A 55,734-nucleotide genomic window follows, 5' to 3' on the forward strand; every position below is an offset into this window, starting at 1 on the left:
ACTCTATCAGATCTTTTCTCGATCCGATTTCCTCGGTGCTTTCCAGGTTCCCGCTCCGCTTTCGCTTCGCGTTTCCCTTTCCGGCGGTTCCGACTCTATCAGATCCTTTCGGTGTCTGACTCCCAGTCAGGGGGGTTTGTCTTCCCGGCCGTTGGGCCGTTCCGACGAGTGAGACTTTAGCGGATTCCCTGCCCCCGAGCTAATCGGGGGCGTCGTCCTTTCGAACGCGGATTCCTCATTTCGCAAATGCGCACACCAAAACAGTCGGCGCCGAAGCGACGATGAGTGGTTGGGACTTGCGGAATGGCTGTCCGGGGACCGACCTGGATCGGCGCTCACGTCGGACAACTCGGAGAACAGTACGGATCGAGGTGAGGTGTGTCAACTCGCTGCCGCGAGGTTCAGTCCTTCTTGCCGGAGGCGAGTTCGCGGCTGCGGTCGCGGGCTGCTTCGAGGGCGGCGATGAGGGCGGCGCGGACGCCGTGGTTCTCCAGCTCGCGAATGGCGTTGATGGTCGTACCCGCCGGGGAGGTGACGTTCTCGCGGAGCTTGACCGGGTGCTCGCCGCTGTCGCGGAGCATCACGGCGGCGCCGATCGCGGACTGGACGATGAGGTCGTGGGCCTTGTCGCGGGGCAGGCCGAGCAGGATGCCGGCGTCGGTCATGGCCTCGACCAGGTAGAAGAAGTACGCCGGTCCCGAGCCGGACAGGGCCGTGCAGGCGTCCTGCTGGGACTCGGGGACGCGCAGCGTCTTGCCCACGGCTCCGAAGATCTCTTCGGCGTGGGAGAGATGGTCGGCGGTGGCGTGGCTGCCGGCGGAGATGACGGACATCGCCTCGTCGACGAGGGCGGGGGTGTTGGTCATGACGCGCACGACCGGCGTGCCCGCGACGAGCCGCTCCTCGAAGAAGGAAGTGGGGATGCCGGCGGCGCCGCTGATGATCAGGCGGTCGGCGGGGACGTGCGGGGCCAGTTCGTCCAGGAGGGTGCCCATGTCCTGCGGTTTGACCGTGAGGATCAGGGTGTCGGCGGTCTTGGCGGCCTCGGTGTTGGTGACCGGGTTGACTCCGTAGCGGGCGCGGAGTTCCTCGGCGCGTTCCGGGCGGCGGGCCGTGACCAGGAGGTCGGCGGGGGCCCAGCCGGCGCGGATCATTCCGCTGAGCAGGGCTTCGCCGATCTTGCCGGTGCCGAGGACTGCGACTTTCTGGCTCATGGGGGTCAGTCTGGCACCGGGGAGTGGCGGGTGGGGTGGCCGTCCGGTGGGCGGAACAGCGGGGTCACACCGTCCGTCGGCGTAGTGTCGCCGCCCCCAGGGCCAGGACCAGGAGTGCGCAGCCCGCGACGATCAGGACGTCCCGCACGAAGGTGGTCGTCATGTCGGTGTGGTGGAGGACCTGGTTCATGGCGTCGACGGCGTAGGACATGGGGAGGGCGTCGGAGACTGCCGTCAGGGCGGGGTGCATGGCGGAGCGGGGCGTGAACAGGCCGCAGAGGAGGAGCTGGGGGAAGATCACCGCCGGCATGAACTGGACCGCCTGGAACTCCGAGGCCGCGAACGCCGAGACGAAGAGGCCGAGGGCCGTGCCGAGCAGGGCGTCGAGGAGGGCCACCAGGAGGAGGAGCCAGGGCGAGCCCGTCACGTCCAGGCCCAGGAACCAGACGGCGAGGCCGGTGGCCAGGGCCGACTGGACGATCGCGAGGGCGCCGAAGGCGAGGGCGTAGCCGGCGATGAGGTCGGCCTTGCCCAGGGGCATGGCGAGGAGGCGTTCGAGGGTGCCGGAGGTGCGTTCGCGCAGGGTGGCGATGGACGTGACCAGGAACATCGTGATCAGCGGGAAGATGCCGAGCAGGGAGGCGCCGATGTTGTCGAAGGTGCGGGGGCTCGCGTCGAAGACGTAGCGCAGCAGGACCAGCATCAGGCAGGGGACGAGGATCATCAGCGCGATCGTGCGCGGGTCGTGGCGGAGCTGGTGCAGGACCCGGGCCGCGGTGGCGGTGGTGCGGGAGGCGTTGAGCGCGCCGGTGGGAGCCGCCGTGGGAGTGACAGGGGCGTTCGTGCTCATCGGGTTCGTCGGGTTCATCGGGCTCGTCGGGCTCATCGGGTCGGCTCCTGGGTGCGTGACGCCGCGGCGGCTTCGTCCACGAGGCGGAGGAAGGCCGCTTCGACGGTGTCCGTGCCGGTGCGGGTGCGCAGGGCGTCGGGGGTGTCGTCGGCGAGGATCTCGCCCTCGCGCATGAGCAGCAGGCGGTGGCAGCGCTCGGCCTCGTCCATGACGTGGGAGGAGACGAGGAGGGTGGTGCCGCGGGTGGCGGCGAGCTGGTGGAAGAGGTGCCACAGGTCGCGGCGGAGGACGGGGTCGAGGCCGACGGTCGGTTCGTCGAGGACGAGGAGTTCGGGGGCGCCGAGCAGGGCGACGGCGAGGGAGACCCGGCCGCGCTGGCCGCCGGAGAGGGCGCCGGCGACAGCGTCGGCGTGGCTGGTGAGGTCGACGTCGGTGATGGCCTGAGTGACGTGTGCGTGGCGCCGTTCGGCGGCGGCCCGGCCGGGGTCGAGGATCGCGGCGAAGTACTCCAGGTTCTGTCGGACGGTCAGGTCGTCGTAGACGGAGGGGGCCTGGGTGACGTAGCCGACGCGGCTGCGCAGCGCGGGGTGGCCGGCCGGGTGGCCGAGGACGTCCAGGGTGCCGGTGACCTTGGCCTGGGTGCCGACGACGGCGCGCATGAGGGTGGACTTGCCGCAGCCGGAGGGGCCGAGGAGGCCCGTGATCCGGCCGGGCGGGACGGTGAAGCGGAGCTGGTGCAGGACGGTGCGCCGGCCGCGGACGACGGTGAGGTCGTCGGCCCGGACCGCATTATTCATCATGTGATGAATAATTGGGCTGGGCGGCCGTGGAGTCAAGGGGCGTGGGAATCAGAGCCTGCGGGCGACGAGGAGGATGACGTCGTACGTCTCCTCGACCGTCCCGTCCGGGAAGACCTCCAGCAGATGGGCGCGCTCCTCCTCCAGGAAGGCGGTCCTGCGGTCCTCGGGCATCACCAGGAAGTCCGAGTGGCTGCCGATGTTGGCGAGGTGCGCGTCGATCGGGACGCGGCGGCTCCAGCGGACCTCCTCGCGGACGAAGTCCAGGCGCCCGCTGGGGTCGGCCAGGCCGGTGCTTCCCTGGGCCCGGCGCTTCTTGGCGGCGAAGTCCACGCCCAGCAGGCGGCCTTTGCGGTCGGCGGCCTCGCCGATCCAGTCGACGTCGAGGGCGTCGGTGTTCCACCACAGCGCCAGCGCGCCGCCCGGCCGCAGTACGCGCAGGACCTCCGGCACCGACCGGGTGGTGTCCGTCCAGTGCCAGGCCTGGGCGTAGGTGACGAAGTCGGCGTGGGCGCCGGCGACGGGGAGGGCGTTGCCGTTGCCGCGCACGATCGGGATGTGCGGCAGCCTGCGGCGGAACTCGGCGGCCATGCCCTCGCCGGGCTCGACCGCGAGGACGTCGGCGCCGCGGTCGTGCAGGAGGGCGGTGGAGATGCCGGTGCCGGCGCCGACGTCCACGACCTTGGCACCGGTGAGCGAGCGGCCGGCCACTTCCTCGACGGCGTCGAAGAGCGCGGGCGGGTAGGAGGGACGGTGCGCGGCGTACTGGGCGGCCGCGGCGTTGAAGGAGTGGGCGCGGAGGGCGTGTGAGGGGGAGGGCGTCGGGGTCATACGGCCATGGTGGTCGACGCGAGGGGCGGGTGCGGGGGGTTTTCAGGCTGGTGTGGAGAGCTCGGGCGGGGAGCGAGTGCGGGGGCGGGGCGGGCTGCGACACCCGGTCTGGGAGGGCGGCGGCGGTCAACGGGACGTATGAGGCGAAGCTCCACGCGGGCGCGTGCGACGTCCCGCCGGGTGGGCCCTCCGGGCCTGGGTGCGCCGCGGCGGTCAACGGCCCGCAGGGGCGAAGCCCCGCGCGCGGGCGGGTGCGCGTCGGGCCCGGGTGCGCCGTAGCCGACACCGGGACCCACGGGCCAAGCCCCTACGCGGGGCCGGTACGACGTCACGCCCGGGTGCGCCGCGGCGGGCGCCGTTCCGCAGGGCCGAAGCCTCGCCCGGGAGGGCGCAGTGGCGAAGCCCCGACGCGGGCGGGTGTGGCATCCGGCCGGGTGCGCCGTCGCGGGCGCCGGGGCTCAGGGGCCGAGCCGCACGCACGCGTTGGGGCTTTACTTGCGGCGTTTTTTCTTCGACGGGTTGCCGGTGCGGCGGGCGGTGCGGCGTTCGTGGGCTTCGCGGGCCGTGTCGTACTCCTCGCGGTGGAGCTTCTCGCCGGGGGCCTCGGTGAGGGAGCGGAAGAAGTAGGCGAGGAGAGAGCCGACGAAGCCGATGGCGAGGAGGCCGCGCAGGGAGGCCTGGCGTTGCGGGTCGTGCCGCTTGCCGAAGCCCTCCCAGGTGTTGCGGAAGGCGAGCGCGCTGCAGATCGCGAACATGGCGATGACCAGCACGGTCACGAAGGAGCCGGTGTCGGCGATGCGGATGCCGTCGTAGGCGAAGCGGAGCACCAGGCAGGAGGCGACGGCCGCGGCGAGGGAGCCGACGGCGACGCCGGCGCGGCGGGCCGCGTAGCCGTCGTCGTGGTTGACCCAGGAGGTGCCGAAGAAGCGCAGGGGCTCGGGGCGGGGGCCGCCGCCCTCGGCGGACGTACCGCCCGAGGAGCCCGCCGGGATGTCCGGGGTGCCGGTTTCGTCGCTCACAGGAACGATTATGGCGAACGGGTACGGCGCCGGGTGGGGGCGGGCTCCGGTGGGGTCAGCCGCGGCGACCCGCTCAGCCGCAGCGTGAGGCGACGTAGCCGCTGCTGCCGGTCTGGACGTAGGCGTCGGAGACGTATTCGCCGTTGTCGATGTTGTCCCAGATGTTCGTCGTGCCGTACGGACCGGAGACCGTCGTGCCCGGGGACTGGCAGAAGATCGGGACACGGGTGTTCTCGGGCAGCACGCGGACGATCCCGTAGCTGGTGCCCGGGCCGCTGCGGACGTTCAGACGAACACCCGGGGCGACCGCGTACGTGCGGACGGCCGCCTCCGCAGCCACCGCGCCGCTCCCGACGCCGCTCTCGGTCTCCTCGGCATTGTCAACAGCCATGTGAATCCTCCCCGTTGAGCCCATGGCCACCATGGGCGTCGGTCATCCCCGTGATCGAGCCGCAGCACAGGTGTGCGCGACTCGCGCGCGCAGGCTAGCAAGCCGCCTCTGTCTCGCACGAGTCATCGACTAGGCTCCGTGCGTCGCGCGCGCGGACGAAGAGCACGGGGGTGGTCCCATGGCGCCACGGAGAGACACGGGGGCCGGTGCGGAAGCGGAACTTCCCGAGTACGCCGGCCACTACCGCCTGGAGTCCTCGCTCGGGTCCGGTGGCATGGGTGTCGTCCATCTGGCGCGCAGCACCTCCGGGCTGAAGCTCGCGGTGAAGGTCGTACACGCCGAGTTCGCCAGGGATCCCGAGTTCAGGGGACGCTTCCGGCAGGAGGTGGCCGCGGCCCGGCGGGTGAGCGGTGCCTTCACCGCGCCCGTCGTCGATGCCGATCCGGAGGCCGAACGGCCGTGGATGGCCACCCTGTTCATCCCCGGTCCCACGCTCTCCGAGCACGTCAAGCGGAACGGGCCGATGCCGGCGGCGCAGTTGCGGCGGCTGATGGCCGGGCTCGCCGAGGCCCTGCGGGACATCCACCGGGTCGGCGTCGTGCACCGGGATCTGAAGCCGAGCAACGTGCTGCTGGCCGAGGACGGGCCCAAGGTCATCGACTTCGGCATCTCCCGGCCGAAGGACAGCGAACTGCGCACCGAGACCGGCAAGTTGATCGGTACGCCGCCCTTCATGGCGCCCGAGCAGTTCCGGCGGCCCCGGGAGGTGGGACCGGCGGCGGACATCTTCGCGCTGGGGTCGGTGCTGGTGCACGCGGCCACCGGGCGCGGGCCGTTCGACTCGGACAGCCCGTACGTCGTCGCCTATCAGGTGGTGCACGACGAGCCCGATCTGACCGGGGTGCCGGAGGGGATCGCCGCACTGGTGCTGCGCTGTCTGGCCAAGGAGCCCGAGGACCGGCCGACGCCCGACGAACTGATGCAGGAACTGCGGTCGGTGGCGGCCTCGTACGACACGCAGGCGTTCATACCGGCGCAGCGTACGGGCGGCTGGGCGGCGGACCCGCGGTCCCCTGCCGAGGAGCGGGCCGGTACCGAGGAGCGGGCCGGTGTCGAAGCGCGGTCCGCGCCGGCGGGCGGGAGGCGCGTCGGGCGGCGGGTCGGCAGGAGGGTGGCCGTGGGAGCCGGGGCGCTCGCGCTCGTCGTGGCCGCCGCACTGGCCTCGGTCCAGCTGATCGGGGGCACCGGTCCCCGGCCGGCCGGTACGAGCCCGCACACCAGGGCCGCCGCGTTCAGCTCCTGGCACACCGAGCCGGCGCCCGGGGCCACGGGGATGCCGCAGTGTGCGTACGGGGCGGGGACGGTGCTCTGCGCGCGGACCGGTGCCGCCTTCGCCCTCTCCCCCGGCGACGGAAAGCTCCTGTGGCGCCGCTCCACCGCTGCCGAGCCCGTCTGCGGACCACCGGTGCTCGCCGACTCCCTCGTGCAGTTCTGCACAGCCGGCGCCTCCCTGCTGACGGCACGCGACCCGCGCTCCGGCGACCAGGCGTGGAGTCGGCGTCTGCCGCGCGGAACGACGGTCCGGTACGCCGGCGCCACGGCCCTGATCGCGGGCGCCGACGGGACGGTCACCGGTGTGGACGGCAGGTCGGGCCGTACGACATGGCACCGGCGCCTGCCCGGCTTCAGCACGCCCTCCCTCGCCTCGTTCCCCGGGGATCCGGTGGCGTACGCGACCGGCCTGTCCCTGGACGGGACGCACACGCGCGTGGCCGCCGTGGACCCGGAGACCGGCGCGGTGCGGTGGGAGACGACGCTGAACGGGGTGTTGGAACCCGTGGGCAGCCAGGGCGGCTCCCTGTTCCTCCTGTCCGTCGACACGGCCTCCGCGGCCACGAACGCCGTGGTCCGCTACACCCCGGCCGCGAAGACGTCGCGTCGGGTGGCGCTGCCGGTCCCGCGCCTGTCACCGCAGGCCACCGCGTACGGCGACACGGTGTACCTGCTGTCCGCGGGTGGCGCGCTGGAGGCCGTCGACCTGGCCGCGGGCAAGCAGCTCTGGCATCTGGAGACGTCCGTCAGCCGTGGGTCGGCCCCGGTGTCCGACGGCGCGCATGTCTACTTCACCGCGGCCGACGGGCGTCTGCTGGCCGTCGACGCGCGCGGCGGGCGCCTCGTCGGGCAGACTCCGGCGCGGCTCGGCGCCGACGCGGGCGTGGTCACCGCAGACCTGCCGGCGCCTGTGGTCGTCGGCGGTCACGTCTACGCCGGTGCCCCCGACGGAACCGTGTTCGGGGTGGCCGCGCGCGATCCGGCCGGGTGGTGAGCCGTACCGGCATGCGAAGGGGCCGCCCCACCGGGAGCGGCCCCTTTTCCGTGTCCTGCGTACGCGGCCTTTCGTACGGGGCTCAGCCCGGCTCGGTCACGCCAGCTTGGTCACGTCGCGCACCGCGCCCCTGTCCGCGCTGGTCGCCATGGCGGCGTAGGCGCGCAGGGCGGCCGAGACCTTGCGTTCGCGGTTCCGGGGGGCGTAGGCGCCGTTCAACGCCTGCTCGCGGCGGGCCAGTTCGGCCTCGTCGACCAGCAGCTCGATGGTGCGGTTCGGGATGTCGATGCGGATGCGGTCGCCGTCCTGGACCAGGGCGATGGTGCCGCCGGAGGCCGCCTCGGGGGAGGCGTGGCCGATGGAGAGACCGGACGTGCCGCCGGAGAAGCGGCCGTCGGTGATCAGGGCGCAGGTCTTGCCGAGGCCGCGGCCCTTCAGGTACGAGGTCGGGTAGAGCATCTCCTGCATGCCGGGGCCGCCCTTGGGGCCCTCGTAGCGGATGACGACGACGTCGCCGTCCTTGACCTCGTGGGTGAGGATGCGCTGGACGGCCTCCTCCTGGGACTCGCAGACGACCGCCGGGCCCTCGAAGGTCCAGATCGACTCGTCCACGCCGGCCGTCTTCACCACGCAGCCGTCGACCGCGAGGTTGCCCTTGAGGACCGCGAGGCCGCCGTCCTTGGAGTACGCGTGCTCGGCGGAGCGGATGCAGCCGCCCTCGGCGTCGTCGTCCAGGGACTCCCAGCGCTCGGACTGCGAGAAGGCCTCGGCGGAGCGGACGCAGCCCGGGGCCGCGTGCCACAGCTCGACCGCCTCCGGGGAGGGCGAGCCGCCCCGGACGTCCCAGGTCTTCAGCCAGTCGGCCAGGGACGGGCTGTGGACCGCGTGCACGTCCTCGTTGAGCAGGCCCGCGCGGTGCAGCTCGCCGAGCAGGGCGGGGATGCCGCCGGCGCGGTGCACGTCCTCCATGTAGTACGTGCGGTTCTTCGCGACGTTGGGAGCCACCTTCGCCAGGCACGGCACCCGGCGCGAGACGGCGTCGATCTGCTCCAGGCCGAAGGGGACGCCCGCCTCCTGGGCGGCGGCCAGCAGGTGCAGGATCGTGTTGGTGGAGCCGCCCATCGCGATGTCCAGGGCCATGGCGTTCTCGAAGGCCTGGAAGGTGGCGACGTTGAGGGGGAGGACGGAGTCGTCGTCCTGCTCGTAGTAGCGGCGGGTGAGGTCCATGACCGTGCGCGCCGCGTCCTCGTAGAGGCGGCGGCGGGCGGTGTGGGTGGCGAGGACCGAGCCGTTGCCCGGGAGGGAGAGGCCGATGGCCTCGGTCAGGCAGTTCATCGAGTTGGCGGTGAACATGCCGGAACAGCTGCCGCAGGTCGGGCAGGCACTCTCCTCGATGCGGAGGATGTCCTCGTCGGAGATCTTGTCGTTGACGGCGTCGGAGATCGCGTCGACCAGGTCGAGCGTGCGGACCGTGCCGTCGACCAGCGTGGCCCGGCCGGACTCCATCGGGCCGCCGGAGACGAAGACGGTCGGGATGTTGAGGCGCAGGGCGGCCATCAGCATGCCCGGGGTGATCTTGTCGCAGTTGGAGATGCAGACCAGGGCGTCGGCGCAGTGGGCCTCCACCATGTACTCCACCGAGTCCGCGATCAGGTCGCGGGAGGGCAGGCTGTACAGCATGCCGCCGTGGCCCATGGCGATGCCGTCGTCGACCGCGATCGTGTTGAACTCGCGCGGGATGCCGCCCGCCTGCGTGATCGCCTCGCTGACGATCCGGCCGACCGGCTGGAGGTGGGTGTGGCCCGGCACGAACTCGGTGAACGAGTTCGCGACCGCGATGATCGGCTTCCGGCCGATGTCCGCACCGGGTACACCGGAGGCGCGCATCAGGGCGCGGGCGCCCGCCATGTTGCGGCCGTGGGTGACTGTGCGGGACCTCAGCTCGGGCATCGTCGCTCGCTCCTTCAGTGACCTTCTGGTTCTGCGTCCAGAGAGTGTCCAGAGAGTTCTGGCTGCCTATGAGCCTACGCCGACGCTCCAAGGGATGGACACGGTTGTCCGGAATACGGGACGCCCATTTCACCCGTCGGTGCGTCTCACCCGTTTGTGAGGTGGTGCTGTACGACGGGGGCGACGCGGGCGACGATCTGCTCCAGGTCCGCCGACGCCAGCGGTTCCAGCTTGATCACGTAGCGCATCATCGCCACGCCCACCAGCTGGGCGGCGGCCAGCTCGGCGCGCAGCTCCCGGTCCGGCAGGTCCACCTGGGCGGCGATCCGGCGCATCAGCTGGGTGGCGATCAGGCGGCGGAACACGGCGGCCGCGGTGTCGTTGTTGACGGCCGAGCGGAGGATGGCCAGCAGCGGGGTACGGGACGTGGGGTTCTCCCAGACGCCGAAGACGAAGCGGGTCAGCCGCTCCCCCATCCCCTCCAGGGAGCCGGCGGCCACCGCGTCGGGGGCGTTCAGCGCGGGCGCGAAGGCGACGGCGACGGCCGCCTCGAAGACCTGCTCCTTGGTGCCGAAGTAGTGGTGGACCAGCGCGGAGTCGACGCCGGCCGCCTTGGCGATGCCGCGGACGGAGGTCTTCTCGTAGCCGCGCTCGGAGAACTCCTCGCGGGCCGCGCCGAGGATGCGGTCGCGGGTGCCGGCGGACTCCGTGCGCGGGGGACGGCCCCGTCGGCGGGCGGGCGGTTCGTCCGCCGCGGAGGAGCCGGGGGGAGGTCCGGCGGAAGGGCCGGTGGGGGGCTCGGCCGGGGATCCCGCTGGGGGCTGCTTCTCGCTCATCGCCGGGGCACCCGTACCGCCGAGGCCAGGTGTTTGCGGGTGAAGGCCAGGGCCTCGGCGAGATCGGCCTCGCGCTCGGCGCCGGACATCGCCCGGCGGGTGTTGACCTCGATCACGACATGGCCGTCGAAACCGGAGAGGACGAGGTGTTCCAGCAGCTCGGCGCAGGGCTGGGTGCCGCGGCCGGGCACCAGGTGCTCGTCCTTGGCGGAGCCCCTGCCGTCGGCCAGGTGGACGTGGCCGAGCCGGTCGCCCATGCGGCCGACCATCTCCAGCGCGTCGGTACGGGCCGTCGCCGTGTGGCTGAGGTCGACCGTGAAGTGCCGGTAGTCGTGCTGGGTGACGTCCCAGTCGGGGGCGTACGCGAGCATCTCGCGGTCGCGGTAGCGCCACGGGTACATGTTCTCGACCGCGAACCGTACGTCCGTCTCGTCCGCCATCCGCCAGATCCCGTCGACGAAGTCGCGCGCGTACTGCCGCTGCCAGCGGAAGGGCGGGTGGACGACGACGGTGGAGGCACCCAGCTTCTCGGCGGCCGCCCGGGCCCGCTGGAGCTTGACCCAGGGGTCCGTCGACCAGACCCGCTGGGTGATCAGCAGACAGGGGGCGTGCACGGCCAGGACCGGGATGCCGTGGTAGTCCGACAGGCGGCGCAGCGCCTCGATGTCCTGGCTGACCGGGTCGGTCCACACCATGACCTCGACACCGTCGTACCCGAGGCGCGCGGCGATCTCGAAGGCCGTCGCCGTGGACTCCGGGTAGACGGAGGCTGTCGACAGCGCGACGGGGACGTCCCTTGGTTCGGCCACGTCGGTCACCTTACGGGGTTCGACCTTGAGGGTGCCGGGTGCCTGTTCGCCGTTGTGAGGTTTGCCATTCGGGCGGGTGCGGGTGTGTGGTGGGTTGCTCGCGCTCACGCGGCGGAGCCGCACATCGGCACAGCCCCGCGCCCCTCACGGGGCGCTATGCGGATCCCATGTGATCCAGGCGTCGCAGGATCACGCCCTCCCGCAGGGCCCACGGGCAGACCTCCAGGCTCTCCACGCCGAAGAGATCCATCGCGCCCTCGGCGACCAGGGCGCCCGCCAGCAGCTGGCCGGCGCGGCCCTCCGAGACTCCGGGCAGTTCGCCGCGCTGTTCCGCGGTCATGGAGGCCAGCCGGGGGACCCAGGCCTCCAGGGACTCGCGCTTGAGCTCGCGCTGGACGTAGAGGCCCTCGGCGCTGCGGGCGGCGCCGGCGATGCGGGCGAGCTGCTTGAAGGTCTTGGAGGTGGCGACCACGTGGTCGGGGGTGCCGAGGCGGCTGAATTCGCCGACGGAGCGGGCGATCTCCGTGCGCACATGGCGGCGCAGGGCGCGGATGTCCTCGGCGGCGGGCGGGTCGCCGGGCAGCCAGCCCGCGGTGAGCCGGCCGGCGCCGAGCGGCAGGGAGACGGCGGCGTCCGGCTCCTCGTCTATGCCGTAGGCGATCTCCAGGGAGCCCCCGCCGATGTCCAGGACCAGCAGCTTCCCCGCCGACCAGCCGAACCAGCGGCGTACGGCGAGGAAGGTGAGGCGGGCCTCCTCGGCGCCGCTGAGGACCTGGAGTCGTACGCCGGTCTCGGCCTCCACGCGCGCGAGGACGTCGTCGGCGTTGACCGCCTCGCGGACGGCGGAGGTCGCGAACGGCAGCAGGTCCTCGACGCCCTTGTCCTCGGCGGCCTGGAGGGCGTCCTGTACGACGGCGACGAGCCGGTGGATGCCGTCGTCGCCGATGGCACCGCTGTCGTCGAGGAGTTGGGCGAGCCGAAGGTCGGCCTTGTGCGAATGCGCGGGCAGCGGGCGCGCGCCGGGGTGGGCGTCCACCACCAGCAGATGCACCGTGTTCGAACCCACATCCAGGACACCGAGTCTCATATACGGAACGCTACTGCCAGATCCGCGGTCGACGGTCCCCGGAGCGGGCGTGGGCCACTTACCCTGGTCATGTGCCAAAGACGAAAAAGGCGAAGGACCCCAAATCCTCCAAGGCATTGAAGGATGAGGAGTCCGCGCAGGCGAAGGCGTCGTCCATGTCGAAGAAGTCCAAGAAGTCCAAGACGTCCGATCAGGCCGCGAAGGCGAGCGACGAGAAGGGGCTCGACTTCGCGCGCGCGTGGGTGGAGTTTCCTGACCCGGCGGACGACGAGCAGATCTTCCGCTGTGATCTGACATGGCTCACCTCTCGCTGGAACTGCATCTTCGGCAGCGGCTGCCAGGGCATCCAGGCGGGCCGCGCGGACGACGGGTGCTGCTCGCTGGGCGCGCACTTCTCCGACGAGGACGACGAGAAGCGGGTCGCCGAGCATGTGGCGCGGCTCACTCCGGACATCTGGCAGCACCACGCCGAGGGCACGCGGAACGGCTGGGTGTCGAAGGACGAGGAGGGGTCCCGGCAGACCCGGCCGTACCAGGGCTCGTGCATCTTCCAGAACCGGCCCGGCTTCGCGGGCGGCGCGGGCTGCTCGCTGCACATCCTGGCGCTGAAGGAGGGCCGGGAGCCGCTGGAGACCAAGCCGGACGTGTGCTGGCAGCTGCCGATCCGCCGGACGTACGACTGGATCGACCGGCCCGACGACACGCGCGTGCTCCAGGTGTCCATCGGGGAGTACGACCGCCGGGGCTGGGGTCCGGGCGGCCATGACCTGCACTGGTGGTGCACCTCGGCGACGTCGGCGCACGGCGCGGGCGAGCCGGTGTACGTGTCCTACCGGCCCGAGCTGACCGAGCTGATGGGCAAGGCGGGGTACGACCGTCTCGTCGAGCTGTGCGAGGCGCGGCTGGCCTCGCAGCTGCCACTGGTCGCCCCCCACCCCGCCGACCCGGCCCCGTAACGCCACCGCCACCCCCTAGCTGCCCGACGGGCTCGGCGTGTCGCTGCCGGAGGCTGTCGGGGGCGGTGACGGCGAGGCCGGGGGTGTCGGCGTGGGGCTCGGGGCCGTCGGAGGGGTGGACGGCGGAGTGGCCGGTGGAGTGGAGGGCGGGGTCGTGGGGGGTGCGGTCGGCGGGGTGGGCTGAGCGGAGGACGGCGGGGGCGCGGGGGGTGTCGGGCGCGTCGGGGCCGTGCCGTAGCCGTCGATCGTGACCACCGTGCCCGCCGGGGCGACCGCCACCTGTGCGTGCCAGTGGCCGGAGGGCTCGCGGAGGTGGTCGACGTAGACCTTGATCGTCGACGTCCCGCCGGGGGCGAGGGTTCCCGAGGACCGGCTGAGGTAGAGCCAGCCGACGGCGGTGGACGCGGACCAGCGGACCGGGGCGGTGCCCGATGCCGCGAGGGTGATCAGCGTGGTGTCGCCGTCGTTGGCGGCGGTCACGTCCAGGTGGCCGGCGCCCTGCCGCCCCGCTCCGGTGACGCTGACGACCTCCACCGAGACGTCCGCCTTGCCGTTCCTGCCGCCGTGGGCGCCGGGCCGCACGCTGGCGTTCCCCGCGTTCTCGTAGCCGCCGCCCGCGTCGTCGGCGAGAGCGTCGGGACCCTGCGCCTCGCTCGTGGAGGGCGAGCGGCCCTCGCCCTCCGCCGTGGGGGCACCCCGGTAGGCGGCCCACAGGGCCAGGACGGGGGCGGCGACCACCGTGGCGACGACCGTCGTCGTCACGGCACGCGCGCGGAGCCGGTCGCGGCGCGCCGCGCGGTCCTTGGGGTCCATCGGGAAGCCGCGCCGGTCGAACCGGGGAACGTCGGCGCCACGCGCGCGTGCGTGGTGCGCGAACGCCCTGTGCAGGTCCGCGCGGGGTGCTTCCAGGACGGGCAGCTCGGCGGGGGTGACCGTGGTGCCGGGCCAGCGCCCGGGGGCGGCGGCGCGCTCGGCGGTGCGGCGGCAGCGCGGGCAGTCGTCGACGTGCCGGACCAGCTCGCGGCGCAGCGCGGTGCTCAGGACGAGCCGGCTGTCGCCGGTGAGGTGGGCCACGCCCGGACAGCCGCCGGCCTCGACCACGGCCAGGGCCGCGCGGGTGCGCTCGACCTCGCAGGCGGCGGAGGCGAGCAGCTCGCGCGCGGCGGCGACCGCCATGCCGAGGACGGCGGCGACCTCGTGGGCGCCGAGGTGGTGGCGGACGGCGAGTTCCAGGGCCTCGCGCTGCTCCGGGGTGGTGCCGGCGGCCTCCGGCCAGGCCAGCAGGGCGAGTTCGCGGCGCCGCTGCTCCTGGGTCTCCGGGGCGAGGGCCGGATCGGAACCCTGTCCCGCCGCCGGGCCGGCGGCCCCTTTCCCCGCGGCTCCTTTCCCCGCGGTCCTGCCGGCTTCGCCCGCGGCCGCCCCGCCCGCTCCCGCCGGCGCCGGGCGGCCCGCCGCGTGGGTGGCCTGACGTTTCTGCTTGGCCTCGGTCAGCCCGCGCAGGCACGCCCAGCGGGCCAGTGCGTACAGCCAGGCCCTGCGGTCGGCCGCGGCCTCCGGGACGCGGTGCGCGCGCCGCTCGGCCAGGGCGAGGACGTCGCGGAGGGCGGCGGTGGCGGCGTCGTGGTCGCACAGCACCGACAGGCAGTAGGTGAACAGTCCGTCCAGGTACGGCTCGTAGCGCGTCGGCATGCGGTGGGCGAGGGTACGCGCGGCGGCACGGTCGCGCCCCTCCCGCTCCTCGCGTGCCTCGCGTGTTTCGCGCGCCGCGTGGTGCGTCCGGTGCGCTCCGGTGGTGCGGGTCGTGGTCTCCGGACTGCTGCTCATCACCTGTGCGACCGTAGGCGGCCCCGGAGTGCCCCTCCTTTATCCTTGAGCTCTTTTAATCCGTACGGGTGAAACGATCCCTCATAAGGGGACAGGAACCCTTTGTTCCGCGACTCGGGGAGGTCCGCGGCCCGGTCCGGAGGCGTCCGTGGCCCGGTCCCGGGACCGGTTGTCAGTGCCGCGGGCTACGGTTTCCGCATGGCTGCCCGTACCAAGACGACCAAGGACCGCCCGTCCTACCGCTGCACGGAGTGCGGCTGGCAGACGGCCAAGTGGCTCGGCCGCTGCCCCGAATGCCAGGCGTGGGGCACCGTCGAGGAGTACGGCGCGCCCGCGGTCCGTACGACGGCACCGGGCCGCGTCACGAACTCCGCGCTGCCCATCGGCCAGGTCGACGGCCGCCAGGCCACCGCCCGCACGACCGGCGTGCCCGAGCTGGACCGGGTGCTCGGCGGCGGCCTGGTGCCCGGCGCGGTCGTGCTGCTCGCGGGCGAGCCCGGCGTCGGCAAGTCCACCCTGCTGCTGGACGTGGCCGCCAAGTCCGCGAGCGCCGAGCACCGCACGCTCTACGTCACGGGCGAGGAGTCGGCGAGCCAGGTGCGGCTGCGCGCGGACCGCATCGGCGCGCTGCACGACGAGCTGTATCTGGCCGCCGAGACCGATCTGGCCGCCGTCCTCGGCCACTTGGACGAGGTGAAGCCGTCCCTGCTGATCCTGGACTCGGTGCAGACGGTCGCCTCCCCTCAGATCGAGGGTGCGCCCGGCGGCATGGCCCAGGTGCGGGAGGTGGCCGGGGCGCTCATCCGTGCCTCCAAGGAGCGCGGCATGTCCACGCTCCTCGTGGGCCACGTCACGAAGGACGGCGCGATCGCGGGCCCCCGCCTCCTCGAACACCTCGTGGACGTCGTCCTGCACTTCGAGGGCGACCGGCACGCGCGCCTGCGCCTGGTGCGCGGGGTGAAGAACCGCTACGGCGCCACGGACGAGGTCGGCTGCTTCGAGCTGCACGACGAGGGCATCACCGGCCTGGCCGACCCCAGCGGCCTGTTCCTGACCCGGCGGGCCGAGCCGGTGCCGGGCACCTGCCTGACCGTCACCCTGGAGGGCCGCCGCCCGCTGGTGGCCGAGGTGCAGGCGCTGACCGTCGACTCCCAGATCCCCTCCCCGCGCCGGACGACCTCGGGCCTGGAGACCTCCCGGGTGTCGATGATGCTGGCGGTGCTGGAGCAGCGCGGGCGGATCAGCGCGCTCGGCAAGCGGGACATCTACTCGGCGACGGTGGGCGGGGTGAAGCTGTCCGAGCCCGCCGCCGACCTCGCCATCGCGCTGGCGCTCGCCTCCGCCGCGAGCGACACCCCGCTGCCGAAGAACCTGGTGGCCATCGGCGAGGTGGGCCTCGCGGGCGAGGTCAGACGGGTCACGGGCGTGCAGCGCCGGCTCACCGAGGCGCACCGGCTGGGCTTCACGCACGCGCTCGTGCCGACCGATCCGGGCAAGGTGCCGCCCGGTATGAAGGTCCTGGAAGTGGCGGACATGGGGGACGCGCTGCGGGTCCTGCCGCGCTCGCGTCGCCGAGAGGCCCCGCGGGAGACGGAGGAGCGCCGGTAGACTTTGCCCAGGTCTCGCCCGTCCGTGCGAACAGAGTACGGGTGCGGGGGCGCGTCAGAACCTGCGACCGGAGGAGTGCAGTGGCAGCCAACGACCGGGCAGCAGCTCCCGGAAAGATCGGTGGGAGTGCCGGTTCCGATGGCCTGATGCGCGCCTCGCTGAGCGCCGTGGCTCCCGGTACGGGCCTGCGCGACGGCCTTGAGCGCGTGCTGCGCGGCAACACCGGCGGGCTGATCGTCCTCGGCTCGGACAAGACGGTCGAGGCGATGTGCACGGGCGGTTTCGTGCTGGACGTGGAGTTCACCGCGACCCGGCTGCGCGAACTGTGCAAGCTGGACGGCGGCATCGTGCTCTCGTCGGACCTGTCGAAGATCCTGCGCGCGGGCGTGCAGCTGGTGCCGGACCCGACGATCCCGACGGAGGAGACGGGCACACGGCACCGTACGGCGGACCGGGTGAGCAAGCAGGTCGGCTTCCCCGTGGTCTCCGTCTCCCAGTCGATGCGCCTGATCGCCCTGTACGTCGACGGTCAGCGCCGCGTCCTGGAGGACTCGGCGGCGATCCTGTCCCGTGCGAACCAGGCACTGGCCACGCTGGAGCGGTACAAGCTCCGCCTGGACGAGGTGGCGGGCACGCTGTCGGCGCTGGAGATCGAGGACCTGGTGACGGTCCGGGACGTCTCCGCCGTCGCCCAGCGGCTGGAGATGGTCCGCCGCATCGCCACCGAGATCGCCGAGTACGTGGTCGAACTGGGCACGGACGGCCGCCTCCTGGCCCTCCAGCTGGAGGAGTTGATCGCGGGCGTCGAGCCGGACCGCGAGCTGGTCGTGCGGGACTACGTCCCCGAGCCGACGGCGAAGCGCTCCCGCACGGTGGAGGAGGCGCTGTCCGAGCTGGACGCGCTGACCCACGGGGAGCTGCTCGAACTGGGCACGGTGGCGCGTGCGCTGGGCTACACCGGGTCCCCCGAGACGCTGGACTCGGCGGTCTCCCCGCGGGGCTTCCGGCTGCTGGCCAAGGTCCCGCGGCTGCCGGGCGCGATCATCGACCGGCTGGTGGAGCACTTCGGCGGCCTGCAGAAGCTGCTCGCCGCGAGCGTCGACGACCTCCAGACCGTGGACGGCGTGGGCGAGGCCCGCGCCCGGAGCGTGCGCGAGGGCCTGTCACGGCTGGCGGAGTCTTCCATTCTGGAGCGGTACGTCTGAGTCGCCTGACAGCTCAGCGGGTTCCGTCGGGTCACGGCTACCGGTCCGTCGTGGTTGCTCGCGCCCACGCGGCGGAGCCGCATGCCGACACAGCCCCGCGCCCCTGACGGGGCGCTGCGGGCGCCCTAGTCCGCCGACAGCACGAACGAAGCCTGCTGCTTGCCGAAGCCCGGGGCGCTGGCCTCCAGCAGATACGTGTCCGCCTTCGCCGAGCCCGCCGCAGGCGTCGCGCACTGCGCGGCGCTCGGCTTGCGGTCCCACGTCACCGTGTACGTGATGCTCTGCCCCGCCGGCACCCGGAAGACGAGGCTCGCCGCGCCCTTGGGGCAGTCGGACGACGTCCAGAACGCGTCCCTGCCGGACGACGGCGTGATGGTCAACACCGCGTTCTTCGGCCCGAGATCGATCTTGCAGTCGGCCGATGAGCTGTTCTTCGCGGTGAGTTCGAAGGTCGGCGTCTGGTCCGGCGAGTAGGAGTTGTGCAGGCTCTTCAGGCTCAACGCCACTGCGGAGGACGTGCAGTTGGGCAGCGAGGAGGACGCCGGGAGCGCGTCGCCCGCGACGACCGTACCGCCGCCCGCCGCGCCCGAGGACGAGCCGCCGCCGGACCCCGGGCCGCCGGAGGAGTCCGCGGATCCGGAACCGCCGTCGCCGCCCGACCCGGAGTCGCCCGCGCTGCTGCCGCCGCTCGACTCGTCGCGCCCGCCCGGGTGTTGGCTGATCGCGGGCCCGGACGAGGAAGGGCCCGGCGTGATGGTGTTCGCGGGATTCTTGCCGTTGGACGCGTCGCTGTTCTTCTTGCCGCCTCCGCCGCCGGCGGTGACGACCAGCGTGATCACCAGCGCCAGCACGGCGACCACGGCCAGCATGACGGCCCTCCTTCGCCAGTAGATGGAGGAGGGAAGCGGCCCGACCGGATTGCGCAGAGATCCCACGGCCCAAACCTTACGAGAGAACGGCGCACTGTCTTGTGCCACCCGCCGCTCCGGCACCAACTTTTCCGGATCATCATCCCGGTAACTGCCGTAACAGTCAGGGTTCTTCACCTTTCGGTACGCTCGGTGATCGCGCCGTCACCCACCCTGCCCGCTCAGGCGTGGCAGGATCGGAAGGCCATGACTGAGAAGCTCCACACCCCCGTGATCGCCTGGTTCGACACCCACGCCCGCGACCTCCCCTGGCGCCGCCCGCAGGCGGGTCCGTGGGGTGTGATGGTCAGCGAGTTCATGCTCCAGCAGACCCCGGTCAGCCGGGTGCTGCCCGTCTACGAGGAGTGGCTGGCCCGCTGGCCGCGCCCGGCCGATCTCGCCAAGGAGGCGCCGGGCGAGGCGGTGCGCGCCTGGGGCCGCCTCGGCTATCCGCGCCGGGCCCTGCGGCTGCACGGCGCGGCGGTGGCCATAACGGAGCGGCACGGCGGGGACGTACCCACGGACCACGCGCAGCTGCTGGCCCTGCCCGGGATCGGCGAGTACACGGCCGCGGCCGTCGCATCCTTCGCGTACGGTCAGCGGCACGCGGTGCTGGACACGAATGTGCGCCGGGTCTTCGCGCGCGCGGTGACCGGGGTGCAGTACCCGCCGAACGCGACGACGGCCGCCGAGCGCAGGCTCGCGCGCGAGCTGCTGCCGAAGGACGAGGGGACGGCCGCACGCTGGGCCGCCGCCTCCATGGAGCTGGGCGCGCTGGTGTGCACGGCGAAGAACGAGGGGTGCGCGCGCTGCCCGATCGCGGCGCAGTGCGCGTGGCGGCTGGCGGGCAAGCCGGAGCACACGGGGCCGCCGCGGCGCGGACAGACGTACGCGGGGACGGACCGCCAGGTGCGCGGCAAGCTGCTGGCGGTCCTGCGCGAGGCGCACGCGCCGGTGCCGCAGGCGACGCTGGACCGGGTGTGGCACGAGCCGGTGCAGCGGGCCCGCGCGCTCGACGGGCTCGTCACGGACGGTCTGGTGGAGCCGCTGCCCGGCGGCCTGTACCGGCTGCCGCTCAGCTGACGGACAGTCACATCACAGCGACCGCCTCCCCGTTACCGAGCACCAATTCCCACAAAGCACCTCATAAAGGGACATAGCGAGCACCCCTCTTACCCCCCACCGCCTTCCGTTACACAACCGACGGATAGCCGACTGCTAGCCGAAGGCTGGCTCGCACAGCGCCGTGACAACCACTGCCTAACTTCGTTTCTGTGCCCGGCAGACCACCGGGACACGGGGAACGCAAGACGCAGGACTTCAGGCGCGAGCCGGAGTGAACGGGGAACGGAGGCGGTTGATCATGGCGCAGGGCGAGGTGCTCGAATTCGAGGAGTACGTCCGCACCCGGCAGGACGCGCTGCTGCGCAGCGCGCGCCGACTGGTTCCGGACCCTGTCGACGCACAGGACCTGCTCCAGACCGCGCTGGTGCGCACGTACGGCCGCTGGGAGGGCATCGCCGACAAGCGGCTCGCCGACGCCTATCTGCGCCGCGTCATGATCAACACCCGGACCGAGTGGTGGCGGGCGCGCAAGCTGGAGGAGGTCCCGACCGAGCAGCTGCCGGACGCGTCCGTGGACGACTCCACCGAGCAGCACGCCGACCGGGCCCTGCTGATGGATGTCATGAAGGTGCTCGCGCCGAAACAGCGCAGTGTTGTAGTACTGCGACACTGGGAGCAGATGTCCACGGAGGAGACGGCCGCCGCCCTCGGCATGTCGGCCGGTACGGTCAAGAGCACGCTGCACAGGGCGCTCGCCCGGCTCCGCGAGGAGCTGGAGGCCCGCGATCTGGACGCACGCGCGCTGGAGCGTGAGGAGCGGGAGCGTTGCGCGGCCTGACACAGGCCGGGCCCGAGCGGGCCCCAGGCGGTACACAGGCGGTGATCACGGTGGGGGCCGTGCTCGCCGCCCTCGCCCTTTTGGTCGCCGCGTGCGGCACGGGGGGCACGGGCGCCCGGGACGAGGGCCCGGCACATGCCTCGGCGGTGGCGGGGGCCGTCGCCTCGCCGTCGGCGAGCCCGTCCGGCACGTACAAGCGGGTGGACGCGGTGACGCTGGTCAAGGACGACCCCCAGGTCTCCACGACGGTCAAGAGCGAGCTGAAGCCGTGCAGCGGCGAGGAGTACCCGGTCGACGTCACCTACGGCCAGCTCACCGGCGGCTCGACGGACGACGTCGTCGTGAACGTGCTGACCTGCGCCGACGCGGTCGGCATCGGGTCGTATGTGTACCGGGACGTGGGCGGGACGTACAAGAATGTCTTCAAGACCGAGGAATCGCCGGTCTACGCGGAGGTCGACCAGGGCCTGCTGACCGTCACCAAGCAGGTCTACAAGAAGGGCGATCCGATCTCCAGCCCGTCCGGCGAGGATGTGATCACCTACGACTGGACCGGGGGCCGCTTCGTCGGACGGCCACCGGTGCACACCGACTACGGCAAGACCGGCGCGGGCACCGAGTCGACACCCCCGCCCGACAACTGACCACGACCACCGACCGCCCACGACCACCGACCGAGCACGAGGACTGAGAGCACCGGGATGGCAGACCAGACCCACGTCCTGTTCGTCGAGGACGACGACGTCATCCGCGAGGCCACCCAGCTCGCCCTGGAGCGCGACGGCTTCGCGGTCACCGCGATGCCCGACGGCCTGTCCGGCCTGGAGGCGTTCCGGGCCGACCGTCCCGACATCGCGCTGCTCGACGTCATGGTCCCGGGCCTGGACGGCGTCAGCCTGTGCCGCCGCATCCGCGACGAGTCGACCGTGCCGGTGATCATGCTGTCCGCGCGCGCCGACTCCATCGACGTCGTCCTCGGCCTGGAGGCCGGCGCCGACGACTATGTGACCAAGCCGTTCGACGGCGCCGTCCTGGTCGCCCGGATCCGGGCGGTGCTGCGCCGCTTCGGGCACGCGGGCGGGGGCGCGCAGGGCGAGCAGCCCGCCGACGAGGTGACCGGCGGTGTGCTCAGCTTCGGCGACCTGGAGATCGACACCGAGGGCATGGAGGTGCGCCGGGCCGGGCAGCCGGTCGCGCTCACCCCGACCGAGATGCGCCTGCTGCTGGAGTTCTCCTCCGCGCCGGGCACGGTGCTCTCCCGCGACAAGCTGCTGGAGCGTGTGTGGGACTACGGCTGGGGCGGGGACACCCGGGTCGTCGACGTGCATGTGCAGCGGCTGCGCCAGAAGATCGGCCAGGACCGGATCGAGACGGTCCGCGGCTTCGGCTACAAGCTGAAGGCCTGAGCGAGGCGCACATGTGGGGGTTCCTTCGGCGACCGATGCTGCGCATGGAGCGCATGGACCTGCGCACCGGGCTCAGATGGAAGCTCAGCGCGGCCATCGCCCTGGTGGCCGGGCTCGTGGCGATCGTGCTGAGCCTGGTCGTGCACAACGCGGCCCGGGTCTCGATGCTGGACAACGCGCGTCAGCTGGCCAACGACCGCGTCCAGATCGCCCAGCGCAACTACGAGCTGAACCGTCGCCCCAACTTCCCCAACATCAAGCTCGACGACCCCGACCTGCCGGACGCGCTGCGCGAGAAGCTCGAAGAGGGCCGGATGGTCAGCGACGTCTCCGACCACGCCGGCCGGGCGGACATCTGGGCGGCCGTGCCGGTCAAGGACGGGCACGTGCTGTCGTACCACAGCCATCTGCCGGATCCCTCGGCCGAGATGCTGAACGATCTCGACCAGGCGCTGATCATCGGCTCGGTCTCGGTCGTCCTCGGCGGCAGCGCGCTCGGCGTGCTGATCGGCGGCCAGCTCTCCCGGCGGCTGCGCAAGGCGGCGGCGGCCGCGAACATGGTCGCCAAGGGCGAGACCGACGTGCGGGTGCGCGAGGCCATCGGCGGGGTCGTACGGGACGAGACCGACGACCTCGCGCGCGCGGTGGACGCCATGGCGGACGCGCTGCGCCAGCGGCTGGAGGCCGAGCGCCGGGTCACCGCCGACATCGCGCACGAGCTGCGCACCCCGGTGACCGGCCTGCTCACGGCGGCCGAACTGCTCCCTCCCGGCCGCCCGACGGAACTCGTCCTGGACCGGGCGAAGGCGATGCGCACGCTGGTCGAGGACGTGCTGGAGGTGGCCCGCCTCGACGGCGCGTCGGAGCGGGCCGAGCTCCAGGACATCATGCTCGGCGAGTTCGTCACCCGGCGTGTGGCGGCCAAGAACCCGGACATCGCCGTACAGGTGGTGCACGAGTCGGAGGTCACCACGGACCCGCGTCGCCTGGAGCGGGTGCTGTTCAACCTCCTCGCCAACGCGGCCCGGCACGGCCGCCCGCCGGTCGAGGTGACCGTCGAGGGCCGCGTCATCCGCATAAGGGACCACGGCCCCGGCTTCCCCGAGGAACTCCTCGCGGAGGGCCCGAGCCGCTTCCGCACGGGCAGCAAGGACCGCGCCGGCCAGGGCCACGGGCTGGGCCTCACGATCGCGGCCGGCCAGGCCCGCGTCCTCGGCGCCCGCCTGACCTTCCGCAACATCCGCCCCGCCGGCTCCCCGCCCCACCTCCCGGCGGAGGGCGCGGTGGCGGTGCTGTGGCTGCCGGAACACGCGCCGACGGCGACGGGGAGCTATCCGATGCTGCCGCTGTCGGGGGGAAGCAGCTGATTCGGCGGTACGGCGCCCCTGGCGACGGGCCGCCGAGCGGAAAGGGAAGCTGAGCGGAAAAGGAAGAAGACCCCGGGGCGGACACCGGCCGGGGTCTTCGGTTCAGGGTGAGGCGGGTGGGATCAGACGGCCTCGACCATCACCGGCGCGGCGGCGTCCTCGCCCTCCGGCGACGGCTTGGCGCCTGCGCCCCGCAGCGGGACCTCCTTCACGAACACCGCCGCGGCCAGCACGAGGACCGCGATCGCCGCGCCCAGCAGGAACGCCGAGTGCGTACCGGCGGAGACGGCGTGCTGGTAGGCCTCCCGGATCATCGGCGGCAGCTTCTGCAGGCTCTTGGCGTCCAGCGCCGCGCTCTTCTCGGTCATGTGCTTGCCGGCCGTACCGGCCCGCTCGGCCATGACGTGCTTGACCCGGTCGTTGAACAGCGCGCCCATGATGGCGACACCGAAGGACGAGCCGAGCGTACGGAACAGGGTGGTGGACGAGGACGCGACGCCCATGTCCTTCATCTCCACGCTGTTCTGCGCGACCAGCATGGTGATCTGCATCAGGCAGCCCATGCCGAGGCCGAGGACGGCCATGTAGATGCCGGAGGTCAGCCGGGTCGTACCGGTGTCCATGGTGGACAGCAGGTACAGACCGACGGCCATCAGGACACCGCCGACGATCGGGAAGGCCTTGTAGCGGCCGCTGTTGGTGGTGACCCGGCCCGCGACCATCGAGGTCACCAGCATCGCGCCGAGCATCGGCAGGAGCAGCAGACCGGAGTTGGTCGCGGACGCGCCCTGCACCGACTGCTGGTACAGCGGCAGGTAGAGCGTCGCGCCGAACATCACGAAGCCGGTGATGAAGCCGATGAAGGACATCAGCGTGAAGTTGCGGTTCCGGAAGATGTGCAGCGGCAGCACGGGCTCGGCGGCCCTGGTCTGCCAGAACACGAACCCGACCAGCGAGGCCACGCCGATGGCGATCAGCTCCATGATCCGCGCGGAGGTCCAGGCGTACTCGCTGCCGCCCCAGGTGGTGACCAGCACGATCGAGGTGATGCCGACGGTCAGCAGGACGACACCGAGGTAGTCGATGCCCGCCTTGGCCCGCTTCTTCGGCAGGTGCAGCACGGCGCTGACCAGCGCGAGCGCGACGGCGCCGAGCGGCAGGTTGATGTAGAAGGCCCAGCGCCAGCCCCAGTTGTCGGTGATGGTGCCGCCGACCAGCGGGCCGCCGATCATGGCCAGCGCCATGACGCCGGCCATCATGCCCTGGTACTTGCCGCGCTCCCGCGGCGGGATCAGGTCGCCGATGATCGCCATGACGCCGACCATCAGACCGCCGGCGCCGAGGCCCTGCACGGCGCGGAAGCCGATCAGCTGCCCCATGTTCTGGGCCATGCCGCTGAGGGCGGAGCCGGCCAGGAAGATCACGATCGAGCTGAGGAAGGACCCCTTGCGCCCGTACATGTCGCCGAGCTTGCCCCAGATCGGGGTCGAGGCCGCGGTGGCCAGGGTGTAGCCGGTGACCACCCAGGACAGGTGCTCCAGGCCGCCCAGTTCACCCACGATCGTCGGCATCGCCGTACCCACGATCATGTTGTCGAGCATCGCGAGCATCATCGCGATCATCAGCGCGAGCAGCACGACCCGCACGCTCTTGGGCTGTTTGCCCTCGATTGCGGGCTGTTGGCCCGCGGTGGCGCTTTCTACGGTGTCCGCCATCTTTCTTTCCATTCCCCCTGCGGCTTCTACTTACTTGCCGCCCGGCTAGTTGACTACACTGTGGAAGGTAGACCTGTCACTAGCCGGGCGTCAAGTAAGTTTCGTGGGAGCGCAAGGAGTACGAGGATGGGCGGCACGATGGACGGCACGAAACAGCAGCGCCGCGGCAACACCCGCCAGCGCATCCAGGACGTGGCGCTCGAACTCTTCGCGGAGCAGGGCTACGAGAAGACCTCGCTGCGCGAGATCGCCGAGCGTCTCGACGTCACGAAGGCAGCCCTGTACTACCACTTCAAGACGAAGGAAGAGATCATCGTCAGCCTCTTCGAGGACCTGACGAAACCGATGGCGGAACTGATCGAGTGGGGCCGGGGGCAGCCGTCCACCCTCGACACGAAGCGGGAGATCATCCGCCGCTACAGCGCGGCCCTCGCCGAGGCGGAGCCGCTGTTCCGCTTCATGCAGGAGAACCAGGCGACGGTACGGGAACTGCGCATCGGCGACATCTTCAAGGACCGGATGCGGGGCCTGCGGGACATCCTCATCGACCCCGGCACCGACCTCGTCGACCAGGTGCGCTCCGTCAGCGCGATGTTCACGCTGCACGCCGGGATGTTCGCGATGCAGGACCTGGAGGGAGACGTGGAGAAGAAGCGCGCGGCCACGCTCGCGGTCTCCCTGGACCTGATCACCCAGGCCCACGAACACGCCTGCCGGCGCACGTAGGCGGTGTCGCCGCTCAGAAGGTGACGCCCTTGCCGCGCAGGAAGGCGGCGGGGTCGACGGCGGAGCCGTGGTTCGGGGTCGTACGGATCTCGAAGTGCAGGTGCGGACCGGTGGAGTTGCCGGTGGAGCCGGACAGCGCGATGCGCTGGCCGGCCTTGACGGCATGGCCCGCCTTGACGTCGATCCGGGACAGGTGCGCGTACTGCGAGTACGCGCCGTTGCCGTGCCTGATCACGACGGCGTTGCCGTACGCGGGGCCGTCGCCGGCGCCGTTCGGGCCGGCCTTGACGACGGTGCCGCCGTGCGCGGCGGCGACGGCGGTGCCGGTCGGCACGGCGAAGTCCAGACCGCTGTGCTTGGTCTGCCACATGCCGCCGGCCTGCATGAAGCGGGCCGACAGCGTGTACTTCTTCACCGGGTCGACCCAGCCGGCCGACGGCGCGGCCGCGCTCGCGACCCCGGTCCCCACGACGGCCAGGGACCCCACCGCGGCGGCCAGGACGGTCACGCGGGCGCGGAGCGAGGACGTACGGGAAGAACGGGACGTGGCGCGCTGGAACATCGAAACCTCGTGAACTCGGGGACAGAGCGGCCACCCGGCGAACGGACGTCCCTCCGGGCGGCCACTCCTTGGTAGCCCAGCACCCCGCCCACCCCAAAACGCCTCTCCCACGGCGCCCGGTAGTAGATGCCACCGCCCCGAGGCCGCCGTTCTTTACCCACGAGCTCCGGACATGACGTTCTCTTTGTCGGCCCTTTACCCGTCCGGCCGGCTCCACTGTCCGGGCTAGTAGCGGGCGAATCGCCTGTGCGGCTTATCACCGGGTTCCCCGTCGGCGATCACGTGAATGTGACGCACACCCCCTGGGCGCCTACCGTTCAGTAACCCTACGGTTCCCCTCACGCCACCCTCACCTCAGATCATGCCCCTGACATTCAGGACCCGTCCGCGTGAGAGGACCCCCACCGATGACCAGAGGCTCCTGGGCTCGCCGTATCTCCGCCACCGCCGTCTCCGTGGCCGCCCTGGCGGCTCTGGCCGCCCCGGCCCAGGCCGCGACCACGAGCAGCACCGCGGCCGACACCACCGCCACCGCGACGGCCACGAAGGTGGACTACGCGACCTGGCAGAAGGACTGCCAGACGGTGATGGACCAGGCCCTGCCGTACCTGAAGGAGCGCATCGCCGCCGCCGAGCCGGGCGAGAAGCAGGCGATCGTCTTCGACATCGACAACACCACGCTGGAGACCGACTACGGCTTCAGCTTCCCCCAGCCGGCCAACAAGCCCGTGCTGAACGTCGCGAAGTACGCCCAGGAGCACGGCGTCTCGCTCTTCTTCGTCACGGCCCGCCCGGGCATCATCGAAGAGCCCACCGAGTGGAACCTGAAGTACGACGGCTACGACGCCTCCGGCCTCTACGTCCGCGGCCTGTTCGACCTCTTCAAGGACGTCGCCGCCTACAAGACGGCCCAGCGCGTCGACATCGAGAACAAGGGCTACACGATCATCGCGAACATCGGCAACAGCGCCACCGACCTCTCCGGCGGCCACGCCGAGAAGACCTTCAAGCTCCCCGACTACAACGGGCAGTTGTCCTGACGACCGTCGGCGCTTGATCTCCGGATGTGCTGAAGGGGCCGGTGCCAAAGGCACCGGCCCCTTCAACTCGGCTGGTCCGCCGGAGGCTTACGCCTCCTTGCTCAGGTTCGGCCCGGCACCGCCGGCCGCCTGCTCGATCGGCGGGACGTCGGGCAGCGCCGACTTCTCCTCACCGCGGAAGGTGAAGGTCTGGGCGTCGCCCTCGCCCTCGGTGTCCACGACCACGATGTGACCGGGGCGCAGCTCACCGAAGAGGATCTTCTCCGAGAGCGTGTCCTCGACCTCGCGCTGGATCGTGCGACGCAGCGGACGCGCGCCCAGCACCGGGTCGTAACCCTTCTTGGACAGCAGCTCCTTGGCGGACTGGGAGAGCTCGATGCCCATGTCCCGGTCCTTCAGGCGCTCGTCCACCTTGCTGATCATCAGGTCGACGATCCGCAGGATGTCCTCCTGCGTCAGCTGCGGGAAGACGACCACGTCGTCGACGCGGTTGAGGAACTCGGGCCGGAAGTGCTGCTTCAGCTCGTCCTGGACCTTGTTCTTCATGCGCTCGTAGTTGGTCTTCGTGTCACCCGAGGCCGCGAAGCCCAGGTTGAAGCCCTTGGAGATGTCCCGGGTGCCGAGGTTGGTCGTCATGATGATGACCGTGTTCTTGAAGTCCACGACCCGGCCCTGGGAGTCGGTCAGGCGACCGTCCTCCAGGATCTGCAGCAGCGAGTTGAAGATGTCCGGGTGGGCCTTCTCGACCTCGTCGAACAGGACGACGGAGAACGGCTTGCGGCGCACCTTCTCGGTGAGCTGGCCGCCCTCTTCGTAGCCCACGTAACCGGGGGGCGAACCGAAGAGCCGCGAGACCGTGTGCTTCTCGCTGAACTCCGACATGTCGAGGGAGATCAGCGCGTCCTCGTCACCGAAGAGGAACTCGGCGAGGGCCTTGGAGAGTTCGGTCTTACCGACACCGGACGGGCCGGCGAAGATGAACGAACCACCGGGGCGCTTCGGGTCCTTCAGACCGGCACGCGTACGACGGATCGCCTTCGACAGCGCCTTGACGGCGTCGACCTGGCCGATGACCCGCTTGTGGAGCTCGTCCTCCATGCGCAGCAGACGCGAGGACTCCTCCTCGGTCAGCTTGAAGACCGGGATGCCGGTGGCGGTCGCGAGGACCTCGGCGATCAGCTCGCCGTCGACCTCGGCGACGACGTCCATGTCGCCGGCCTTCCACTCCTTCTCGCGCTTGGCCTTGGCGGCCAGGAGCTGCTTCTCCTTGTCGCGCAGGGAGGCGGCCTTCTCGAAGTCCTGCGAGTCGATCGCGGACTCCTTGTCCCGGCGGACGGCGGCGATCTTCTCGTCGAACTCGCGCAGGTCCGGCGGAGCGGTCATCCGGCGGATGCGCATCCTCGATCCGGCCTCGTCGATCAGGTCGATCGCCTTGTCCGGCAGGAAGCGGTCCGAGATGTACCGGTCGGCCAGGGTGGCCGCCTGGACCAGGGCCTCGTCCGTGATGGAGACGCGGTGGTGGGCCTCGTAGCGGTCGCGCAGACCCTTGAGGATCTCGATCGTGTGCGGCAGGGACGGCTCGGCGACCTGGATGGGCTGGAAACGGCGCTCCAGGGCCGCGTCCTTCTCCAGGTGCTTGCGGTACTCGTCCAGCGTGGTCGCACCGATGGTCTGCAGCTCACCGCGGGCCAGCATCGGCTTCAGGATGCTCGCGGCGTCGATGGCGCCCTCGGCGGCACCCGCACCGACCAGCGTGTGCAGCTCGTCGATGAACAGGATGATGTCGCCGCGGGTGCGGATCTCCTTGAGCACCTTCTTCAGGCGCTCCTCGAAGTCACCGCGGTAGCGGGAGCCGGCGACCAGGGCGCCGAGGTCCAGCGTGTAGAGGTGCTTGTCCTTGAGCGTCTCGGGCACCTCGCCCTTGACGATGGCCTGGGCGAGGCCCTCGACGACGGCGGTCTTGCCGACGCCGGGCTCACCGATCAGGACCGGGTTGTTCTTCGTACGGCGGGACAGCACCTGCATGACCCGCTCGATCTCCTTCTCGCGCCCGATGACCGGGTCGAGCTTGGACTCACGAGCGGCCTGGGTGAGGTTCCGGCCGAACTGGTCGAGGACGAGGGAGGTCGAGGGGGTGCCCTCGGCCGGGCCGCCGGCGGTGGCGGTCTCCTTGCCCTGGTAACCGGAGAGCAGCTGGATGACCTGCTGCCGCACCCGGTTGAGGTCTGCGCCCAGCTTGACCAGGACCTGGGCGGCGACGCCCTCGCCCTCACGGATCAGGCCGAGCAGGATGTGCTCCGTGCCGATGTAGTTGTGGCCCAGCTGAAGAGCCTCACGGAGCGACAGCTCCAGGACCTTCTTGGCACGGGGAGTGAAGGGGATGTGCCCGGACGGGGCCTGCTGGCCCTGGCCGATGATCTCCTCCACCTGCTGGCGGACCGCCTCAAGCGAAATGCCGAGGCTCTCCAGGGCCTTAGCGGCGACACCTTCGCCCTCGTGGATGAGACCCAGGAGGATGTGCTCGGTGCCGATGTAGTTGTGGTTGAGCATCCGGGCTTCTTCCTGAGCCAGGACGACAACCCGCCGCGCGCGGTCGGTGAACCTCTCGAACATCGTTAATCGCTCCTCAGAGCGGTCAGGCAGTGGGGGGAACTTCCCCTCCCTGTCCTTCCGCAGCTTAGTCCCGCAAGCGGGGACCGCTCATTCCAACTGCCGACACCGTCCTTGGCCTCCTGACCCCGAACGCCGACATCTGTCCCAACCTGATGGTGCGAGACGATGTTCCCGCAGGCCAGGCAGTTACCCTCATCGCCAGTACGCCGATGGCGAACGTGAGACGGGCCGTCCTGCGTGTCGCCCCCTCCCACTAGGCATGTCTTACCCGCGGGGACTGACACTCCATGCCGCAGGGCCCCGTTCCCTCCGCTATGGGCGAACAACCTCGCGCTCCCCCGGACCCCCACACGCCTCCCCTTCCGAAACCATGAGCAACCATTCGAGTACGCAGCGTAACCATCAGGTCGCTCGGCCGGTTGCACCTGGCATGGCTGGCCCGGCCCGGGAGCACCGCATGACTCACCCTGTCCACACCGTCCCCTTTCCCCGCCGGCCCCTCGACCCGGGCGACGGCCTCCTCGACCCTCCTGCCCCGGAATCGGGGCCGTGCTCCGCGGCGGGCGGCCCGGAGGCGCGAATCCGCCACTGGTACGAGAACGATCTGGGGTGGGCGACCGTGCCCGGACGGCCGCTGCGGCTGCTCACCGGGGTGCGGTTCGACGTCCTGGACGTGCCGGCCGAGGCGGGCGCGCGGGCGCTCCGGCATCTCGCGCCGGGCTCTCCGGTGGCGCTGCGGGGCGACCGGATGCAGCTGCTGGTGGCCACGGGCGGCGCGGAGGAGCTGCCGGGGCTGCTGGACTGGCTGGAGTGGAGCGCCGTCCCCCTCGACCTGCGGGCCCTGGGCGCGGGCGGCGCGGTGGAGGCGCCGGGGCCGCCACCGGGGGCCGACGGTGCGCCGGAGGCGCCGAGGTCATCACTGCCGGAGGCCCGTGTGCCGGAGGCCCGTGTGCCGGAGGCCCGTGTGCCGGATGCCGATGTGCCGACGGCCGGCCTGCCGACGGCCGGTCCGGCTTTCGGCTCCGTACCTTTCGGCTCCGTACGGGGGGCCGCCGTGTGGCTGCGGCCCCCTCGGCCGGGAGGCGAGGCCGAGGCCTCGCTGCCTGCACTGTCGGCGATGGGACGCGAGGGGAGCGCCCCCGATCTCGTGCGACTGGTGGACACGGTGGCAGCGGAGTGTCACCGCGTCCGGCTGCGGCGCGCGTGCGCCGGGCCGTCGCCCGCCGTGCGGCGGGATCAGCCGTTGGCCTTCTCGTAGGCCTCGCGGATGTTCCCCGGAACACGGCCGCGGTCGTTGACCTCGTAACCGTTTTCCTTCGCCCAGGCGCGGATCGCCGCGGTGTCCTGGTTGCCACCGGAAGCGGCGCGGGCCTTTCCGCGTCCACCAGAGGCACGGCCTCCGGTACGACGGCCGCCCTTCACATAGGGCTCCAGAAGCCCACGCAGCTTGTCCGCATTGATGGTCGTGAGATCGATCTCGTACGTCTTGCCGTCCAGCGCGAACGTCACGGTCTCGTCCGCCTCGCCGCCGTCGAGGTCGTCGACAAGAAGGACCTGAACCTTCTGTGCCACCGGATTTCCTTTCATCGATAACGTTGAGGGCCAGGGGTGTGCGGCGTCCGCCGTTTCGCCGCCCCTGTTATATGCAGTACTGCACTACGCCGGAAAGCAAACCGCTTTTGCCGGAAAAACACAAACCCCCGGGAGAGCACCGGTGGACCCCCTAGACCCGGAAACATGCGCGTTTCGGACATAGGGCACTCGGGCAATGGCGATCACAGATGCAGAAGCATCCGGCTGTTGCCCAAGGTGTTCGGTTTCACTCGTTCGAGACCGAGGAACTCGGCGACGCCCTCGTCATAGGAACGCAACAGCTCCGCGTAGACATCCGCGTCGACGGGCGTCTCACCGATCTCCACGAAGCCGTGCTTCCCGAAGAAGTCCACTTCGAAGGTGAGGCAGAAAACGCGGCGAACGCCGAGCCGGCGTGCGGTCTCGACCAGCTTCTCCAGCAACTGATGGCCGACGCCGGCGCCCTTGAGGCCCGGCTTCACCGCGAGAGTGCGGACTTCCGCGAGGTCCTCCCACATGACGTGCAGCGCACCGCAGCCGACCACCTCGGCGTTGTCGTCGCGTTCCGCGACCCAGAACTCCTGGATGTCCTCGTAAAGCGTGACGGTGGCTTTGTCGAGCAGGATGCGGTCACGCACGTAGGCGTCGAGGAGGTGGCGTACGGCCGGGACATCGCTGGTCCGCGCCCGGCGGACGGTGATGTCTTTTGCGGAGACTTCGGGGCGCTCGGCTGACATGAGCGGACGCTATCGCCCGGCGGCGTCCTCTGCCGAGCCGGGGTTCTCCTCTTGGCGAGGTTCGGCGGGTTCCTGTCGCGGAGCTTCCTGTTGCGCGGCTTCCCGTTGCCGGGGTTCGGGAGCTTCGGGGGCTGCGGAAGCTTCCGGGGTTTCCGGTCCTTGGACGATGCGTACCGCGTCGCGGAGGGCGTGCCGCTGTTCCTCGCTCATCATCCCGAAGAAGGCGACGAGAGCGGCGGCCGGGTTGTCGCTCTGCGACCACGCGTCGTTCATCAGGGCGGCGGCGTAGGCGGCCCGTGTCGAGACGGCCTCATATCGATAGGCCCGCCCTTCGGCCTCCCGGCGCACCCAGCCCTTCTGATGGAGATTGTCCAAAACGGTCATCACGGTGGTGTACGCGATCGAGCGTTCCTGCTGGAGGTCTTCCAGGACTTCTCGAACCGTCACCGGGCGGTTCCACTTCCACACCCGCGTCATGACCGCGTCTTCGAGTTCTCCCAATGGGCGAGGCACAGCTCAGAACAATAGTGGGAGATCCCGACAATGGCGTGCCGGACGTGCACTAACCCTGCGAACGCGAACAAAAAGGGCGTACGACTCGGATCCGCACCCCACGGGATGCGGGAGTCGTACGCCCGGGGTGGATCAGGCGTCGCCGCCGGCGGAGGCCTGCCGCGCACTCTCCGCGCGCGCGAGGGCGGCGTCGACGGCCGCGTCCTCCTTGGCCTTGGCGGCACCGCCCTGGGTCTTCACGATCACCCTGACCAAACCGATGAAGAACACGGCCATCACGACCGGAGGCACGAGCGCGGAGACGTAGTCCATGCCTGACAGGGTAGCTACGCGGGAACGGGCGAAAGGCACGGGGTGCGCGAACCACCCGGTTGGCCTCCCGACCTGCACGGACACCCCGGCGGGTGGGCGGGTCAGCCCGCGGCGAGCTGGCGGGACTCGGTGTCCTCCGTCGGCGGCACCGGCTTGCGGCGCGGGAAGACCTCGCCCGGCGTCGGGATGGGGCGCTTCGGGGGCGCCGGCTGCGGGGCGGGGCGCTCCGCGGGGGCCGGCCCCGGCTTCTGCGCGGGCTTCTCCGCCGGTTTCGCCGGCTCCCCGGCCTCCTGGACCCCGGACTCGCCCGCGCCGCCGGGAAGGGCCGTCAGGCGCGTCCGTGCGGGCGGTACGGCGGGAGCGGGCACCGTCCGGGCGCCCTGTGCGAACCGGGCTCGTACGTCCTGCTCGGCCAGCGCCTGGCAACGGTCCAGCAGCGCGGCCGCCGCGGGATTGCCGCGCAGCGCCCGCAGCGCGGCCAGGTCGTCCGGCGTCGGCCGGTGCCCGGCGCCCAGCGCCTCCTCCAGGAGGGTGAGGTAACCGGCGGCGGTACCCGGCAGCGCGGCCCGGTACCGGCCGAGGTCGGCCACCAGGAACGCGCGCAGTCTCGCCCCCTCGCACATCGCCTCGTCGAGCGACTCGGCGAGCCGGAAACAGTCCTGGACGTCCCCGGCAGAGGCTTGGCCGGGGTGAAGGGCGAGGGCGAGGGCGCGACGGAGCACACGCAGCTCCTCCACGCCGAACGCCATGCCGCCGCGGGATCCGTATGGCGTGGGCATGCGGCGACGCTACCGCTAATCGGACAAAAGTGACGGACCGGAATGCTGTGTCGCCGCGTGTCGCTCCGCGTTTCCCTCGACCGGGGCCACGAACACGCACCCAGGCGCCATATCCGGGCGACATCCGCGCGCGTGGAATGCGAGAACCGGCGCCACGCGGTCGAAAGACCGGCGCCTCCCGGAGAGGGCGCCGGTCGTCTCACATGCGCGACACGTTCCGCTCGTACACCAGGCGCAGCCCGATCAGCGTCAGCCACGGCTGGTGCTCGTCGATCGCCGAGGACTCCCCCAGCACCATCGGCGCGAGCCCGCCCGTGGCGATCACCCGCACGTCGTCCGGGTCCTCGGCCAGCTCCCGGGCCATCCGCTCGACCACCCCGTCGACCTGCCCCGCGAAGCCGTACACGATGCCCGCCTGCATGGCTTCGACGGTGTTCTTGCCGATCACGCTGCGCGGCCGGGCCACCTCGATCTTCCGCAGCTGCGCGCCCTTGACGCCGAGCGCCTCCACGGAGATCTCGATGCCGGGTGCGATGACGCCGCCGACGTACTCCCCGCGCGCGGAGACCGCGTCGAACGTGGTCGCCGTGCCGAAGTCGACGACGATCGCCGGGCCGCCGTACAGCTCCACGGCCGCGACCGCGTTGATGATCCGGTCCGCGCCGACCTCCTTGGGGTTGTCGGTGAGGATCGGCACGCCCGTCTTCACGCCCGGTTCCACCAGCACCGCGGGCACGTCGCCGTAGTACCTGCGGGTGACCTCGCGCAGCTCGTGCAGCACCGACGGGACGGTCGCGCAGATGGCGATGCCGTCGATGCCGTCGCCCAGCTCCTCACCGAGCAGCGGGTGCATCCCCATCAGGCCCTGGAGCAGCACCGCCAGCTCGTCCGCCGTGCGGCGCGCGTCCGTGGAGATGCGCCAGTGCTCGACGATGTCCTCGCCGTCGAACAGGCCGAGGACGGTGTGCGTGTTGCCGACGTCGATCGTGAGCAGCATGGCCGTTACTCCGCCTCGCGCAGGTCCAGGCCGATGTCGAGGATCGGCGAGGAGTGGGTGAGCGCGCCGACCGCCAGGAAGTCCACACCGGTGTCGGCGTACGCGCGCGCGGTGCCGAGCGTCAGCCGCCCGGAGGCCTCCAGCAGGGCCCGGCCGCCGACGATGCCGACGGCCTCCGCGCACTCGCCGGGCGTGAAGTTGTCCAGGAGGATCAGGTCGGCGCCCGCCTCGACCACCTCGCGCAGCTGGTGCAACGTGTCGACCTCGACCTCGATCGGCACGTCCGGGAAGGCCTCCCGTACGGCCTTGAAGGCCTGTGCGACGCCGCCGGCGGCGACCACGTGGTTGTCCTTCACCAGGGCCGCGTCGGACAGCGACATGCGGTGGTTGACGCCTCCGCCGCAGCGGACCGCGAACTTCTCCAGCGCGCGCAGGCCGGGGGTGGTCTTGCGGGTGTCGCGGACCTTGGTCTTGGTGCCCTCCAGCGCGTCCGCCCACGCGCGCGTGGCGGTCGCGATGCCGGACAGGCGGCACAGGATGTTCAGCGCGCTGCGCTCGGCGGTGAGCAGGTCACGCGTGCGCGAGGTGACCGACAGCAGCTTCTGCCCGGCCTCGACCCGGTCGCCGTCGTCGACGTGCCGCTCGACCTCGAACTCGTCGGTGCAGACCACGGACAGCACGGCCTCGGCGACCCGGAGGCCCGCCACGACGCCCGCCTCGCGCGCGGTGAAGTCGCCGGTGGCGGTGGCCTCCTCGGGGATGGTCGCGACGGTCGTCACGTCCACGCCGCCGTCCAGGTCCTCCTGGATGGCGACGTTGGCGACGTCCTCGACCTCGATGGGGTCGAGCCCGGCGGCGGCCAGCAGCTCGGCGAGCGCGGGGTCGAGCCCGCACTCCAGGTATTCGTGGTCGCCCTCGGCGCCGCAGGCGCAGTCGTCGCCGCAGCCGCCGGCGGAGGCGAGGGGAAGGTCGTCGGTGCTCACGTCTGTCACTGCTCCTGGGGCGCTGGGTTCGCGGGTGTTACCGGGTAGGGGGGAAGTCTGCGGTGTCGGTGGTGCCTACGGCCAGGGACCGGTCCGGGCTCAGCCGTACGACGATGTGGCGCCGCCAGTTGGTGTCGTCGCGCTCGGCGCGGTCCTCGCGCCAGTGGCAGCCGCGGGTCTCCTCGCGCAACCGGGCGGCGGCGACCAGGGCGCGGGCGACGCACAGGAGGTTGGTGGCCTCCCAGGTGTCGACACCGGGCTCGGCGGTCTTGCCGTGCTCCTGGAGCGCGTCGCGGGCCTGCGTGTGCAGCCCCTGGAGCTGTTCGGCGGCCCGGGCGAGGGACTCCCCCGAGCGCAGCACGCCCGCGCCCTCGGTCATGATCCGCTGGATGGCGAACCGGGTCTCGGGGGCGAGCAGCGGGTGGGCGGGCGTCTCGGGGTGCGGGACCGGTGCGGGCACGCGCGCGTGGAGGCCGTTCTCCGCCCGCGCGGCGGCGATGTCGGCGGCGATGCTCTCGGCGTAGACGAGGCCTTCGAGCAGGGAGTTGGACGCGAGCCGGTTCGCGCCGTGCACGCCGGTGCAGGCGACCTCGCCGCACGCGTACAGGCCCGGCACCGTCGTCCGGCCCCGCGCGTCGGTGCGCACGCCCCCGGAGGCGTAGTGCGCGGCCGGGGCGATCGGGATGGGCTCGGTGAGCGGGTCGATCCCGTTGGCGCGGCAGGCGGCCAGGATGGTCGGGAAGCGGTGCTCCCACATGTCGGCGCCGAAGTGCCGGGCGTCGAGGTACATGTGCTCGGCGCCCTGCTCCAGCATCCGCCGCAGGATGCCCTTGGCGACGATGTCCCGGGGCGCCAGCTCGGCCAGTTCGTGCTGGCCCACCATGAAGCGCACGCCGTCGCCGTCGACCAGGTGGGCGCCCTCGCCGCGCACGGCCTCCGAGACGAGCGGCTGCTGCCCCTCCGCGTCCGCGCCGAGGAACAGCACGGTCGGGTGGAACTGCACGAACTCCAGGTCGGAGACCTCGGCGCCCGCGCGCAGCGCCAGCGCCACGCCGTCGCCGGTGGACACGGACGGGTTGGTGGTCGCGGAGAAGACCTGGCCCATGCCGCCGGTCGCGAGGACCACCGCGGGGGCGTGCACGGCGCCCACGCCGTCGTGCTGGCCCTCGCCCATCACGTGCAGCGTGACGCCGGCCGTACGGCCCTCGGCGTCGGTCAGCAGGTCCAGCACCAGGGCGTTCTCGATCGTGCGCAGCCCGCGCGCGCGTACCGCCTCCACCAGGGCCCGGGAGACCTCGGCGCCGGTCGCGTCGCCGCCCGCGTGCGCGATACGGCGCCGGTGGTGGCCGCCCTCGCGCGTGAGGGCCAGTCCGCCCTCGGAGGACTCGTCGAAGTGGGCTCCGGTGTCGATGAGTCGGCGTACGGCGTCGGGGCCCTCGGTGACGAGGATCCGGACGGCGTCCTCGTCGCACAGGCCCGCGCCGGCCACCAGGGTGTCGTCGAGGTGCTGCTCGGGTGTGTCGCCCTCGCCGAGGGCGGCGGCGATGCCGCCCTGCGCCCAGCGCGTGGAGCCGTCGTCCAGGCGGGCCTTGGTGACGACGACCGTCGTGAGCCCGGCGGCCTCGCAGCGCAGGGCCGCGGTCAGCCCGGCCACGCCGGATCCGACGACGACCACGTCCGCGGCGATGCTCCACCCGGGGGCCGGCGCGTGCAGACGTATGCCCGTGTTGGTGGCCGGGTTGGTGCCTGTGCTGGTCACGAGGCGGCTCCGAAGGTCAGGGGGAGGTTGTCGATCAGCCGGGTCGTGCCGACCCGGGCGGCGACGGCGAGGACGGCCTCGCCGGTGAAGTCGTCGCCGATCTCGGTGAAGTCGGCGGGGTCGACCAGGGCGAGGTAGTCCAGCCGGAGCGGCGGGACGAAGCGCGCGGCCTCGTCCAGGACCTGGCGGGCCGCCGCGCGGACCGCGGCCGGACCGCCGGGTACGGCGGTGGCGACGGCGTGCGCGTCGGCCGCCGCGCGGGACTCTCCTATGGCGCTGAGCGCCTCGGCACGCGCATGCGTGGAGGGCACTTCGCGGGCACGCGCGCGCAGCGCCTCCTGCGCCGCGTGCCGGTCGCGGCCGGCGAACAGCGCGCGGGACAGCGCGAGCGCCGCACCGCGCTCGTCGGGCGAGAGGTAGCGGTTGCGGCTGGACAGGGCGAGCCCGTCCGCCTCGCGCACCGTGGGTACGGCGACGATCTCGACGCCGAAGTTCAGGTCCCGCACCATGCGCCGGATCAGGGCCAGCTGCTGGGCGTCCTTCTGCCCGAACAGGGCCGCGTCGGGGCGGGTGAGGTGCAGCAGCTTGGCGACGACGGTGAGCATGCCGTCGAAGTGGCCCGGCCGCGAGGCACCCTCCAGACGCTCGCCCATCGGGCCGGCGGTGATGCGAACCCGGGGGTTGCCGCCGGGGTAGACCTCGTCCACGGAGGGCGCGAACACCGCGTCCGCGCCCGCCTGTTCGGCGATCTTCAGGTCGGCGTCGAGGGTGCGCGGGTAGCGGTCGAGGTCCTCGCCCGCGCCGAACTGGAGGGGGTTGACGAAGACGGTGACGACGACCTCGCCGTCGCGGCCCGCCAGCTCCCGCGCGCTGCGGATCAGGGTCGCGTGGCCCTCGTGCAGGGCGCCCATCGTCATCACGACGGCACGTCGGCCGCGGCGCACGCGTGCGTGCAGCTCTTCGGCGGTGCTCAGCAGGACGGTGGTCATCAGGCGTTCCCCTTGGTGCCGTTGGTGCCGTTGGTGCCGTTGGATCCGTCGGCCAGCACACCGAGCAGATCCTCGGCGAGCTCCGGCTTCAGCAGGCCGTGGGCGAGGGCCCGGTCGGCGGTGGCGCGGGCCATCGCGAGGTAGCCCGCGACGGTCTGCGGGGCGTGCTTGCGCAACTCGGTGACGTGCGCGGCGACCGTGCCGGCGTCCCCGCGCGCGACAGGCCCGGTGAGCGCCAGGTCGCCGGAGCGCAGCGCGTTGTCCAGGGCGGCGCCGAGCAGCGGGCCGAGCATCCGGTCGGGCGCCGTCACACCGGCCGTGCGCAGCAGCTCCATGGACTGAGCGACGAGGGTGACCAGGTGGTTGGCGCCGAGGGCGAGGGCCGCGTGGTAGAGCGGGCGGTTCTCCTCGCTGATCCACTCGGGCTCGCCGCCCATCTCGATGACCAGGGCCTCGGCGGCCAGCCGCAGTTCCTCGGGCGCGGTGACGCCGAAGGAGCAGCCGGCGAGGCGCTGGACGTCCACCGGGGTGCCGGTGAACGTCATCGCCGGGTGCAGCGCCAGCGGCAGCGCGCCCGCGCGCAGGGCGGGGGCGAGGACCCCGGCGCCGTAGCGGCCGGAGGTGTGCACGAGCAGCTGGCCCGGCCGTACGGAACCGGTCTCGGCGAGGCCGGCGACCAGGCCGGGCAGGGCGTCGTCGGGGACGGTCAGCAGCACCAGGTCGGCACGCTGGAGGACCTCGGCGGGCGGCACCAGCGGCACGCCCGGGAGCATGGTCTCGGCGCGCCTGCGGGAGGCGTCGGAGACTCCGGAGACGGCCACCGGGCGGTGCCCGGCGAGCTTGAGGCACGCGGCCAGCGCGGGGCCCACGCGGCCGGCGCCGACGACGCCGACGGTGAGCCGCGCGGGGCGGTCCCTGAGGTCTGGCTGGTGGACTGTACTCACGCGACGGCGGCCTTCCCGTTCCAGTCCGCTCTGGGTACCGGACGATGTACCGGACGATTTCTCGTCATGTTAACGCTATCCGGTCCGGCAGCGGCCGGTCGTCCACAGGCTGTGGGTTTCGCCACGCCGCCGCGAGGGCTCCGCGGCGTGGAAATCCCGGTACCGGGCGGGTGCGGGGCGCGGCATGATCGCCGCTATGACCGATACGGCTGAGCAGGATCAGAGGCGGGCACGGTACGAGCGGCGGGTGGCCGCGTCCAAACAGGCGCGGCGCGTGCTGTGGCGCGCCCCGTTCGAGGGCACGATCCGGGAGCGCCTGGACTGGCTGGCCCGGACGGCACCCGAGGTCCACGACCTCGACGAGCGGGTCGACATGTACGGCGACCGGATCGTGGGCACCCTGGAGGACAGGGTCGCCGCGCTGCTCGGCACGGAGGCCGCCGCGTTCTTCCCGACCGGCACGATGGCCCAGCAGGTGGCCCTGCGCTGCTGGGCCGCCCGCACCGGAGACCCCACCGTCGCCCTGCACGGCCTCGCCCATCCCGAGGTGCATGAACGGAACGCGTTCAGCCAGGTCAGCGGCTTGCGCCCGGTGCGGGTGACCAGCGAGCCCCGGCTGCCCACGGCCGCCGAGATACGCGACTTCGACGAGCCCTTCGGCGCGCTGATGCTGGAACTGCCCCTCAGGGACGCCGGTTACGTCCTGCCCTCCTGGGAGGAGCTGACGGAGGTCGTCGAGGCCGCGCGGGAGCGCGATGCGGTGGTGCACTTCGACGGCGCGCGCCTGTGGGAGTGCACGGAGCACTTCGGGCGCTCCCTGGAGGAGATCGCCGCGCTCGCCGACACCGTCTACCTCTCGTTCTACAAGTCCCTCGGCGGCTTCGGCGGGGCCGCCCTGGCCGGCCCGAAGACGCTGATCGAGGAGGCGAAGGCCTGGCGGCACCGGTACGGCGGCATGATCTTCCAGCAGTTCCCGACCGTGCTGTCGGCCCTCGCCGGACTCGACACGGAACTGCCCCGGCTGCCCGGCTATGTGCGGCACGCGCGCGTGGTGGCCGCGGCGCTGCGCGAGGGGTTCGCCGAGGCCGGCGTGCCGGGGGCCCGCGTGCACCCCGCGGTGCCGCACACCCACGAGTTCCGGGTCTGGCTGCCGTACGCCCCCGACGTGCCGGCCGAGGCGGCGGTGCGGCAGGCGGAGGAGACCTCGGTCCTGCTGTTCGCGCGGGCCTGGGACCACGGCGGGCCGGACCTGGCGTTCACCGAGGTCACGGTCGGCGCGCAGGGCCTGGAGTGGACGGCGGACGACGTGCGGGCGGCCGTCGCCGACTTCGTGACGCGCCTGCCCGCGCCGTGATCGGCGCCCGCGGGACTGTGATCACAGTGCGCGCGGGCGTAGCCGGCGGCGCAGGGCGTACCGCACGCGCCCGCGTGCCGGGCGCTCGGCGACGACCGCGCTGAAGCGCCGGTACGCGCGCAGTTCGCGCACGGTCTGAAGATCGTGGCGGCCCGGCGCGGGCGGCTCGGGCTCGCCGAGCGTGCGCGCCCGGTGGATGTCGAGGAGGTACTGCTGGGTGACGCTCATGGCGGATCGCCTCTACAGGATGTTCGGGACGTGGCTGATCTGGACGTGGCTGATCTGTGGGTGATCGGGCTCCGCGGCTGCCCCGGTGCCTTCAGCCTGGTCGAGCCCGGTGCGGATGTCCCGTGGATTGACGACTGCCGTCAATCCACGGAGGCACTGTCAGTGGGCCGGTGCACGATGGGTGCATGAGCGTGACGATCGACATCACCGGACTGCCGCCCGAGCGGGTCCGGGTCGTGCCCTCCCCGCTGGCGGAGCTGGGGATGGCGCTGCACGCGCTCAGCGAGCCCGGCCACCACCCCGATCTCCAGGGCTGGGCGACCGCCGTCTCGTCCCGGCTGGACCCCCGCCTGGCCGACCGGCTCTGCGAGGCCGACTTCCTGTGGCGTACGACGTTCTCGGACGTCTTCGCCCCCTTCGGCGGCGTCCCCGGCCGGCGCACGGTGCCCGGCGCCACCCTCGCCGAGGACCTGGACCTCCTGGACAAGCTGACGGACCAGCAGTTCGTCGACGCCGCCCTGGAGTTCACCTGCCGGCTGCGCTACGACGTCCAGGAGCCGGCCCTGCTGGACGACCCGGAGCTGCGCCGCCGCGCCCTGGAGCTGGCCGCCGCGCGCGGGGCCGTACAGGAGCAGTTCACGCGCCGGCTGCTGGAGGACCCGCCGCTCGTCCGGGCGTGGTTCCGGCAGCTGATGCTCGACTGCGACGAGGCCTTCTTCGCCGACACCTGGGCCCGCATCCAGCCCCAGCTCGCCGCCGACGCCCGGCACCGGACCGAGCTGCTGCGCCGCAAGGGCCTCGGCGAAGCCGTCACATCGCTGTCCGAGGCCGTCTCGCTGGACGAGGAGGCCGGGCTGATCACGGTCGACAAGCTCTCGGTGGGCCGCACCGCCACGGGCGACGGCGGCCTGGTCCTGGTGCCGACCAGCCTCGGCTGGCCGCACGTCATGGTGCTGCACCGCTTCGGCTGGCAGCCGTCGATCACCTACCCCGCGAGCGGCACGCGCCCGCAGGCCCCGTCCGTCGAACAGCTCACGCGCCGCCTGGAGGCGCTGGCCCACCCGGTGCGGATGCGGCTGTGCCGGCATCTCGCCCGCGCCCCGCACACCACGGGCGAACTGGCCGACGCGCACGGCATGTCGGCCCCCGAGATATCCCGGCACCTCGCGGTGCTGAAGAGGGCGGGCCTGATCACGGACTGCCGCCGCGGCCGGTACGTCCAGCACCAGCTGGACCTGTCCGCGGTGGCCCGGCTGGGCAGCGACTTCATCGAGGGCGTCCTGCGCTGACGCCTCCCCGCGGGGGCCGACGGTCCACCCCACCGGAGCCCCGTGTCACCCATGGCGGGCACCGGTCCCGCCCGGTCGGTGCCCGCAGACCCGCCGAGGCCGGCACACCGGCGCCGGCCGACCGTACGACGCCCTCGGCTTCCCGTCGGGCACCCTCGTCAGGCGCCCGCACGCCTCCGGTTGAGCTCGGGTCAGCCGTGCCCGCCCGCGCGGACCAGCCCGGTCTCGTACGCCAGCACGACCACCTGCACCCGGTCGCGCAGGCCGAGCTTGGTCAGGATGCGGCCCACGTGGGTCTTGACCGTGGCCTCGCTGAGCACCAGCCGGGCCGCGATCTCCCCGTTGGACAAGCCCTGCGCGACGAGCACCATCACCTCCCGCTCCCGCTCGGTGAGCCGCTCCAGCTCCTTGTGCTGCGGCTCCTTGCCGCCGGAGGGCAGCATCGGCGCGAAGCGGTCCAGCAGCCGCCGGGTGGTGGAGGGCGCCACGACGGCGTCACCGCTGTGCACGGACCGGATGGCGGCCAGCAGCTCACCGGGCGGCACGTCCTTGAGCATGAACCCGGAGGCGCCCGCCTTCAGCCCGGAGAACGCGTACTCGTCCAGGTCGAACGTGGTCAGGATCAGCACCTTCGGCGCGTCCGGCTCCGCGCAGATCCGCCGGGTGGTCTCCACACCGTCCAGCTTCGGCATGCGGACGTCCATCAGGACGACGTCGACCGGGGTGGTGCGCAGCACCTGGAGCGCCTCGACGCCGTCGCCCGCCTCCGCGACGACCTCCATGTCCGGCTGGGCGGCGAGCACCATCCGGAACCCGGTGCGCAGCAGCACCTGGTCGTCGACGAGCATCACGCGGATCGTCATCGGGCCTCTTTTCAGAAATCGGCTTTCAGGGGGCGGCTTACGGGTGTCGGTCGGGAGCGCGCGAGGACATCAGTGCGCCGGTTTGAGCGGGAGCAGGACGCTGATGCGGAATCCTCCGCCCGGGCGCGGGCCCGCGTCCAGCGTGCCGCCGACCATGCCGACGCGCTCGCGCATGCCGATCAGCCCGTGCCCCTGGCCGTCGGCGCCGCCCTCCTCGTACAGCTCGTGCGGGGCGCCCTTGCCGTCGTCCTCGACCAGCAGGCCGAGCCCGTCGTCGAAGTAGACCAGCCGCACGCTCGCGCCCGCGTTGGGCCCGCCGTGCTTGCGGGTGTTGGTCAGCGCCTCCTGCACGATCCGGTACGCGGTCAGCTCCACGCCGCTCGGCAGCGGGCGCGGGGTGCCCTCGACCTTGAAGTCGACCGGCAGCCCGGAGGCGCGGCACTGCTCGACGAGGTCGTCGATCTGGTCGACATCGGGCTGCGGGACGTACTCCCCGCCCTCCTGGTGCTCCCCGGTGCGCAGCACGCCCAGCAGGCGGCGCATCTCGGCGAGGGCCTGCCGGCCGGTGGAGGAGATCGTCTCCAGGGCCTTCTTGGCCTGGTCGGGGGCGGCGTCGAGGACGTAGGAGGCGCCGTCGGCCTGCACCACCATCACCGACACGTTGTGTGCGACGACGTCGTGCAGCTCGCGCGCGATCCGGGCACGCTCGGCGGCGACCGCGACCTTCGCCTGGGCCTCGCGCTCCTTCTCCAGGCGGGCGGCGCGCTCCTCCAGCTGGGCGAAGTAGGCACGCCGCGTGCGCATGGAGTCACCGAGCACCCAGGCGAGCGCGAAGGGCACCGTCTGGAAGACCGCTAGGGCGATGTGCCCGACGAAGCCGGAGTGCGTGGCCGGCCAGCGTATCTGCGCGACGGTCGCCGCGACGAGGCTGACGCAGAGCGCGACCCGCGAGGCCCAGCGCGCGCCGATCGCCGCGACCGTGAACGTGATCACCAGCATCGCGAAGTCGGCGACGGTCGTCTCGACGTCCAGGACCAGCTGGGCCAGTCCGGTCGCGCACGCGACCAGCAGCATCGCCTCCGGGAAACGGCGGCGCAGCGCGACGACCGTGCACAGGACGACGGACACGGCCAGGCCCGCGGCGATCGACCCGTGGTGCCCTGCCGATCCGTGCAGATTGACCACACTCACGCCGGACAGCCCGAACAGGACGACGGCCCAGAAGGTGTCGACCCAGGTCGGGTGGCGGCGGAGGAAGTCGTAGAGGCTCTGCACGTAACCCAGAGTAGGGAAACGGGATGCGCGCGGGGGTCAACCGGAGGGCCGATCCACACCCGGTGCGCGTACTCCGCAAGGTGGAGGAAGTGATCATCTGTGCGCCTAGTCTGTTCCGGTGACGGATGAAACGGCGCGGGAAGCGGAACGGGCTTCCGGCGGCCACGGTGACGGCGGTGGCGGCCGGCCGGACGAGCAGGGCCGGCGCGGCCGGCGCGGCTGGCGTGCGGCGGCCGAGGCGGCGCTGTACGGGCCCGGCGGCTTCTACCGGCGTCCGGAGGGCCCGGCCGGCCACTTCCGCACGTCCGTGCACGCCTCCCCGCTGTTCGCGCGGGCCGTGGCCAGGCTGCTGTGCCGGGTGGACGAGGTCCTGGGGCGGCCCGACGCGCTGGACTTCGTCGACATGGGAGCGGGCCGGGGCGAGCTGGTCGCCGGCGTGCTCGCCGCCCTGCCGGCCGACGTGGCCGCACGCGCGCGTGGATACGCCGTCGAACGCGCCGACCGACCGCCCGGCCTGGACCCGCGCATCACCTGGCTGCCCGAGCCCCCGGCAGCGGTCACCGGGCTGCTGTTCGCCAACGAGTGGCTGGACAACGTGCCCGTCGACGTCGCCGAGGTCGACCCCGCGGGGGTGCCCCGGCTGGTGCTCGTCGCCGAGGACGGCACCGAGCGGCTCGGGGAGCCCGTGACGGGCGCGGACGCGGACTGGCTCGCCCGCTGGTGGCCGCTGCGCGCCGAGGAGGGGCTGCGCGCGGAGATCGGGCTGCCCCGGGACCTGGCGTGGGCGTCGGCGGTCGGCCGGCTGGTGCGCGGGCTCGCCGTGGCGGTGGACTACGCGCACACCCGCGACACGCGCCCCCCGTTCGGGACGCTCACCGGCTTCCGGGAGGGACGCGAGACGGCGCCCGTGCCGGACGGATCGTGCGACATCACCGCGCACGTGGCACTGGACGCGTGCGCGGCGGCCGGCGCCCCTGACGCCGGGAGTACGGGGCAGTCGCCCCAGGGCACACCGCGCACGTCCCCCGATTCGCCGCCTACGTCTCCCGCGCGCACGTCTCCCGATCGGGCGCGCATGCCCTCCAGCGAGGCGCGCACGCTCCCCGGGGAGGCGCATACGTCCCAGAACACCACCAGCGCGCCCCCGAACACCCCTCCCGCGCCCTCCACGCCCCAGAACACGGCGCGCACACCCCATGACGCGGCGCGGGAGCCCCACGACACGGCGCGCACGCTGTCGCCCGCGCGCCTGCTCACGCAGCGCGCCGCCCTGCGCGCCCTGGACATCACCGGCGCGCGCCCCCCGCTCGCGCTGGCCTCCACAGACCCCGCCGCCTACGTACGCGCCCTCGCGAGCGCCGGAGAGGCCGGCGAACTCACCGCGCCGGGCGGCCTCGGCGACTTCGGCTGGCTGGTCCAGCCGGTCGGCGTCCCGCACCCGCTGGCGGCGGAACCCCCGGCCGCCCCCTAGCCGCCCGGGCTACTTGTCGATGTCGCCGACCACGAAGAACATCGACCCCAGGATCGCCACCATGTCCGCCACCAGCGTCCCCGGCAGCAGCTCGGTCAGCACCTGGATGTTGTTGTACGACGCCGAGCGCAGCTTGAGCCGGTACGGCGTCTTCTCGCCCTTGCTGACCAGGTAGTAGCCGTTGATGCCGAGCGGGTTCTCGGTCCACGCGTACGTGTGTCCCTCGGGCGCCTTCAGGACCTTCGGCAGCCGCTGGTTGATCGGGCCCGGCGGCAGCCCGGCGAGCCGGTCCAGGCAGGCGTCGGCGAGGTCGAGCGCGTTGTGGGTCTGCTCCAGGAGCACCTCGAAGCGGGCGAGGCAGTCCCCCTCGCTCCGGGTCGCGACCTTCAGGGTGTCCTGGAGGTCGCCGTACGCCAGGTACGGCTCGTCGCGGCGCAGGTCGAAGTCGACGCCCGAGGCGCGCGCGATGGGTCCGCTGACGCCGTAGGCGTGCACCGCTTGCGGCGTCAGCGCGCCGACCCCGCGCGTGCGCCCCCGGAAGATCTCGTTGCCGAGCACCAGGTCGTCGAAGACGTCCATGCGCGAGCGCACGGCGGCGACGGCGGCACGCGCGCGTGCGCTCCAGCCGGCCGGCAGGTCCTCCTTGAGGCCGCCGACGCGGTTGAACATGTAGTGCATGCGCCCGCCGGAGACCTCCTCCATCACGTTCTGGAGCACCTCGCGCTCGCGGAACGCGTAGAACACCGGGGTGATGCCGCCCAGCTCCAGCGGATAGGAGCCGAGGAACATCAGGTGGTTGAGCACCCGGTTCAGCTCGGCGAGCAGCGTGCGCGTCCACACCGCCCGCTCGGGCACCTCCATGCCGAGCATCCGCTCCACGGCGATGACCACGCCCAGCTCGTTCGAGAACGCCGACAGCCAGTCGTGGCGGTTGGCGAGCACGATGATCTGCCGGTAGTCGCGCGCCTCGAAGAGCTTCTCGGCGCCGCGGTGCATGTACCCGATCACGGGCTCCGCGCGCACGATGCGCTCCCCGTCCAGCACCAGCTTGAGCCGCAGCACACCGTGCGTGGACGGGTGCTGGGGCCCGATGTTGAGCACCATGTCCGTGCTCTCCGCGGCGCCGCCGATCCCGACGGTGGTCTGGGTCGTAGGAGTCATGGTCCCAGTTTCCCCTACGTACGCTGGCCCCATGGAAACGGGGAGCCCGCACGAGGCGGGGACAGCGGGGATACCGGGGATGCCCGGGGACGAGCCGGTGTGGCGGGGGCTGCCGCCCGGCCTGCTGCGGATGCGCCGGCTGCTGCTCGCGGTGTGGACGGCGCTGCTCGCGCTCGCCGCGGGTCTGCTGCCGGGCCTGTTCGCGGGTCCCGCGTGGGCGGCGTTCGCGCTGCTGCCCGTCGCGTGCGCCGCGTGGTGCTGGCGGCTGCTGGGGCGCAACTGGCGCTCGTGGCGGTACGCCGAGCGGGCGGACGACCTGCTGATCAGCCGCGGCGTGCTGTGGCGCGAGCAGACGGTGGTGCCGTACGGGCGGATGCAGCTGGTGGAGGTCACCTCCGGGCCGGTGGAGCGCCGTTTCGGGCTGGCCACCGTGCAGCTGCACACAGCGGCCGCCGCGACCGACGCGACCATCCCCGGCCTGGACCCGGCCGAGGCGGAACGGCTGCGGGACCGGCTCACCGAGCTGGGCAAGGCACGATCGGCGGGCCTGTGAGCGGCCAGGACCACGCCGACGGCACGGACGCCGGGGAGCGCGTACCCGTGACCGAGCGCCGGCTGCACCCGGTCACGCCCTTCCGGCGGGCGTGGGCGCCGGTCGCCGTACTCGTCGGCTGGGCGGCGCACGACCCGAACAGCGCGCAGGAGCAGCTCGCGCGGCTGACCGACACCATGCTCCTGCTGGGCCTCGCGGTCCTGGTGCCGGTGGCCGGTCTGTACGGCTTCCTGTCCTGGTGGTTCACGCACTTCGCGGTCACCGGCTCCGAACTGCGCATCCGCACCGGCCTGTTGTTCCGGCGCACCGCGCACATCCGGCTGGAGCGCATCCAGGCCGTGGACGTCTCGCGTCCCCTCCTCGCGCGCGTGGCGGGCGTTGCGAAGCTGCGGATCGACGTCGTGGGCGCCGACAAGAAGGACGAGCTGGCCTTCCTCGGCGAGCAGGAGGCACGCGCCCTGCGCGCGGAACTGCTCGCGCGCGCGGCGGGTTTCGCACCCGAGACGGCGCATGAAGTCGGGGAGGCACCGGCGCACGAGTTGCTGCACGTGCCCCCGCGCGCGCTCGCGCTCTCCCTGGTGCTGACGGCCGCCACCTGGGGCTCGCTGTGCGCCGCGCTCCTCGTGCCGACCGTGCTGTGGCTCACCACCCACAGCCTGTGGACCGTCCTCGGCACCGCCCTGCCGCTGCTCGGCGGGGCCGGCGCGCACAGCGCGGGACGGTTCGCCGCCGAGTTCGACTGGAAGGTGGCCGAGTCCCCGGACGGGCTGCGCATCGACCACGGGCTGCTCGACCGCACGCACGAGACGGTGCCGCCCGGCCGGGTGCAGACCGTGCGGATCGTGGAGCCCCTGCTGTGGCGGCGGCTCGGCTGGGTGCGGGTGGAGCTGGACGTGGCCGGGTCCGCCAACTCGGTGCTGATACCGGTCGCCCCGCGCGCGGTCGCCGAGTCCGTCATCGCGCGCGTGCTGCCGGACGTGACGGTGCCCCAGGAACTGTCCCGCGCACCGGGGCGGGCCCGGTGGTGCGTACCGGTGTGGTGGCGCGGCCGTCGCCTCGCGGTCACCGGCACGGTGTTCGCCACCCGGCACGGCCTGCTGCGCCGCAGCCTCTCGCTGGTCCCGCACGCCAAGGTGCAGAGCGTACGGCTCACCCAGGGGCCCTGGCAGCGCGTGTGGCGGCTCGCCGACGTCCACGTGGACACCGGGGCCGGAAAGACCGTCACCGCCGGGCAGCGGGACGCCGAGGAGGCCGTACGGCTCCTGCGCGAGCAGGCCGAGCGGTCCCGCACCGGACGCCGGGACGCCCGCCCGGACCGCTGGATGACCGCCGGGTGACCGCTGGAGGGCGCCGGAACGACGTACGGCCCGGCTCCCCTCGGGGAAGCCGGGCCCGGTGCCTCGCGGGACTGCGGAGCACGCGTCAGGAAGCCGCGCTGCGCAGCCCCTGGACGTCGATCTGCTCGGTCTCGTCGTGCGCGGTCAGGTCGATGACCTGACCCGCGCCGTCCGCCTGCGCGGCGGCGGGCTTGAACGCGGCCTCGGCCTCGGCCTTGTGCACGGCGAGGGCCTCCTGTCCGACGACGTCGGCGAGGTCCTCGTTCTGCACGGAGTCCAGCGCGGCCTCGGGCGCGGCCTTCTGGGTGCCGAAGAAGTCGAAGCCACCCTCGACCACCGGTCGCCGAGCGGGTGCGGCAGGTACGACGGCCACCGCGGTCGGCACCGTGAAGTGCCCGGCGGGCGGCTGCCCCAGCGGCCGTACCGGTTCGAGAGCCGCGCTCGGCGCGGCGGCCTCGCTCGCGGCGGCACCGGCGCTGTCGGTCACGTCGCCGGTCACAGCGTCCGCGGCGTCCTCGTCGGCCCCGGCTTCGGCTTCGACGGCCTCGGCGCCTTCTCCTTTGGCGACGGAGTCGGCCTCGGTCTCGGAATCGGCACCGTCGGAATCGGTGTCGTCGGAATCGGTGTCGTCGGAATCGGTGTCGTCGGAATCGGTGTCGTCGGAATCGGTGTCGTCGGAGAGCTCGGCCTCAGGAGCCGCGTCCTCGGCCGCCTCGGGCCCGGCCTTCTCCTCGTCGAGCGCCACAGCCTCGGAGTCGAACGCGGACTCGCCGACGGCCTCGGCCTCGGCCTCGGCTGGAGCCTCCCGCTCGAACCCGGCCAGAGCCGTCAGGGCACGCTTGTACAGCCAGGCGCCCTCGGACGAGAACACCGCGTTCGCCGACCGGGCCTCGCGGTCGGCCTCCTCCGTGACCTCGGCCGCAACCGGCTCCGGCTCCTGCTGGGACTCGGCGCTGCGCGCGGGCGGCAGGGCGAGTGAGGACGAGGGCTCGGCGGCCTCGATCTCCAGCAGCCGGCGGCCCTCCAGGGCGCTCGCGCGCTCGGTCTCCGCCGTGGCGTACCGGCGCAGCAGGGCCGCGTGCTCGTTGCGCAGGCCGGCCAGCTCGGCACGCTTGGCGCGCAGCCGCTGCTCCAGTTTGGTGCGCAGCTCGCGGGATTCCTCAAGGTCGGTCTCCAGTTCGGCGACCCGTTCCTCGTTGCGCCATTCGTCGCTGGCACGCGCGCGCGTGAGTTCGGCGACCTGCTTGCCCGCCTGCGCGTCCCAGCGGCGCATCACGATCGCGCCGACGACGGCGGTCGCCGCGGCGGCCGCGGCCAGTGCGCGCAGCACCGTGGCCCCGGAGAACGCCCAGGGACCCAGCGCGCAGACGACGGAGACACCGGCGATCGCCGAGGGAGGCAACAGCCGGTGCAGAGGTGGGGAATGGCGGTGGCGTCCACGTGGCATGGCCAGAAACTTACCGCGCGTAGGCGAATCGCGGGCCCCCGCCCCGTAAAAACACAGCCACACTGTGCGCTTCACGGGGCATCAGGGCAACGATTTCAGTTGGCGGTCAGCTTCGTGCTGAGCCACTGGAGGGTCGGCGGGATCTCCCGCTTCCAGGTGTTGAAGTTGTGCCCGCCGCTCGGAAGGATGATCGAGGAAATCCTGGTCACGTTCGTGCCCTGCACGGCCTGGATGAATTTCATCGTGTCCTTGTAGTTGTGCTCACCGACCTTGCTGCTGGTCACGAGGAGCGAGGTCTCGGGCGCGGTCAGATGCTTGATCGCCCAGAACAGGTTGGCCCGGTTCTGCAGGTCCTTGTTGCCGTGGAAGAGATCGCCGGTGGTGGGGTCGATCGGCGCCTTGTAGTACGGCGAGAGACCCGCGGCGGCCGCGTAGGAGCCCGGGTGGTGCATGGCGATCTTCAGCGCGCAGTAGCCGCCGGTCGAGTCACCGACGATGCCCCAGCTGGCAGGCGTCTTGTCGACGCGGTACTGCTCCATCACCGAGTTGCGCAGGTCCTTGGCGAAGAAGGTCTCGACCTGCGGGCCGCCCGGAACGTCCACGCACTCGGTGTCCCGCGGCGGCGCCACGGTCGGCCGCAGCATGACCAGGATCATCGGCTGCATCTTGCCGCTCTTGGCCAGCTGCTGCGCCGTGCTCGGGTAGTCCAGCTTGTTCACCAGGGCCTCGGCGGTGCCCGGGTAGCCCGTGAGGACCACGGAGACGGGGAACTTGCGCGCGTGGTTCTGCGGCTGGAAGTACTCCGGGGGCAGGTACACGTAGGCCGGGGTGGCGAGGTGGGTCGTACGGCCGACGATGTCGACCTTCTGGACCTGCCCGGTCAGCTGCGGCATCCCGCCGCCCACGCCCGCGACGTGGGACGTGGAGACCACCTTGATCGAACCGGTCTTACCGCCGCCCGCTATGTGGTCGACGACCACACCCTGGGCGTTCTCCTGGCCGAACAGGTCCGACCAGCTGGCGTAGAACCCGAAGGCCTGGTTGGCAGCGAGCCCGACGGAGGCGAAGATCGCGAGCTGGGTGGTCAGCAGCAGACCGATGCGCCCGCCGATGGACTGCCAGCTCTGCCGTGCCAGTCGCGGCCACAGCCACACCGTGCCGGCGAACAGCACGGCTGCGAACACGATCGCCAGCAACAGCACTTTATTGCTCGTGAGTCCCATGGGCTGCTTCCTGCCTGCGCTCTCCGCCCGGTGCCCACGCCTTATTGCGAGGGCTTGCCCGGGGCTTTCCTTGGCCTTTGACCCGACTTTCCGATGAGGAGTGAACCTCTCCCCCCGAGACACCGTCCTAGAGGGCGCAATGTCGCCGGATGCCCTGATCGGGCCCGGGTTCAAGGTCTCTCGCAGAACTACGGGATGCGATGTCTGTCAGGATAGATGGGGAATTGTCGGGCGAGGTTCCGGGTGGTAAGAGCCGGGCGCGGCGCATACTTCGCGGCCCGCGTCCCGAGGTCGTTCCCACTCTGGTCAGCAGGGCGGCCGCACTCGTGGGCGTCCTGGACATTGCCGCGGGTGTCTTCCCGCGCTTCCGCCACAGTCGCATGCACGCGATCGCCGAGGTGCTGCCGGGCTCGTTCGGGCCCTTCGCGGCAGCGCTCTCGCTGAGCGCCGGCGTGCTGCTCCTCCTGCTCGCGCACGGGCTCAAACGGCGCAAGCGCCGGGCATGGCGGGCCGCGGTCGCGCTGCTGCCGGCGGGTGCCGTGGCGCAGTTCGCGTACCGCCACTCGCTCGTCGGCATGCTGATCGCGGTCGCACTGCTCCTGCCGCTGCTGCGGCACCGGAACGAGTTCGCGGCCCTGCCGGACCCGCGCAGCAGGTGGCGTGCTCTTACCAACTTCGTACTTATGAGTGCGGGTTCCCTCGTGCTCGGCCTCGTGATCGTGAGCGTCCATCCGCACCGGACGATCGGCAACCCGAGCCTGGCCGACCGGCTCACCCACGTCGTCTACGGCCTGTTCGGCTTCGAGGGCCCCGTCGACTACGCGGGCAACGCCTCCTGGACCGTCGCCTTCTCCCTCGGCGCGCTCGGCTGGATCACCGCGGTCACCACGATCTACCTGGCCTTCCGCCCCGAGCACCCGGCCGCGCGGCTCACCGAGGAGGACGAGGCGCAGCTGCGCGCGCTGCTGGCCAAGCACGGGCACCGGGACTCGCTCGGCCACTTCGCGCTGCGCCGGGACAAGGCGGTCGTCTTCTCGCCCAGCGGCAAGGCGGCGGTCACCTACCGCGTCGTCTCCGGCGTGATGCTCGCCAGCGGCGACCCCATCGGCGACGTCGAGGCCTGGCCCGGCGCCATCGAGCGCTTCATGGACGAGGCCAAGGCCCACTCGTGGACCCCGGCCGTCATGGGCTGCTCGGAGACGGGCGGCGAGGTGTGGACCCGCGAGACCGGCCTGGACGCCCTGGAACTGGGCGACGAGGCGGTGGTGGACGTCGCGGATTTCTCGCTCGCCGGACGCGCGATGCGCAACGTCCGACAAATGGTCAAGCGCATCGAGCGGGCCGGCTACGAAACCCGGGTACGGCGCATCCGTGACCTCAGCGACGGCGAGCTGGAGCGCGTCCGGCGCGCCGCCGACGACTGGCGCGGCACGGACACCGAGCGCGGCTTCTCCATGGCGCTCGGCCGCGTCGGCGACCCGGCCGACGGGGACTGCCTGATAGCCACCGCCCACAAGCAGGACGACGAGCCCGGCGAGTACGGCGACCTGAAGGCGATCCTGCACTTCGTGCCGTGGGGCAAGGACGGCGTCTCGCTGGACCTGATGCGCCGCGACCGCAGCGCGGACCCGGGCATGAACGAGCTCCTGATCGTCGCCGCCCTCCAGGCCGCGCCGAAGTTCGACATCACCCGGGTCTCGCTGAACTTCGCGATGTTCCGCTCCGCCCTCGCGCGCGGCGAGAAGATCGGCGCCGGTCCGGTGCTGCGCGCCTGGCGCGGGCTGCTGGTGTTCCTCTCGCGCTGGTTCCAGATCGAGTCGCTGTACAAGTTCAACGCCAAGTTCCAGCCGCGCTGGGAGCCGCGCTTCGTGGTCTACCGCAACTCCGCCGACCTGCCCCGCATCGGCTTCGCGGCCATGCAGGCGGAGGGCTTCGTCCACATCGCCCTGCCGCTCCCGCGCTTCCTGCGCCGGCGCAGGGCGGTCGCCGAGCGCCCCTGCGCGCACACCATGGCGGAACACGACATGCGCGCGGCCTGAACGGCGCGCACGGCACGGCACCGCGCGGCACGACCGAGGACCGGCCCGGACGGCAGCCCCACCTCCTCCAGCAGGGGCTTCCGCCCGGGCCGCCGCGCATTCACGGCCCGCTCCTGGGCCTACGCTGAACGTATGAACAACCTCAGCGGACGCGGCCGGGTGACGGGCCTTCCGGCATGGGACCGGTGCGCGGTCATGGGCGTCGTCAACGTGACCCCCGATTCCTTCTCCGACGGCGGCCGCTGGTTCGACACGACACGCGCCGTCAAACACGGTCTGGACCTCGTCGCCGAGGGCGCGGACCTGGTCGACGTCGGCGGCGAGTCCACCCGGCCCGGCGCCACGCGCGTCGACGAGGCCGAGGAGCTGCGGCGCGTCATCCCCGTCGTGCGCGGCCTCGCCTCCGAGGGCGTCGTCGTCTCCGTCGACACCATGCGCGCTTCCGTGGCCGAGCAGTCCCTCGCGGCCGGTGCAGCCCTGGTCAACGACGTCAGCGGCGGCCTCGCCGACCCCGCGATGATCCCCGTGGTCGCGGCTGCGGGCGCCCCGTTCGTCGTGATGCACTGGCGCGGCTTCCTGGCGGGCGGCAACGTCCAGGGCGTCTACGAGGACGTCGTCGCCGAGGTCGTGGACGAGCTGCACGCGCGCGTGGAGGCCGTTCTGGCGGGCGGTGTCGCCCCGGACCGCATCGTCGTCGACCCCGGCCTCGGCTTCTCCAAGGAGGCCGGGCACGACCTCACCCTCCTCGCCCACCTCGACCGTCTGCGCGTCCTCGGCCACCCCCTGCTCGTGGCCGCCTCCCGCAAGCGGTTCCTCGGCCGGGTGCTGGCCGGCCCGGAGGGGGCGCCCCCGCCGGCCAGGGAGCGCGACGCCGCCACGGCCGCCGTCTCCGCGCTCGCGGCGCACTCCGGCGCCTGGGCGGTGCGCGTGCACGAGGTACGCGCCACCGCGGACGCGGTACGGGTCGCACGGGCCGTGGAAGGGGCGCGTGAAACGGGTCACACGCCGGACGCCGGCGGCGAGCGCGAGGTGGAAGGAGAGCAGTGAGCGCCCCTCACATCGACGTCGAACAGGTGGAGGCCGCCAACACCGCCTTCTACGAGGCGATGGAACGCGGCGACTTCGAGGAGCTGTCCTCGCTCTGGCTCAGCCCCGCCGACCTGGGCGTGGACGAGGAGTACCACGACCCGGCGGACACCGGGGTGATCTCCTGTGTGCACCCCGGGTGGCCCGTGCTGACCGGCCGCGGCGAGGTCCTCAGGTCGTACGCCCTGATCATGGCCAACACCGACTACATCCAGTTCTTCCTCACCGACGTGCATGTGTCCGTCACCGGCGACACGGCCCTTGTGACCTGCACCGAGAACATCCTCAGCGGCGGCCCGGCCCCCGCGGACGGCGGGGAGCTGGGGCCGCTGGTCGGTCAGCTCGTCGTCGCCACGAACGTGTTCCGGCGCACCCCCGCCGGCTGGAAGATCTGGTCGCATCACGCCTCCCCCGTGATGGCGGAGAGCGAGGACGCCGAGGACACCGAGGCCGTCGAGGACATGGACGCCACGGACGACACGCCCGGAACAAACGGCACGAATCCGGACGACGGTCTCCTCGGCTGAGCAGCCGGCGGTTCCCCGGCTGCGAAGAAGTGGTTGGAATCACCTACCCCGGGGTATGAGCGGCTATCAGCCCATGGCGTGGCCGGGTTTCCCGGGGGAAACACGAGATGAACGCTCATGGTCCCCGCGCGGCCCCGTGGCCCCGCGCCCCGGCTGTGTCAGCACCCGCAGGTAGATTCGTCAGAGGCCGGTGTGCCGCCCGCACGCGGTACGGACCGGTCCTTCCCGACGATTGCAGGAGTGATTCGCGTGGATCGTGTCGCGCTGCGCGGCCTCAAGGCCCGCGGGCACCACGGTGTGTTCCCCAAGGAGCGCGAAGAGGGCCAGACCTTCATCGTGGACCTCGTCCTCGG

The 55,734-nt window shown here is 72.2% G+C and carries 52 protein-coding genes (1 of these 52 only partly in view); 21 read left to right on the forward strand and 31 right to left on the reverse strand.

Annotated elements, in window-relative coordinates:
* Nucleotides 1–401: 401 nt before the first annotated feature.
* The 6 genes from proC to ACFC8N_RS38290 form a co-directional block, all read right to left on the reverse strand.
* Nucleotides 402–1,214 (reverse strand): pyrroline-5-carboxylate reductase, encoded by an 813-nt coding sequence (gene proC / locus ACFC8N_RS38265; RefSeq protein ID WP_376293667.1) that lies wholly within the window; start codon nucleotides 1,212–1,214, stop codon nucleotides 402–404.
* A gap of 64 nt (nucleotides 1,215–1,278) precedes the next feature.
* A complete protein-coding gene (locus ACFC8N_RS38270) occupies nucleotides 1,279–2,064 on the reverse strand; it encodes an ABC transporter permease (protein WP_356029384.1) in 786 nt (261 codons plus the stop codon).
* A gap of 32 nt (nucleotides 2,065–2,096) precedes the next feature.
* Entirely contained in the window at nucleotides 2,097–2,864 is a 768-nt protein-coding gene (locus tag ACFC8N_RS38275; protein ID WP_376293669.1) for an ABC transporter ATP-binding protein, read from the reverse strand.
* Nucleotides 2,865–2,912: 48 nt separating this feature from the next.
* Complete coding sequence (locus ACFC8N_RS38280; RefSeq protein WP_376293671.1) at nucleotides 2,913–3,692, reverse strand: class I SAM-dependent methyltransferase; 780 nt, start codon at nucleotides 3,690–3,692, stop codon at nucleotides 2,913–2,915.
* A gap of 491 nt (nucleotides 3,693–4,183) precedes the next feature.
* Nucleotides 4,184–4,711 carry an EamA/RhaT family transporter gene (locus tag ACFC8N_RS38285; RefSeq protein ID WP_356029136.1) on the reverse strand — a complete coding sequence of 176 codons (528 nt, stop codon included), beginning with the start codon at nucleotides 4,709–4,711 and terminating at the stop codon, nucleotides 4,184–4,186.
* Between the two features lie 73 nt (nucleotides 4,712–4,784).
* On the reverse strand, nucleotides 4,785–5,102 hold the full coding sequence (locus ACFC8N_RS38290) for an SH3 domain-containing protein (protein ID WP_376293674.1): 318 nt from the start codon (nucleotides 5,100–5,102) through the stop codon (nucleotides 4,785–4,787).
* Nucleotides 5,103–5,280: 178 nt separating this feature from the next.
* Here ACFC8N_RS38290 and ACFC8N_RS38295 point away from each other — a divergent pair, with 178 nt between their 5' ends.
* Entirely contained in the window at nucleotides 5,281–7,428 is a 2,148-nt protein-coding gene (locus tag ACFC8N_RS38295) for a serine/threonine-protein kinase (protein ID WP_376293677.1), read from the forward strand.
* Nucleotides 7,429–7,524: 96 nt separating this feature from the next.
* On the opposite strand, the gene ilvD is transcribed toward ACFC8N_RS38295, so the two are convergent.
* The 4 genes from ilvD to ACFC8N_RS38315 form a co-directional block, all read right to left on the reverse strand.
* Complete coding sequence (gene ilvD / locus ACFC8N_RS38300) at nucleotides 7,525–9,378, reverse strand: dihydroxy-acid dehydratase (protein WP_356029141.1); 1,854 nt, start codon at nucleotides 9,376–9,378, stop codon at nucleotides 7,525–7,527.
* A 146-nt stretch (nucleotides 9,379–9,524) separates the two neighbouring features.
* On the reverse strand, nucleotides 9,525–10,214 hold the full coding sequence (locus tag ACFC8N_RS38305; protein WP_376293680.1) for a TetR family transcriptional regulator: 690 nt from the start codon (nucleotides 10,212–10,214) through the stop codon (nucleotides 9,525–9,527).
* The gene (locus ACFC8N_RS38310; protein WP_356029145.1) at nucleotides 10,211–11,023 is read right to left on the reverse strand and encodes a sugar phosphate isomerase/epimerase; all 813 of its coding nucleotides are present in this window, start codon (nucleotides 11,021–11,023) and stop codon (nucleotides 10,211–10,213) included. Before ACFC8N_RS38310 ends, ACFC8N_RS38305 begins: the two co-directional genes overlap by 4 nt.
* A gap of 154 nt (nucleotides 11,024–11,177) precedes the next feature.
* A complete protein-coding gene (locus ACFC8N_RS38315) occupies nucleotides 11,178–12,110 on the reverse strand; it encodes a Ppx/GppA phosphatase family protein (RefSeq protein WP_356029147.1) in 933 nt (310 codons plus the stop codon).
* 155 nt (nucleotides 12,111–12,265) lie between these two features.
* On the opposite strand from ACFC8N_RS38315, the gene ACFC8N_RS38320 reads away from it, so the two are divergent.
* Nucleotides 12,266–13,066, forward strand: a complete 801-nt coding sequence (locus ACFC8N_RS38320; RefSeq protein ID WP_376293823.1) for a hypothetical protein — start codon at nucleotides 12,266–12,268, stop codon at nucleotides 13,064–13,066.
* 15 nt (nucleotides 13,067–13,081) lie between these two features.
* Here ACFC8N_RS38320 and ACFC8N_RS38325 read toward each other — a convergent pair whose 3' ends face one another.
* Nucleotides 13,082–14,893, reverse strand: coding sequence for a hypothetical protein (locus ACFC8N_RS38325; RefSeq protein WP_356029150.1), 1,812 nt, complete (start codon nucleotides 14,891–14,893; stop codon nucleotides 13,082–13,084).
* Between the two features lie 195 nt (nucleotides 14,894–15,088).
* On the opposite strand from ACFC8N_RS38325, the gene radA reads away from it, so the two are divergent.
* Together radA and disA are read left to right on the forward strand one after the other, a co-directional pair.
* The gene (radA, locus tag ACFC8N_RS38330; RefSeq protein ID WP_356029152.1) at nucleotides 15,089–16,498 is read left to right on the forward strand and encodes a DNA repair protein RadA; all 1,410 of its coding nucleotides are present in this window, start codon (nucleotides 15,089–15,091) and stop codon (nucleotides 16,496–16,498) included.
* Between the two features lie 80 nt (nucleotides 16,499–16,578).
* A complete protein-coding gene (gene disA / locus ACFC8N_RS38335) occupies nucleotides 16,579–17,703 on the forward strand; it encodes a DNA integrity scanning diadenylate cyclase DisA (RefSeq protein WP_071378492.1) in 1,125 nt (374 codons plus the stop codon).
* 125 nt (nucleotides 17,704–17,828) lie between these two features.
* Here the strand turns inward: disA and ACFC8N_RS38340 are convergent, their stop codons facing one another.
* The gene (locus tag ACFC8N_RS38340; RefSeq protein WP_376293684.1) at nucleotides 17,829–18,638 is read right to left on the reverse strand and encodes a hypothetical protein; all 810 of its coding nucleotides are present in this window, start codon (nucleotides 18,636–18,638) and stop codon (nucleotides 17,829–17,831) included.
* Between the two features lie 180 nt (nucleotides 18,639–18,818).
* Between ACFC8N_RS38340 and ACFC8N_RS38345 the strand changes: the two genes are divergently transcribed.
* The 5 genes from ACFC8N_RS38345 (at nucleotide 18,819) to cseC (ending at nucleotide 23,287) form a co-directional block, all read left to right on the forward strand.
* Complete coding sequence (locus ACFC8N_RS38345; protein WP_356029156.1) at nucleotides 18,819–19,694, forward strand: A/G-specific adenine glycosylase; 876 nt, start codon at nucleotides 18,819–18,821, stop codon at nucleotides 19,692–19,694.
* Nucleotides 19,695–19,974: 280 nt separating this feature from the next.
* The gene (locus ACFC8N_RS38350; RefSeq protein WP_030751823.1) at nucleotides 19,975–20,514 is read left to right on the forward strand and encodes a SigE family RNA polymerase sigma factor; all 540 of its coding nucleotides are present in this window, start codon (nucleotides 19,975–19,977) and stop codon (nucleotides 20,512–20,514) included.
* Nucleotides 20,502–21,158: a hypothetical protein gene (locus ACFC8N_RS38355; RefSeq protein WP_376293688.1), complete on the forward strand. Its 657-nt coding sequence runs from the start codon at nucleotides 20,502–20,504 to the stop codon at nucleotides 21,156–21,158. Before ACFC8N_RS38350 ends, ACFC8N_RS38355 begins: the two co-directional genes overlap by 13 nt.
* Before the next feature lie 57 nt (nucleotides 21,159–21,215).
* Nucleotides 21,216–21,920, forward strand: coding sequence for a two-component system response regulator CseB (cseB, locus tag ACFC8N_RS38360; protein WP_071385193.1), 705 nt, complete (start codon nucleotides 21,216–21,218; stop codon nucleotides 21,918–21,920).
* A gap of 11 nt (nucleotides 21,921–21,931) precedes the next feature.
* A complete protein-coding gene (gene cseC, locus ACFC8N_RS38365) occupies nucleotides 21,932–23,287 on the forward strand; it encodes a two-component system sensor histidine kinase CseC (protein WP_376293691.1) in 1,356 nt (451 codons plus the stop codon).
* A 122-nt stretch (nucleotides 23,288–23,409) separates the two neighbouring features.
* On the opposite strand, the gene ACFC8N_RS38370 is transcribed toward cseC, so the two are convergent.
* Nucleotides 23,410–25,002, reverse strand: coding sequence for an MDR family MFS transporter (locus tag ACFC8N_RS38370; protein WP_356029161.1), 1,593 nt, complete (start codon nucleotides 25,000–25,002; stop codon nucleotides 23,410–23,412).
* Between the two features lie 126 nt (nucleotides 25,003–25,128).
* On the opposite strand from ACFC8N_RS38370, the gene ACFC8N_RS38375 reads away from it, so the two are divergent.
* Entirely contained in the window at nucleotides 25,129–25,728 is a 600-nt protein-coding gene (locus ACFC8N_RS38375) for a TetR/AcrR family transcriptional regulator (protein WP_376293693.1), read from the forward strand.
* A 13-nt stretch (nucleotides 25,729–25,741) separates the two neighbouring features.
* Here ACFC8N_RS38375 and ACFC8N_RS38380 read toward each other — a convergent pair whose 3' ends face one another.
* Nucleotides 25,742–26,290, reverse strand: coding sequence for a M23 family metallopeptidase (locus ACFC8N_RS38380; RefSeq protein WP_376293696.1), 549 nt, complete (start codon nucleotides 26,288–26,290; stop codon nucleotides 25,742–25,744).
* A 407-nt stretch (nucleotides 26,291–26,697) separates the two neighbouring features.
* On the opposite strand from ACFC8N_RS38380, the gene ACFC8N_RS38385 reads away from it, so the two are divergent.
* The gene (locus ACFC8N_RS38385) at nucleotides 26,698–27,330 is read left to right on the forward strand and encodes an HAD family acid phosphatase (RefSeq protein WP_376293697.1); all 633 of its coding nucleotides are present in this window, start codon (nucleotides 26,698–26,700) and stop codon (nucleotides 27,328–27,330) included.
* Nucleotides 27,331–27,417: 87 nt separating this feature from the next.
* Here the strand turns inward: ACFC8N_RS38385 and ACFC8N_RS38390 are convergent, their stop codons facing one another.
* Nucleotides 27,418–29,943, reverse strand: a complete 2,526-nt coding sequence (locus ACFC8N_RS38390) for an ATP-dependent Clp protease ATP-binding subunit (protein WP_356029169.1) — start codon at nucleotides 29,941–29,943, stop codon at nucleotides 27,418–27,420.
* Between the two features lie 457 nt (nucleotides 29,944–30,400).
* Here ACFC8N_RS38390 and ACFC8N_RS38395 point away from each other — a divergent pair, with 457 nt between their 5' ends.
* Nucleotides 30,401–31,201 carry an SCO3374 family protein gene (locus tag ACFC8N_RS38395; RefSeq protein ID WP_376293700.1) on the forward strand — a complete coding sequence of 267 codons (801 nt, stop codon included), beginning with the start codon at nucleotides 30,401–30,403 and terminating at the stop codon, nucleotides 31,199–31,201.
* Here the strand turns inward: ACFC8N_RS38395 and ACFC8N_RS38400 are convergent.
* The 10 genes from ACFC8N_RS38400 to ACFC8N_RS38445 all read right to left on the reverse strand — a co-directional run bounded on the left by ACFC8N_RS38400 (nucleotide 31,180) and on the right by ACFC8N_RS38445 (nucleotide 39,528).
* Entirely contained in the window at nucleotides 31,180–31,515 is a 336-nt protein-coding gene (locus ACFC8N_RS38400) for an Lsr2 family protein (protein WP_356029389.1), read from the reverse strand. The genes ACFC8N_RS38395 and ACFC8N_RS38400 overlap by 22 nt on opposite strands.
* A gap of 203 nt (nucleotides 31,516–31,718) precedes the next feature.
* Nucleotides 31,719–32,252: an amino-acid N-acetyltransferase gene (locus tag ACFC8N_RS38405; RefSeq protein WP_356029173.1), complete on the reverse strand. Its 534-nt coding sequence runs from the start codon at nucleotides 32,250–32,252 to the stop codon at nucleotides 31,719–31,721.
* Between the two features lie 9 nt (nucleotides 32,253–32,261).
* Complete coding sequence (locus ACFC8N_RS38410) at nucleotides 32,262–32,729, reverse strand: BlaI/MecI/CopY family transcriptional regulator (RefSeq protein ID WP_376293702.1); 468 nt, start codon at nucleotides 32,727–32,729, stop codon at nucleotides 32,262–32,264.
* 168 nt (nucleotides 32,730–32,897) lie between these two features.
* Nucleotides 32,898–33,077: a hypothetical protein gene (locus tag ACFC8N_RS38415; protein ID WP_071373304.1), complete on the reverse strand. Its 180-nt coding sequence runs from the start codon at nucleotides 33,075–33,077 to the stop codon at nucleotides 32,898–32,900.
* 101 nt (nucleotides 33,078–33,178) lie between these two features.
* Nucleotides 33,179–33,826 carry a hypothetical protein gene (locus ACFC8N_RS38420; protein WP_362821713.1) on the reverse strand — a complete coding sequence of 216 codons (648 nt, stop codon included), beginning with the start codon at nucleotides 33,824–33,826 and terminating at the stop codon, nucleotides 33,179–33,181.
* A gap of 229 nt (nucleotides 33,827–34,055) precedes the next feature.
* Nucleotides 34,056–34,853, reverse strand: coding sequence for a type III pantothenate kinase (locus ACFC8N_RS38425; protein ID WP_356029179.1), 798 nt, complete (start codon nucleotides 34,851–34,853; stop codon nucleotides 34,056–34,058).
* 5 nt (nucleotides 34,854–34,858) lie between these two features.
* Nucleotides 34,859–35,836, reverse strand: coding sequence for a carboxylating nicotinate-nucleotide diphosphorylase (nadC, locus tag ACFC8N_RS38430; RefSeq protein ID WP_356029182.1), 978 nt, complete (start codon nucleotides 35,834–35,836; stop codon nucleotides 34,859–34,861).
* A 37-nt stretch (nucleotides 35,837–35,873) separates the two neighbouring features.
* A complete protein-coding gene (locus tag ACFC8N_RS38435) occupies nucleotides 35,874–37,595 on the reverse strand; it encodes an L-aspartate oxidase (RefSeq protein ID WP_356029184.1) in 1,722 nt (573 codons plus the stop codon).
* Nucleotides 37,592–38,584 (reverse strand): pantoate--beta-alanine ligase, encoded by a 993-nt coding sequence (panC, locus tag ACFC8N_RS38440; RefSeq protein WP_376293706.1) that lies wholly within the window; start codon nucleotides 38,582–38,584, stop codon nucleotides 37,592–37,594. The genes ACFC8N_RS38435 and panC overlap by 4 nt, the downstream gene beginning before the upstream one ends.
* A complete protein-coding gene (locus ACFC8N_RS38445) occupies nucleotides 38,584–39,528 on the reverse strand; it encodes a Rossmann-like and DUF2520 domain-containing protein (protein ID WP_376293708.1) in 945 nt (314 codons plus the stop codon). Before ACFC8N_RS38445 ends, panC begins: the two co-directional genes overlap by 1 nt.
* A 196-nt stretch (nucleotides 39,529–39,724) precedes the next feature.
* Between ACFC8N_RS38445 and ACFC8N_RS38450 the strand changes: the two genes are divergently transcribed.
* Nucleotides 39,725–40,882 (forward strand): beta-eliminating lyase-related protein, encoded by a 1,158-nt coding sequence (locus ACFC8N_RS38450; RefSeq protein WP_356029192.1) that lies wholly within the window; start codon nucleotides 39,725–39,727, stop codon nucleotides 40,880–40,882.
* A 21-nt stretch (nucleotides 40,883–40,903) separates the two neighbouring features.
* Here ACFC8N_RS38450 and ACFC8N_RS38455 read toward each other — a convergent pair whose 3' ends face one another.
* Entirely contained in the window at nucleotides 40,904–41,110 is a 207-nt protein-coding gene (locus ACFC8N_RS38455; protein ID WP_356029194.1) for a hypothetical protein, read from the reverse strand.
* Nucleotides 41,111–41,295: 185 nt separating this feature from the next.
* Here ACFC8N_RS38455 and ACFC8N_RS38460 point away from each other — a divergent pair, with 185 nt between their 5' ends.
* Nucleotides 41,296–42,399: a DUF5937 family protein gene (locus ACFC8N_RS38460; protein ID WP_362821664.1), complete on the forward strand. Its 1,104-nt coding sequence runs from the start codon at nucleotides 41,296–41,298 to the stop codon at nucleotides 42,397–42,399.
* Between the two features lie 191 nt (nucleotides 42,400–42,590).
* Here ACFC8N_RS38460 and ACFC8N_RS38465 read toward each other — a convergent pair whose 3' ends face one another.
* Entirely contained in the window at nucleotides 42,591–43,262 is a 672-nt protein-coding gene (locus ACFC8N_RS38465) for a response regulator (protein ID WP_376293712.1), read from the reverse strand.
* 69 nt (nucleotides 43,263–43,331) lie between these two features.
* Nucleotides 43,332–44,537 (reverse strand): sensor histidine kinase, encoded by a 1,206-nt coding sequence (locus tag ACFC8N_RS38470; RefSeq protein ID WP_376293715.1) that lies wholly within the window; start codon nucleotides 44,535–44,537, stop codon nucleotides 43,332–43,334.
* 118 nt (nucleotides 44,538–44,655) lie between these two features.
* Between ACFC8N_RS38470 and ACFC8N_RS38475 the strand changes: the two genes are divergently transcribed.
* Nucleotides 44,656–46,008 (forward strand): SAM-dependent methyltransferase, encoded by a 1,353-nt coding sequence (locus ACFC8N_RS38475; protein WP_376293717.1) that lies wholly within the window; start codon nucleotides 44,656–44,658, stop codon nucleotides 46,006–46,008.
* Nucleotides 46,009–46,017: 9 nt separating this feature from the next.
* Here ACFC8N_RS38475 and ACFC8N_RS38480 read toward each other — a convergent pair whose 3' ends face one another.
* On the reverse strand, nucleotides 46,018–47,169 hold the full coding sequence (locus ACFC8N_RS38480; protein WP_356029205.1) for an NADH-quinone oxidoreductase subunit D: 1,152 nt from the start codon (nucleotides 47,167–47,169) through the stop codon (nucleotides 46,018–46,020).
* Between the two features lie 31 nt (nucleotides 47,170–47,200).
* On the opposite strand from ACFC8N_RS38480, the gene ACFC8N_RS38485 reads away from it, so the two are divergent.
* Both ACFC8N_RS38485 and ACFC8N_RS38490 read left to right on the forward strand, forming a co-directional pair.
* Nucleotides 47,201–47,722, forward strand: a complete 522-nt coding sequence (locus ACFC8N_RS38485) for a PH domain-containing protein (protein ID WP_376293719.1) — start codon at nucleotides 47,201–47,203, stop codon at nucleotides 47,720–47,722.
* The gene (locus ACFC8N_RS38490) at nucleotides 47,719–49,059 is read left to right on the forward strand and encodes a PH domain-containing protein (protein ID WP_356029211.1); all 1,341 of its coding nucleotides are present in this window, start codon (nucleotides 47,719–47,721) and stop codon (nucleotides 49,057–49,059) included. The genes ACFC8N_RS38485 and ACFC8N_RS38490 overlap by 4 nt, the downstream gene beginning before the upstream one ends.
* An 85-nt stretch (nucleotides 49,060–49,144) precedes the next feature.
* Here ACFC8N_RS38490 and ACFC8N_RS38495 read toward each other — a convergent pair whose 3' ends face one another.
* Together ACFC8N_RS38495 and ACFC8N_RS38500 are read right to left on the reverse strand one after the other, a co-directional pair.
* A complete protein-coding gene (locus ACFC8N_RS38495) occupies nucleotides 49,145–50,506 on the reverse strand; it encodes a hypothetical protein (RefSeq protein ID WP_376293722.1) in 1,362 nt (453 codons plus the stop codon).
* 95 nt (nucleotides 50,507–50,601) lie between these two features.
* Nucleotides 50,602–51,729: an alpha/beta hydrolase gene (locus ACFC8N_RS38500; protein ID WP_376293725.1), complete on the reverse strand. Its 1,128-nt coding sequence runs from the start codon at nucleotides 51,727–51,729 to the stop codon at nucleotides 50,602–50,604.
* Between the two features lie 224 nt (nucleotides 51,730–51,953).
* On the opposite strand from ACFC8N_RS38500, the gene ACFC8N_RS38505 reads away from it, so the two are divergent.
* From ACFC8N_RS38505 to folB, 4 genes are all read left to right on the forward strand, one after another.
* Entirely contained in the window at nucleotides 51,954–53,768 is a 1,815-nt protein-coding gene (locus ACFC8N_RS38505) for a phosphatidylglycerol lysyltransferase domain-containing protein (RefSeq protein WP_356029216.1), read from the forward strand.
* A gap of 132 nt (nucleotides 53,769–53,900) precedes the next feature.
* Entirely contained in the window at nucleotides 53,901–54,815 is a 915-nt protein-coding gene (gene folP, locus ACFC8N_RS38510) for a dihydropteroate synthase (protein WP_356029219.1), read from the forward strand.
* Nucleotides 54,812–55,381 carry a nuclear transport factor 2 family protein gene (locus ACFC8N_RS38515; protein ID WP_356029221.1) on the forward strand — a complete coding sequence of 190 codons (570 nt, stop codon included), beginning with the start codon at nucleotides 54,812–54,814 and terminating at the stop codon, nucleotides 55,379–55,381. The genes folP and ACFC8N_RS38515 overlap by 4 nt, the downstream gene beginning before the upstream one ends.
* A gap of 249 nt (nucleotides 55,382–55,630) precedes the next feature.
* A protein-coding gene (gene folB / locus ACFC8N_RS38520; RefSeq protein WP_356029223.1) for a dihydroneopterin aldolase crosses the window boundary here: on the forward strand, nucleotides 55,631–55,734 show its beginning. 256 nt of this gene lie beyond the right edge of the window; the window shows 104 of its 360 coding nt (coding positions 1–104); its start codon is at nucleotides 55,631–55,633; its stop codon lies off the right edge, out of view.

It is taken from the genome of Streptomyces sp. NPDC055966 (genome assembly GCF_042269865.1).
GTDB lineage: Bacteria > Actinomycetota > Actinomycetes > Streptomycetales > Streptomycetaceae > Streptomyces.

Coding starts and splice junctions, on each gene's coding strand:
- proC (WP_376293667.1), bottom strand. CDS start 1,214: ATGAGCCAGAAAGTCGCAGTCCTCGGCACCGGCAAGATCGGCGAAGCC.
- ACFC8N_RS38270 (WP_356029384.1), bottom strand. CDS start 2,064: ATGAGCACGAACGCCCCTGTCACTCCCACGGCGGCTCCCACCGGCGCG.
- ACFC8N_RS38275 (WP_376293669.1), bottom strand. CDS start 2,864: ATGATGAATAATGCGGTCCGGGCCGACGACCTCACCGTCGTCCGCGGC.
- ACFC8N_RS38280 (WP_376293671.1), bottom strand. CDS start 3,692: ATGACCCCGACGCCCTCCCCCTCACACGCCCTCCGCGCCCACTCCTTC.
- ACFC8N_RS38290 (WP_376293674.1), bottom strand. CDS start 5,102: ATGGCTGTTGACAATGCCGAGGAGACCGAGAGCGGCGTCGGGAGCGGC.
- ACFC8N_RS38295 (WP_376293677.1), top strand. CDS start 5,281: ATGGCGCCACGGAGAGACACGGGGGCCGGTGCGGAAGCGGAACTTCCC.
- ilvD (WP_356029141.1), bottom strand. CDS start 9,378: ATGCCCGAGCTGAGGTCCCGCACAGTCACCCACGGCCGCAACATGGCG.
- ACFC8N_RS38305 (WP_376293680.1), bottom strand. CDS start 10,214: ATGAGCGAGAAGCAGCCCCCAGCGGGATCCCCGGCCGAGCCCCCCACC.
- ACFC8N_RS38315 (WP_356029147.1), bottom strand. CDS start 12,110: ATGAGACTCGGTGTCCTGGATGTGGGTTCGAACACGGTGCATCTGCTG.
- ACFC8N_RS38320 (WP_376293823.1), top strand. CDS start 12,266: ATGTCGAAGAAGTCCAAGAAGTCCAAGACGTCCGATCAGGCCGCGAAG.
- radA (WP_356029152.1), top strand. CDS start 15,089: ATGGCTGCCCGTACCAAGACGACCAAGGACCGCCCGTCCTACCGCTGC.
- ACFC8N_RS38345 (WP_356029156.1), top strand. CDS start 18,819: ATGACTGAGAAGCTCCACACCCCCGTGATCGCCTGGTTCGACACCCAC.
- ACFC8N_RS38350 (WP_030751823.1), top strand. CDS start 19,975: ATGGCGCAGGGCGAGGTGCTCGAATTCGAGGAGTACGTCCGCACCCGG.
- cseB (WP_071385193.1), top strand. CDS start 21,216: ATGGCAGACCAGACCCACGTCCTGTTCGTCGAGGACGACGACGTCATC.
- cseC (WP_376293691.1), top strand. CDS start 21,932: ATGTGGGGGTTCCTTCGGCGACCGATGCTGCGCATGGAGCGCATGGAC.
- ACFC8N_RS38370 (WP_356029161.1), bottom strand. CDS start 25,002: ATGGCGGACACCGTAGAAAGCGCCACCGCGGGCCAACAGCCCGCAATC.
- ACFC8N_RS38375 (WP_376293693.1), top strand. CDS start 25,129: ATGGGCGGCACGATGGACGGCACGAAACAGCAGCGCCGCGGCAACACC.
- ACFC8N_RS38380 (WP_376293696.1), bottom strand. CDS start 26,290: ATGTTCCAGCGCGCCACGTCCCGTTCTTCCCGTACGTCCTCGCTCCGC.
- ACFC8N_RS38385 (WP_376293697.1), top strand. CDS start 26,698: ATGACCAGAGGCTCCTGGGCTCGCCGTATCTCCGCCACCGCCGTCTCC.
- ACFC8N_RS38390 (WP_356029169.1), bottom strand. CDS start 29,943: ATGTTCGAGAGGTTCACCGACCGCGCGCGGCGGGTTGTCGTCCTGGCT.
- ACFC8N_RS38395 (WP_376293700.1), top strand. CDS start 30,401: ATGACTCACCCTGTCCACACCGTCCCCTTTCCCCGCCGGCCCCTCGAC.
- ACFC8N_RS38405 (WP_356029173.1), bottom strand. CDS start 32,252: ATGTCAGCCGAGCGCCCCGAAGTCTCCGCAAAAGACATCACCGTCCGC.
- ACFC8N_RS38410 (WP_376293702.1), bottom strand. CDS start 32,729: ATGACGCGGGTGTGGAAGTGGAACCGCCCGGTGACGGTTCGAGAAGTC.
- ACFC8N_RS38415 (WP_071373304.1), bottom strand. CDS start 33,077: ATGGACTACGTCTCCGCGCTCGTGCCTCCGGTCGTGATGGCCGTGTTC.
- ACFC8N_RS38420 (WP_362821713.1), bottom strand. CDS start 33,826: ATGGCGTTCGGCGTGGAGGAGCTGCGTGTGCTCCGTCGCGCCCTCGCC.
- ACFC8N_RS38425 (WP_356029179.1), bottom strand. CDS start 34,853: ATGCTGCTCACGATCGACGTCGGCAACACGCACACCGTCCTCGGCCTG.
- panC (WP_376293706.1), bottom strand. CDS start 38,584: ATGACCACCGTCCTGCTGAGCACCGCCGAAGAGCTGCACGCACGCGTG.
- ACFC8N_RS38450 (WP_356029192.1), top strand. CDS start 39,725: ATGACCGATACGGCTGAGCAGGATCAGAGGCGGGCACGGTACGAGCGG.
- ACFC8N_RS38455 (WP_356029194.1), bottom strand. CDS start 41,110: ATGAGCGTCACCCAGCAGTACCTCCTCGACATCCACCGGGCGCGCACG.
- ACFC8N_RS38460 (WP_362821664.1), top strand. CDS start 41,296: ATGAGCGTGACGATCGACATCACCGGACTGCCGCCCGAGCGGGTCCGG.
- ACFC8N_RS38465 (WP_376293712.1), bottom strand. CDS start 43,262: ATGACGATCCGCGTGATGCTCGTCGACGACCAGGTGCTGCTGCGCACC.
- ACFC8N_RS38480 (WP_356029205.1), bottom strand. CDS start 47,169: ATGACTCCTACGACCCAGACCACCGTCGGGATCGGCGGCGCCGCGGAG.
- ACFC8N_RS38485 (WP_376293719.1), top strand. CDS start 47,201: ATGGAAACGGGGAGCCCGCACGAGGCGGGGACAGCGGGGATACCGGGG.
- ACFC8N_RS38495 (WP_376293722.1), bottom strand. CDS start 50,506: ATGCCACGTGGACGCCACCGCCATTCCCCACCTCTGCACCGGCTGTTG.
- ACFC8N_RS38500 (WP_376293725.1), bottom strand. CDS start 51,729: ATGGGACTCACGAGCAATAAAGTGCTGTTGCTGGCGATCGTGTTCGCA.
- folP (WP_356029219.1), top strand. CDS start 53,901: ATGAACAACCTCAGCGGACGCGGCCGGGTGACGGGCCTTCCGGCATGG.